The following is a 42,255-nucleotide window of genomic DNA, read 5'->3' as shown; positions in this document are numbered from 1 at the left end:
CCGCAAACCGACACAGGTAGCCGGGAAGAATATTCTAAGGTGCGCGAATGAATCATGGTTAAGGAACTCGGCAAGATGACCCTGTAACTTCGGGATAAGGGGGGCCTACCCAGCGATGGGAGGCTGCAGAGAAGAGGCCCAGGCGACTGTTTACCAAAAACACAGGACTCTGCCAAAATGAAAGTTGACGCATAGGGTCTGACACCTGCCCGGTGCTGGAAGGTTAAGAGGGGATGTTAGTCGCAAGGCGAAGCATTGAATTGAAGCCCCAGTAAACGGCGGCCGTAACTATAACGGTCCTAAGGTAGCGAAATTCCTTGTCGGGTAAGTTCCGACCTGCACGAATGGTGTAACGATCTGGGCACTGTCTCAACCATGAGTTCGGTGAAATTGTAGTAGCGGTGAAGATGCCGCTTACCCGCCACGGGACGGAAAGACCCCGTGCACCTTTACTACAGCTTAACAGTGAATGCCGGTCAGGCATGTGTAGGATAGGCGGGAGGAGTTGAAGGGGCGTCGCCAGGCGTCGTGGATCCAACCTTGAAATACCGCCCTTGGCTGACTGGCGTTCTAACTCCGGGAAGGAGGACCCTGTTTGGTGGGTAGTTTGACTGGGGTGGTCACCTCCGAAAGGGTAACGGAGGTTTCCCAAGGTTGGCTCATGCCGGACGGTAATCGGCAGGGGAGTGCAATAGCAGAAGCCAGCTTGACAGTGAGGCCAACAAGCCGATCTGGGACGAAAGTCGGGTATAGTGATCCGGTGGTTCCGCATGGAAGGGCCATCGCTCAAAGGATAAAAGGTACGCCGGGGATAACAGGCTGATCTCCCCCAAGAGCTCACATCGACGGGGAGGTTTGGCACCTCGATGTCGGCTCGTCACATCCTGGGGCTGGAGAAGGTTCCAAGGGTTCGGCTGTTCGCCGATTAAAGTGGCACGCGAGCTGGGTTCAGAACGTCGTGAGACAGTTCGGTCCCTATCTGTGGTGGGCGTTGGAATACTGCCGGGATCTGTCCTTAGTACGAGAGGACCGGGATGGACGTACCGCTGGCGAGTCGGTTGTTTGGCCGCAGGCACGGCCGAGTAGCTACGTACGGATCAGATAAGCGCTGAAAGCATCTAAGTGCGAAACTGGCCTGAAGATGAGTGTTCCTTAGTAGGGGTGTTGTAGACGACGACGTTGATAGGCGGCAGGTGTAGGCGTAGAGATGCGTTAAGCTGAGCCGTACTAATGGCCCCAACAGCGTGTGCATGTTGCTTTTTTATAAACTATATAAGCTATAGTATTTTGATGGCCTTAATAGGTGAGCATCAAACTCTCTTTGTGGGGAAAAAGACTAATAAATATTGACTCCTAGAGTCAAACGAGTCACTCAGGTTGGTGCTGTTAAGGCGGGTGAACACCTCTTTCCATCCCGAACAGAGCCGTTAAGCCCCGTACTGCCGATGGTACTGCTGTCACAAGTGGGAGAGTAGGTAGGTGCCACCTGAATGAAATTGATTGCTAAATATAGCAAGCAAAAGCCATCGAAAGATGGCTTTTTTTTTAGTACTCTGTTGTTAGGATTTTAAGCATTAGCCCAATAGGTGTTGATCAGTTTCAAAGCCTCATCTACTGAATTAGCTATAATCGGTAAAGAACGATTCTCGGCTTTTAAAAAGCCATCGACTACCATCCGATCTAACTGTTGCAACAAAAGGTCGTAAAAGCCATTTATGTTGATCACAGCCACAGGTCCATCATATAGTTTAAGTTGCTTCCAGGTTAAAATTTCAAATAACTCGTCTAGGGTTCCATAGCCACCAGGTAAAGCTATTACGCCTTTAGCTAATTGAACCATTTTAAACTTACGTTCATGCATAGTTTCTACAAAATGCAGTTCTGTAAGTGTAGTATGGGCTACCTCTAAATCAGCAAGAAAATTTGGGATTATACCAGTTACGGTACCACCATTTTGTAAAACAGCGTTGGCTACGTCACCCATCAGCCCAAATCCTCCTCCTCCATATATCAGCCGAATGTTCTGATCCGCCATTTTTTTACCGAGTTCAGAGGCTACTTCGTTATAGATTGGCTTGCTACCTGGACTCGAAGCACAATAGACAACAAGGCTTTGCATATCAATTACGTAGGTTCAGAAAGTAAGAAGACGAATGATTAGATCAGTTTTGGAGCAAGATTAGATAGGTCCAGACCACCAAAAGTTTCTGAGCTCATAAATAGAAAGATGTGGCTGGCATCTCGTTCCTGAAGAAGATAATTTTGTAAAGCAGCCGAATCTGTAAAAACATGAAGCGAAGGCTTTTGAAAAGCCTTCTGTATGTCAGATGTCGTAATTTGTTCGCCTGAATCTGCTGAGCCAGGATGTATGAATATGGCTACCTGGTCAGCAGCATCTGTTGTTTCTTTGTATTTATCCAGAAAGGACTTATTCGTGTTGTCAATAGACTGAAGCTCAACTACGGCCAGTAATTTCTTGTCGGGATATTGTTGTTTTACGGCTTCTGTGGTAGCTTCTACTTTGGCTGGTGAATGAGCAAAGTCTCTAAAGACGGTTCTATCAGTAGATTCCGCAATTTTCTCTAATCGTTTGCTGACACCAGTAAACGTTGGGATGGCTTCATAAAACATGTCCTCAGTGATGCCAATACGGTCGCAGACAGTTATGGCTCCAGCGATGTTTTTCATATTATGCTGTCCGAACAGTTTAGTGGATACGCGCTTCCCCTGTTTTGTAATGAGGAACGTCTCTCCTTTGACAATTTCACTAGGGTGTGCCAGATAGGGTATTTTTGTAATATCGTCGCGTTCTTTTTGGCCAATAACGTCGAGCATATCGTCTGATTCATCAAAAATCAAAATGCCCGCTTTAGGCATAGCTTCGGCTAATGACTCAAACTGATCGACATACTCGTCCCAGGTAGGGTAAAGATTAATGTGGTCCCAGGCAATTCCACTGATTAGTGCTATGTGGGGTTGAAAAGCCAGAAACTTTGGTCGTGAATCGATGGGAGACGAAGCGTATTCATCCCCTTCAATGATAATCAATGGGGCTGTTGATGAAAGCCGGACCGTGGTATCGAATTCTTCAATTGGATCACCAACCCAGAAGTCAAATTCCCGATTATAGTGCTTCAGAACGTGCAGAATCATGGCAACTATAGTAGTTTTCCCATGACTACCAGCTATAACGACCCGTTGCTTTTGCCGACTTAATTGATAAATAAATTCGGGATAAGAATAAATAGGTAAACCTAATTCAAGTGCTTTGATGAGTTCTGGATTGTCTTTCCGCGCATGCATGCCGGCTATGACTGCATCTAGGCCAGTGTGAATTTTCTCAGGAAACCATCCGGTTTGTGCTGGTAATAGGTTTTGTTTCTCTAATCGAGTCCGTGAAGGCTCATAAATGGTTTCATCAGATCCGGTAACAGTATAACCTTGTTGATGTAGGGCTAAAGCCAAATTATGCATGGCACTGCCACCAATAGAAATGAAATGAATAGACTGCGGCATTTGGAAAATCAGTCAGTGTAGAGAAACAAAAGTACAGTTTCTTTTTGGTTTGCCTGATGAACTTAGTAAGTGGATAAACAAGGGATATCTACATCCTGTTAAATTTCTATGATTATCGAATCAAAGCGGTTTGTTTTTCGTTGACTACCTTGCGGATATACCTTACTTGGAAAGCCCGATTTTAAGAGCCAAATTCGCGCCTGTTTTTTTATAACCACAACCGCCACAGCGGAAAGCCGGAGTAACGGACCACTTATTTTATGCGCCGAACGTAGGGATGAAGACTTACTATGATCTGATTGACCAGACGTTTGAGTTTCCGACACGGGAATTCAACGTCGAGAACAACGAGTTGATGTTCAATAATGTCCCACTGATGGACATTGTCAAACAATATGGTACACCCTTAAAATTGACATACTTACCGAAAATCACTGAACATATTGAACATGCCAAGTTGCTGTTCAAAAATGCAATGAAACGGTATAATTATAAGGGAAGCTATACCTACTGCTATTGTACGAAGTCCTCCCATTTTCGGTTTGTACTCGAAGAAGCCCTGAAAAATAACATCCATCTGGAAAGCTCGTCGGCTTACGACATTCCCATTATTCGGGAATTGTTTAAGATGGGAAAGATTTCCAAGAGTACGTATATCGTTTGTAATGGCTACAAACGGCCATTGTATACACAGTACATTAGTGAACTTATCAATGATGGGTTCGCCAATTGTATTCCGGTGCTGGATAACCTCAAGGAGATTGAAGCGTACGAAAATTCGGTAACTGCCGAAAGTGTAAATCTAGGCATTCGAATTGCAACGGACGAAGAACCTAATTTTGCCTTTTATACCTCGCGTTTAGGTATTCGCTATAGCGATGTAAACGAATTATACCGGACTAAAATCCAGCCGAATGAGAAGTTCAAGCTGAAAATGCTACACTTTTTCATTAACACGGGGATAAAAGACAGTGCCTATTATTGGAGTGAACTGAGCCGGTTCATGTATAAATACTGTGAACTGCGGAAAATGTGCCCAGATCTGGATTCGATCGACATTGGCGGTGGCATGCCAATTCAGACTTCATTCCAGTTTACGTACGATTACCAGGCCATGATCGACCAGATTGTGGAAAGTATTCAGTGGATCTGTAACAAGAATAATGTTCCGGTTCCGCATATTTTTACGGAATTCGGCTCATATACGGTTGGCGAAAGTGGAGCAGTTATCTACAAAGTCATCGATCAGAAGTTACAGAACGATAAGGAGTTGTGGTATATGATTGATGGATCGTTCATTACCCAACTACCCGATTCATGGGGTCTCGGCCAGAAATACATCATGCTCTCTGTAAATAACTGGGATAATCCATACCAGAAAGTGAACCTGGGTGGCCTCACCTGCGACTCGCATGATTTTTATAATACCGAAGCCCATAGTGCCGATTTGTATCTGCCAATTTTCGATCAGGATACCGAGGATCAGTACATAGGCTTGTTTCATACTGGGGCTTATCAGGAGTCGCTGGGGGGATATGGTGGTATTCAACACTGTCTGATTCCAGCTCCTCAACACGTTATTGTCGATAAAGATGAGCAAGGTAACTTACGCTCTCGGCTATTTGCTCCTGAGCAAAATAGTGAGACGATGCTGAAGATTCTGGGCTTTGGCGGTGCTGAACCCGGTATGACGGAATTAGAAGCTACGGAAGCGGCTGAAATACGTCAGGAAGAGGCAGAACTGATGAAAGAAGAAAATTAAGTGCGCATAAGCAGGAATGTAAAAGTTTTTGGCATTATTTTCGTTCTACTATCTACAGAGATACCAACATTCTGGACGAGCATTTTCATGAAAAAACTACTAATCTTGGGTTCTGTTCTGGCAGTATTGTCATTAGGGTCGTGTGCACGGAAGGCAAATTGCCCAGCGTATGGTAGTGTGCAGAAACCTGCTTCTTCGCAGGTGCGGGCGTAACTAGAAGATTTTTATAGAAAAAGCGGGCAATCTCCATTCCAGGAAATTGCCCGCTTTTTCTATAGGGCCTAATTAAGCAGCGAATTCCAGAACAAATCTTGAGGCTTCCAGCAAATTGGTCGCATAGCCGTCAGCATCTGGAGAGGGTTGTGCTTCGGTAGCGATACGGATGGTACGCACCCCTACTCGTTTACCTGCCTGCATATCCCGGGGAGCATCGCCAATCATCCAAGAAGCGTCTGGCCGGATATTATATTTCGCAATGGCTTTTTCTAGAAGTAGGGAGCCCGGCTTACGGGTAAGCGATTCGGTATCGTATTTGGGATGGTGCGGGCAATAATAAATATCGTCGATGAGCTTGCCGCATTGATCCTGCAAATAATTGTAACAGGTCATCACATCGTCGCGCGTGTAAAGTCCTTTCGCGATACCGGCCTGATTGGTAATGACAATGAGCAGGTAGCCTGCTTCCTTCAACAAACGCAACGCTTCAGGTACACCATCGGGAATAATAAAATCTTCGACCCGATAGACGTAGTCTGTTCTGTCCTCATTCAAAACTCCATCCCGGTCCAAAAAGATGCACTTATTCATTGAAGAAAGGTTGTCGTATTTGAGGGCAATAATACAATTATTCGGTCAAATAATTGTATTATTGCTTTAGCTATTCATGTTAAATTTTATTATACGCTAATTCTAGCGGCAAACAATAGAGAAATAATTGCCAGATTTAGGTCTCGGTTAGCTAGTTTAACGACTGCAAACGTTGTTCTAAAGCCTGGATTTTGGCCTCAGCATCAGCGAGTTTCTGACGTTCGCGGTCAACAACTTCGGGCTTGGCATTGGCAACAAACTTTTCGTTCGATAATTTCTTCAAAATCGAATCGCGGAAACCGATGTTATAATTCAATTCCTTGCTTGTATTGGCGATTTCCTGATCCAGGTCAATTTCACCGGCAACATTTACAAAGAATTCGTCGCTCTTGATCAGGAATGCGATACCCTGCGTTTTTTCATCCACATAACTAATCTCGGCTACATTAGCCATTTTACGAATCAGAGGCTCCATTGGCTTAAAGCGATCGGCTGAAGCCGTTTTAATCGCTAATGGAAGGGCCACTTTGGGTGAAATTTGCTTCGCATTTCGGATGTTTCGAACGTTTGAAATGACGTCAAACAGGGTATCGAAATCGGTCAGAACTTGATGGTCAACTGTTGCCGTCTTTGGAAAAGAAGCTACACAAATACTGGCCCCAGTTTCTCGTTCGCGAATATCCTGCCAGATTTCTTCGGTGATAAACGGCATGAACGGGTGAGCCAGACACATAAGCCGTTCGAAGAAATTGATGGTAGCCTCGTAGGTTACTCGATCAATGGGTTGCTCAAAACCCGGTTTGATAAGTTCGAGGTACTGTGAACAGAAATCATCCCAAATCAGCTTATAAACGGCCTGTAGTGCATCCGAAATCCGGAATTTACTGAAGTCGTCTTCAATCTGAAGCAACGTTGCGTTCAGTTTCGATTCGAACCATTGGATGGGTAGGGCATTTGGATGCGTTTGAGACAATGCAAGCGTTGTATCTACGTTTCCGTTATCTATTGTCCAGCCTTTTACCAGCCGGAACGCATTCCAGATTTTGTTGCTGAAATTACGGCCTTGTTCAACCAGTTTTTCGTCGAACATCAGGTCGTTACCAGCGGCCGAACTGAACAGCATCCCCGTACGAACGCCGTCGGCACCGTATTTATCAATCAGATCGAGCGGATCAGGTGAGTTGCCAAGCTGTTTCGACATTTTCCGGCCCAGCTTATCCCGAACAATACCTGTCAGGTACACATTCTTGAAGGGCTCCTGGCCACGATATTCATACCCGGCAATAATCATCCGGGCTACCCAGAAGAACAGAATTTCGGGCGCTGTAACCAGATCGTTTGTCGGATAATAGTAATTGATGTCGGCGTTGTTTGGGTCTTTCAGGCCATCAAATACGGTAATGGGCCAGAGCCACGACGAGAACCAGGTATCCAATACGTCTTCATCCTGGGTTAAGTCGGCTTCGGTCATGGCGAAAAGTAGCTTTTCATGCTGTACTTTTTCCAGTGCTTCATGCTTGTTTTTAGCTACGATGACCGTTCCATCCTGCATGTAAAACGCCGGAATTCGCTGCCCCCACCAAAGTTGTCGACTAATGCACCAGTCATGAACGTTTTCCATCCAGGCGCGGTACATGTTCTTGAATTTGGGAGGAACGAGTTGAATAGTATCGTCCATCACGTTTTTAAACGCCGGTTTCGACAACTCATCCATTTTCAGGAACCACTGCATCGACAAACGCGGCTCAATAACCGCATTGGTTCGCTCCGATGTACCGACGTTCGATTTGTAATCTTCCGTTTTGACCAGATTGCCTGATTCTTCCAGCAGCTTGATGATGGCTTTGCGAGCGGCAAATCGATCCACACCGACCAGTATCTGGGCTTTTTCGTTCAGTGTACCATCATCATTTAGAATATCGATTACCGGCAAATTATGTTTAACCCCAAGCGCATAGTCGTTCGGGTCATGGGCAGGGGTCACTTTCAAACCACCCGTTCCAAAATCTGTCGTTACGTATTCATCGGCAATGATCGGGATTTCGCGGTTAATCAGTGGGATGATCGCCTTTTTGCCGTGCAGATGCTTATACCGCTCATCGTCTGGATTAACGGCAATAGCTACGTCGGCCATTATTGTTTCCGGTCGAACAGTGGCAATGGTGATAGAATCCTGACTTTCGCTCCCAGCTATATCGTAACGGATATACACCAGCTTTTGCTGAATTTCCCTGGTGATTACTTCTTCGTCCGATACGGCAGTACGGCCTTGCGGGTCCCAGTTTACCATGCGGATGCCCCGGTAAATCTGGCCTTTGTTGTAGAGATCGACGAAGACATCGATAACCGAATCGTACAGAGCGGGCTCCATCGTAAAGCGAGTACGATCCCAATCGCAGGAAGCCCCCAGTTTACGAAGCTGCTTGAGAATAATGCCGCCGTATTTATGGGTCCACTCCCAGGCATATTCTAAAAATTCGTCACGTGTCAGATCCGTTTTGTTGATGCCCCGTTCCTTGAGCATAGCCACTACTTTGGCTTCAGTAGCAATACTAGCATGGTCGGTACCGGGCACCCAGCAGGCATTTTTCCCCTCCATACGCGCCTTGCGGATCAATACATCCTGAATTGTATTGTTGAGCATATGGCCCATATGCAGCACACCCGTTACGTTTGGTGGCGGAATCACAATCGTATACGGCTCGCGTTCGTCGGGTGTAGACTTGAAAAACTGGTTATCAAGCCAATACTGATACCACTTTTCTTCAATTTCCTGGGGGGCGTATGTCTTCGAAATCATAAAATCAATGAAACTCAGGCTAGCTTTTCGGATATAGATACAACTATACGGTAAAAACCAGCACTGGGATTATGGATAAAATACAAAATTAGCTAAATTGGATAGGGGGAAAAAACGAAAGCCTGTCTTTGACAGTTTTACTGCAATATGTCAGCCAGAAGCCTATGGAATTTGGAAAAATACATAACCTCGACGCTATCAATCTTACGTTGCCGCCGGGTGCGGCTTTTAATGCGAAGATTTGGGCAAGCGTTGAACCGTCACAACATCCGAACGTATTCATAGGTGGGCCTGTCTGGGCTAACAAAGATTATGTCGGAAAAGTGTATCCGTCCACGGCTAAAGAGCGTGATTTTCTGCATTACTACGTCCGGCAATTCAATACCATCGAATTAAACCTGACCCATTACCAGATTCCAACGGCGGGTATGATTCAGAAATGGAAAGCCGAAGCGGCTGGTTCCCCCGATCGTGCTGGATTTACGTATTGCCCAAAATTCCCGCAGGTCATCAGCCATGAACGGCAGTTGGTAGCGACCGAAGCCCTGACCGAAGAGTTTGTCAACGCTGTTCTGAGCCTGGAAGAATTTCTGGGAATGACCTTTCTGCAACTACCTCCTCAATTTGGTCCCGAAAAATGGCCAGTTCTGGAAGCGTATTTGAAAAGCCTTCCCGATGAGCTGGACGTAGCGGTTGAATTTCGCCATCCCGATTGGTTCAGTAAAGCCGCTGTATGGCAGCAAACGCTCGAACGACTCTATTTACTTCGACGTCATGCTGTCATTACGGATGTGGCTGGCCGACGCGATGTATTGCACATGGGTTTAAGCAGCCCCGTATTAACGCTCCGATTCATTGCCAACGAAGGCCATCCTACAGATTATCTACGTTCTGATGCCTGGATTCAACGGCTAAAAACCTGGTTTGAAAAAGGGTTGCAGACCGCTTACCTCTTCATTCATGGTGGTGGAGATAATGATACCGCTCCCGAACTGATCCTATACTGGATTCGCGAACTGAACAAACACTGCGGGCTAAACTTGCGCGAACCCGTACTCCAGCCCAAAGTTGTACAGGGCAGCTTGTTTTGAATTAATGAAACAAGCCTTTACCTTTGTTCTATGATTTCACAGGCAACACATCATCGGCATCATCACTCTGAGCGGTAACGCGGCAGAACAAGATGCGTTTGTTTGTGAGTTCGGAACGTCAATTCGGATAACCACATATACAAAGCCCGGTTCTGCTAACGAGCCGGGCTTTTTTAATGAATAATGTACAATGTATAACGCAAAATGCCGAGTTGGTAAACGGTTATTCAGTATACATTTTCCATGATGCATTACCCTTATGAAAACGGTCATTATTAAATACAACGCTGGTAATGTTCAGTCGGTTATGTATGCCCTGGAACGATTGGGGGCTTCTTATCTGCTGACGGACGATGAAGCCGAAATTCGCTCGGCCGATAAGGTGATTTTTCCTGGGGTTGGCGAAGCTAGTACCGCTATGGCTTATCTGCGGGAACGAGGGCTGGATAAACTAATTCCATCCTTGAAACAGCCTGTACTTGGCACGTGTGTTGGTATGCAGTTGATGTGTCGGTATTCAGAAGAGAATGATACGACCTGCATGGGCATTTTCGACATTGATGTTCGGCGTTTTCCGGCCCATCGTGGAAACGGAAAACCACGTCTTAAAGTACCGCACACAGGTTGGAACAGTATTAACAACCTGCAAGGTCCACTAACCGAAGGGCTGTCGGAAAATGCATATGTATATTTCGTGCATAGTTATGCGGCTGATGTTTGCCCTAATACAACGGCCATCTGTGATTACGTTCGGCCATTTAGTGCCATGCTCCAGCGTGATAATTTCTATGCGGCCCAATTTCACGCGGAAATCAGTGGTAATGTCGGCCAGCGAATACTGGAAAACTTTTTGAAACTATAACACGGAAGCTTCGCCGTCGCGGTGTAAATCCGCTACAATGAAAGCCAACAGGCGGGTTTCCACCCGCGTTACACATGTACATCATACCCGCAATTGACCTTATTGAAGGAAAAGCTGTTCGCCTGACGCAGGGCGATTATAGCCAGAAAAAAGAATACAATGCCCGCCCATTGGAAGTAGCACAGCAATTTGAAGATGCTGGTCTGACCCGACTCCATTTAGTTGACCTTGATGGAGCAAAAGAAAAACGGGTTATTAACTGGAAAGTGCTTGAATTGATCGCTTCCAAAACCAAACTCCATATTGATTTCGGGGGTGGTGTACAATCGGATGAGGATCTGCGGGTCGTTTTTGAATGTGGAGCTAAACAGGTGACGGGTGGAAGTATTGCCGTCAAACAACCTGAGGTGATGGAGCGATGGCTCTCGCAACTGGGCTCCGAAGCGATTATCCTGGGGGCTGATGCGAAAAATGAAAAAATAGCTGTCAGTGGCTGGGAGGAATCGACTGAGGTTTGGGTATATGATTTTGTGGAGAAATGGGTAGAGAAAGGCATTAGCTATGTCATTAGCACCGATGTAGCGAAAGATGGCTTGCTACAGGGCCCATCTTTTGAATTATATCGAAACCTACAGGATCAGTTTCCGAAACTAAACGTCATTGCCAGTGGCGGGGTCAGTAACATGGCTGATATTGAAACCTTGGCCGATATGAATGTATTCGGAGTTATCGTGGGTAAAGCCATTTATGAAGGGCGCGTAACACTAAAAGAATTGAGTCGGTTTATGGGCATCTAAAGAACATATTATGCGAAATTCTGACGTAAGCCTACTTCTACTACTAGTTCTTGTGGTTTCTGGCTGGGCGGTTGGTAAACCAAAACCTACGTTGGGATTATATTTTCCTGATTTGACTTACAAAATGGGCTTAAAAGATCCTGAATTAAAGGAAGGGGAGTATGAAGTTCGGATTTGGCAAAAATGCGAATTGTGTTTTGGAGAAGCTCACGAACTTTATCTCCTGAAAAAGACCCGGAAAATGTTGAAACTGTCAGTCTATACTATCCATTATACGGGTCCAAAATTTAAGCGGGCCAAACGGGTGAATACATGCAAGCTTTCTTCAGCGGAGTTATGGAATCAGTTGATTCAGAAAGGCATATTGACGTTGCCTGACCAATCCATGATTGATAATGAATTACACCCCAAACATCAAAAAGACTCAACATGGACTATGGTTGAAGCTGATGGTACTATAAGTGTACATGCCCGAAAAACAAAGTCTTCATTTATCGTTTCAGACGGTGAAAGCTACTATTTCGAAACGATCTCTTCAACCGCGAATCGAATGTATATGTATAGCAATCCATATGTCTATTTCAGAAACAGACCTGATATTGTTGAGCTGAAGAATGTAGTTGCTATTCTGGATAAGTTGAAACAAGTGATCAATCGATAGTATGAATGAAGAATACACCATCAACGCTGACAAGGCCAGGCTGGACATTGATGTGATTCATCGATTTCTGAGCGAAGAGGCTTACTGGTGCCTGAATATTCCCCGTGAACTCGTTCAGCGATCCATCGACAACTCTGTATGTTTCGGCGTATATCAAGATGATAACCAAGTTGGATTTGCCCGCGTAGTAACAGACTTAGCAACATTCGGGTATCTGGCCGATGTGTTTATTCTGCCCGAACATCGGGGTAAAGGGTTATCCAAACAGTTGATAGCATTCATTATGGCCTATCCGCCGTTGCAGGGCTTGCGACGCATTATGCTGGTGACCCGCGATGCCCACGGCCTTTACAAACAATTTGGATTTCAGGTTAGCGACAATCCAGAAAATACCATGTATATCAAAGCATTTACGTCTTACTGATGCTCACCAAACGAATTATTCCCTGTCTTGATATAAAAGATGGTCGTACCGTTAAAGGAACAAACTTTGTGAACCTGCGCGACGCAGGCGACCCGGTTGCCCTGGCAGCTATTTATGCCGACCAGGGTGCCGACGAACTGGTTTTCCTGGATATTACGGCCACTGTCGACGAGCGCAAAACCCTGATCGAACTCGTTCGAAACGTGGCACATACCATCAACATTCCCTTTACGGTAGGTGGCGGTATTTCGTCGGTAGCGGATGTTTCGGCGCTACTGAACGCTGGAGCTGATAAAATTTCAATCAATTCATCGGCCGTTCGCAATCCGGATTTAGTGAACCAGCTTGCGCTTGAGTTTGGTAGTCAATGCGTGGTAGTGGCCATTGATACACGCTGGATTCCAGCAGAGCAAGCAGAAAAGGGCTCCCAATTCGAGCACATTGTGCATACACACGGCGGGCGCAAACCGACTGCCCTGCGAACCATTGCCTGGGCTAAAGAAGTCGAAGACCGGGGAGCGGGTGAAATCCTGTTAACGTCAATGGATACCGATGGCACTAAGGCCGGTTTTGCCCTTGATCTAACAGCGCAGATCTCAGGAGCGGCCAATATCCCAGTCATTGCGTCGGGTGGGGCCGGTTCGATGGATCATTTTGTCGATGTATTCACCACAGGAAAAGCTGATGCCGGATTAGCCGCCAGTATCTTTCACTTTAAAGAAATCGAGATTCCAGCCCTGAAAGGGTATTTACGAGAAAAGGGAATCGAAATGCGATTGTAGAGATGTATTGTGGACGGCTAGTCCGCGTAGCCGCCATAACTTAGTCTGGCGGCTACGCGGACTAGCCGTCCACAATACCTATTAAAATTTAAAGCCCAACTCCAGACTCACAACCCGGCTTTTAGATAGCAAGTCACTCCCTCGGGCAATATCGATAAGCCCACGTTGATAACTCATGCCCAGATTAAACGCGTTGTTCTGATTAATTTTATACTGGACACCCGCACCGAGCAGGAGTTCAACATCACCAAAGCCGTATTGACGGCGGTCGCCACCAGTCTCGGCCATATAGAGTCCGTTTCGAGCCTGTTCCAGTGCTCGTTCTGCTAATTTTATACTCAACAAACCTCCCGTTTGTACATACAAGCGCAGATCGGGCGCAATGTTATTGGCAAACATTTTTACCGTCATCGGTATTTGCAGATACTGGAGGTTGTAAACCGACTCTTTCTCCGGTGCACTTGGGTTCCAGCGGAGTTCACCAAACGAACCCGGCATTTGAAAGCCCGACCGTTTGATGGTATACCAAAGCCCGGAACTAAATGCATAACGATCTTTAAAGAAAAAGTAATCGAGCGATGGTCCGACACTCATCCGAACCCCGGCTCCATTGGCACGAAAACCAGCATAGTTCCCCGTACCCTCCGCCGTATTCAGATCGAGTGATGGAGCAAAACGGATACTCATTTCAATAAGATGCGTTGTCCATTGATAATCGGGTCCGGCACCATAACCATTATTTTCGGAAGACTGACGTTGCTGCCGACGACGGCGTTTTCGATCATCATCATAGTCGCGTCGATTCTGGTCCTGACCGTCATAATTATCGCCCAGAATTTTACGAAATCGCTTTTCAGTTACGTTTGATTCTTTAGTGCGTATACGGTAAAGGGCTGGTGAGGAAGATTGAGCCCAACTACTACCAACTACCAGCAATCCCAAAATCAGCCCAAACCCTGCAACTTTTTTCATAATTTTGCACGTTTTCTATATTGAAAACCTATGATTTTCATGCGAATACAAACGGCCATTGTCGGCCTTTTTTGTGTATTTCTTTTGGCTTCGTGTACAAAAAACGAAGACGTTACGATTATTCGGCTCGATCAGCAGCTCTTTTCCGGCCAATCTCCCGATAGTATCCAAGCTGTATTGAATCGGAATCCGGCTATAGCTCAATTGTACTTTAACGCGAACGGAGCCGGAAATGATACATCGGTTGTTCATGAATTGACCAATCGGATTACAAACCCAGCCCTTAATGAATTCAATCGGCAGATTCAGGCCGAATTTGGCGACTTGACCGATTTGCGGAAGCAATTAGGCGAAGCCTTCGCTAACATAAAAAAAGACTTTCCCGACTTCCAATCCCCCAAAATTGCAACGGTTGTTACAGGATTTATGGGCCCCGATCTGGTCGTCACCGACAGTTTAATTGTCATCGGTCTTGATTACTTCGTTGGCCCCAACGCTAAATTTCTACCGCCAGCAAACGAGTTTCCACAGTACATCCTACGTCGATACGATAAGGACCATCTGGTACCTGCTATTGTTTTTGCAATCTCAGACAAATACAATGCCACGAACCGCACTGACCAAACGATGCTGGCCGACATGGTATACTATGGTAAAGGGTATGTGTTTACTAAAACCATGTTACCCAATACAGCCGACAGCCTGGTTATCGGCTATACAGACAAACAATTGACACAAACGTTTAATGCGCAGGATATCGTTTGGGCACATTTTATTGATAATCAGTTGTTATACCAAACAAATCCGGCAATAAAGCAGCGGTATTTGAACGAACGGCCATTTACGGCCGAAATAGGTAAAGATTGTCCTGGCGCTATCGGTCGTTGGGTGGGCTGGCGCATTGTAAGTCTGTTTTATGATGAGCACAGCAGTGTTAGCATTGCAGACCTGATGCACAATGCCGACGCCCGACAAATTTTTGAACAGTCAGGATATAAAGGACAAAAAGAGTAAAAAAGCAGTGCATTGCGTCTACTACATAGTAGTCAGCGAATAGCTGAACAAAATAGGTAATGAATTGCTGTAAGAAAAAATAAAATGGCAAAACGGGGACGGAATTTTGGCGAGGAAGCCAGCGAAATTGATAAAAAGAAATATAGTCGGGACGACTACAAAAAAGCCCTGCGGGTGTTTAGATATGTACGACCGTATCGGATGCAGTTTGTGGTTGGCTTTATTTTCCTAATCCTGTCGACTACCACTACACTGAGTTTTCCGGCGTTGATTGGGCAGGTAACCAGCGTTATTCAGGGCAAATCACCCTTTACCCTAAATCAGGTTATTCTGATGTTTGGCGGTATCCTGGTATTGCAGGCTATCTTCTCCTTCTTCCGAATCTATTTCTTCGCGCAGGTCAGTGAGCGGTCAATGGCCGATGTCCGGCGCGAAGTATACAGTAAAATCATTACCTTATCGATTCCATTTTTCGAAAAACGACGGGTCGGTGAATTAACGAGCCGCCTATCGGCCGATGTGTCGCAGTTGCAGGATATTTTATCCATCACCCTGGCCGAACTGTTCAGGCAGGTGGCTACGCTGGTTGGGGGTACACTTTTTATCCTCTACGTTTCCTGGAAGTTGACCCTATTTATGCTGGCGACGTTTCCAGTGATTATTGTAGCGGCTATGTTCTTCGGGCGGTTCATCCGACGACTGTCGAAGCAGGCACAGGATCAGCTAGCAGCCGCCAGTGTGATTGTGGAAGAAACCCTCCAATCCGTTAATGTGGTAAAAGCGTTCACCAATGAACGGCTGGAAATTGGTCGGTACAGTAATGCACTCCAAAAGATGGTTAACATTGCCCTCAAAGCGGCTCGTTTCCGGGGGGTATTTGTCTCGTTCATCATCTTTGCGATGTTTGGCGGTATTATGGGCATCGTTTGGTACGGCGGTAGCCTGGTTCAGTCGGGCGAAATTCCATTTGCTGATTTACTCACCTTTATCTTCTACACGGCTTTTATCGGAGGATCGGTAGCGGGTATGGGCGATTTATACGCGCAGGTTCAGAAAACAGTTGGCGCTTCGGAACGGATTCTGGAGATTCTGGAAGAACCTTCGGAAGTTAACGCGGCCGACGAGCTGCCTTTGTTTGTACCCCTGCAAGGAAAAGTGCAGTTCAGTGATGTTCGTTTTTCGTACCCTTCCCGACCCGAAGTGCCTGTTTTAAAAGGTATTTCGCTGACGGTAGAAGCCGGACGGAAAATTGCGCTGGTTGGGCAAAGCGGAGCCGGAAAGTCAACGATTGTCCAGTTGCTGATGCGATACTACCCAATCAGTGGTGGGCAAATCACCGTCGACGGTCGTGATTTGATGACTTTCAATGTGACTGAACTACGGAAAAATATTGCCGTAGTTCCGCAGGAGGTGATTTTGTTTGGGGGTACTATTCTCGAAAATATTCAGTATGGTAAGCCTGGCGCTACTGAAGCCGAAGTACGCGAAGCTGCCCGAAAAGCCAATGCATTGCAGTTTATAGATTCCTTCCCAGAGGGCCTTCAGACCGTTGTGGGTGAGCGGGGTATTAAGCTATCAGGAGGGCAACGTCAGCGAATCGCCATTGCACGAGCTATTCTGAAAGATCCGGCTATTCTGATTCTGGACGAAGCAACCAGTTCGTTGGATGCCGAATCGGAAAAACTGGTGCAGGAAGCCCTGGACGAACTGATGCAGAATCGGACCACGATTATTATCGCCCACCGATTGGCAACCATCCGCAAAGTGGATCGAATTTATGTTTTACGCGAAGGGCAGATTGCTGAAGCGGGTACCCATGATGAACTGGCGCTACAGGAAAACGGCATCTACGCAAATCTGGTTAAATTGCAGTTCGAACCAATCGAGTAATGGATAATAGGTAATGTGTCACTTGAAAAAACATTATCTATTATCCATTGTACATTATTCATTCATAAAAATGACACTGGCTTCTAAAACCCTGAAAGACTTTAATCTTCGGCATACCAATGGCCGGGAGGAAGTGCTTGACTTGTTCCTGAACGCTGGTCATGCACTGGCGCATAACGATGTTGAGAATGGCCTTGGCCCCGATCATGACCGAGTGACGATCTACCGAACGCTTCGTACCTTTCTGGACAAAGGACTACTTCATAAAGTCCTTGACGACGAAGGAGGAACGAAATATGCTCTCTGCCGGGAAACCTGCTCCGACGGTCACCATCACCACGACCACGTTCATTTTAAATGTGAAGCCTGCGGACAAACGACCTGTTTGGATAAGGTCAGAATTCCCACAATCGCATTACCCGAAGGGTACAATCGTAAAGAAATGAATCTTCTGATTCAGGGCGTATGTCAGGATTGTAATAAGTAATGTAGCGAAATTGCCCTCAAGCGGGATTTCCTGTCACTAGTAACCCGTGCCTCTAACAAAATCGCGGGTTATGGCCTGCGTTACCTAATGAACCCCGAAACGTTATTTACAGAACGCCAGCAACAATTTACGAGTGCCGCACAAGCCGCCCAACGCCAGTTCAACCAATTGGCCTTTTGGCGGCTTGTGTGGTTTATAGGTAGCCTCGTTGCTACTTGGGCATTTATACAGACAAATCAGCAACTGGCTGCCTTCGTAACGCTGGTAGCTGGCGTTATTGGCTTCCTGATTCTCTTAAAAAAACACCAGGAAGTTCGACTTAAACGCGATCTGAACCAGAAACTAGCGTTTATCAATCAAGACGAGTCAACGCGGCTTAAACGCCAATATCTCCGGCCTGAAACGGGAGAACAGTTTGGCAGCCCGACGCATTACTATACTGGTGATTTAGATGTGTTTGGCAAACATTCGCTGTTTCGCCTGCTTAACCGGACCCATACCTACGAAGGCCAGAATCGATTAGGCTCCTGGCTCAAAGCCCCTTCGTCGCCCGATTCGATTCGACTACGACATCAGGTCGTGGATGAACTGAAACCACAAATTGACTGGCGGCAGCAATTTGAAGGAGTAGCTTACATCGAAGAAAACGTAGGTCAATCACCAGCTGACTTAATCAAATGGGCTACAGCAGAAACTACCCCTCTACCAGGCTATTTGACGGTCGTTCGTTTCCTATTTCCTGCTATGACCTTGAGCTTGGCTATTGCCTGGTTAGCAGGTTATTTACCTGGAATGACTGTTTTACTGGCTTTAGCCATACACGGCTTTATTCTTAGTCAGACGGCAGCACGAGCAAAGGAAGTTAGTGAGCAAACGTTCGAAATATCGGCTGCATTACGGGCTTTCCGGAGCTTATTTCAGCAAGCCGAGCAACTAAAAGGTGAAGCCATTCGGCTCCGGGCCATCCGGCAGGCGCTGACTTCCGACAAACAATCGGCATCGGAGGCTATTGGGTCTCTGGCGAAGCTAACCGAAGGACTAAACTACCGTCGTAACCCCTACTTTTTTCTGCTATTTGGCATTGCAACACTCTGGGACATTCAGTACCTATATCGGCTCGAACGTTGGCGGCAAACACATGGTCCAGAGCTGAGCCGCTGGTTTGAAGCGCTTGGTGAGCTGGAAGCGCTGAATAGTCTGGCTGGTTTTGCCTATGCTCATCCTGGTTATACGACGCCAGATATTGTTGACGACGAATTTATGCTGGATTTTACATTAGCCGCTCACCCGTTACTTCCTCCTGATCGAAGTATTGCCAATTCGTTAAAAATGACTGGTTCGGGACAAACAATATTGATTACGGGTTCCAACATGTCGGGAAAGAGTACATTTTTGCGAACGATTGGGGCCAATGTGGTACTGTCTCTGGCTGGGGCTGTTGTTAGTGCCGAACGCTTCTGGTGTTCGCCTGTGCGTGTGTTTACCAGCATGCGGACACAGGATTCCCTGGAAGAAAGTACATCCTCCTTTTATGCCGAACTGAAGCGATTACAAACGCTTATTCAACTAACAAAGCAACCATCTAAAATCCCGGTGCTTTATTTCCTGGACGAGATTCTGAAAGGCACCAATTCGGCTGATCGACATCGGGGTGCTGAGGCTCTGATTCGCCAATTACATCGCACCACCGCTTCAGGCTTTGTATCGACCCATGATCTGGAATTAGGCCAGCTTACCAATACCGACGATTTCGTCCGCAATTACCATTTCCAGTCAGATCTCGAAAATGGCGAGCTTGTATTCGATTATAAGCTACGCGAGGGTATCTGTCAAAGTTTCAACGCTAGTCAACTTATGCAGGCTATTGGGATTGAAATGGATTCGCTACAGAAGAAATAATTAGATCGACGGGACTATCTTCTCTGTTAGTAGTTCACTAAACAAGCAGGCTTTTGCTAATACCACAAATAGGCTTGCCTGCTATGGTGAAAGCACTATCTTTGCGTGTATGAAATAGTATGCTTGCATACTATTTCATACACGCAAAGATAGAAAGTTGATAATGGATCAGTTAATCGTAATCGGAACCAATAAAAAAGCCTTCTCAATTGAGAAGGCTTGGGTTGAGGTGGTGATGGACGGAATCGAACCGCCGACACAAGGATTTTCAGTCCTTTGCTCTACCAACTGAGCTACATCACCGCAACGGTGGACCGTTTAAATGTGGGTGCAAAAGTACGCCTTGTTATTCGTTTTGCAATACCTTATCTATAATTTTTTTGATTAAAGAAGCTATCGTATTGGTACCCTTCTGATAATCAGAGAGAATAAGTTGCATAAATACATGGAAATTGTTCAGCAAATAGTATTTGTAGTAGCATTAGCGGCTACTGGTTGGTATATAACCAAACGAATTCAGCTTATCAGCCGAGCTATCCGGCTGGGTCGTTCCGAAAATCGTACTGACCATGCTGATGAACGGCTTAGGACCATGCTGCTGGTAGCCTTTGGGCAAAAAAAGATGTTTACCAATCCGCTGGTGGGGGTGATGCACTTCGTGATTTATGCTGGTTTTCTGATTGTGAACATCGAAGTGCTGGAGATTATGCTGGATGGTATACTGGGCACTCACCGCCTGTTTGCGCCAGTTATTGCACCCGTTTATCCCTTTCTGATCGATGTTTTTGAAATCTTGGCGGTTGGCGTTCTGACGGTCTGCGTTGTATTTCTCTGCCGTCGGTTTATCGTTAAGGTAAATCGTTTCCAGCCGGAACGGCACCGCGAAATGACCCGTTGGCCTCGTACCGATGCCGCTATTATTTTGATAGCTGAAATTCTGCTGATGATTGCGTTTCTGACCTGGAATACCTCCGATAGTGTTTTACGGGATCGGGGTGTTGGCCATTATGCGGCCTTACAGGGGGTTATTCCTGATTTTCTGATTAGTCAATATTTAAAACCGCTTTTTATCAATTTCAGCGATACAGCTTTGATCGCTTATGAGCGCATAGCTTGGTGGTTCCATATTCTTGGGATTATGGCCTTCGCGGTTTATGTTACGTATTCCAAGCATCTGCACATTGCGTTGGGATTCCCGAACGTGTATTTCTCCGATCTGAAGCCCAAAGGGGAGATTCAGAATATGCCTGAAATCACAAAAGAGGTGCAATTGTCGCTTGGCTTGCCGGTAACCACCGGAACCGACGATTCACAGACTGATGACAATGGCCAGCAACCAGCAGAAATAGGCCGATTCGGCGCTAAAGATGTACAGGACCTGAAATGGATTAACCTCATGAATGCCTATAGCTGTACTGAGTGTGGGCGTTGTACGGCAGCGTGTCCAGCCAATATTACAGGTAAAAAGTTATCTCCCCGTAAAATTATGATGGATACCCGCGACCGGCTCGAAGAAATTCAGCAAGGTTGGAAAGCCAACGGGTACGATTACAAAGATGATAAGTCACTACTGAATGATTATATAACGGCCGAAGAGCTGAATGCCTGTACAACCTGCCAGGCCTGTGTAAACGCTTGTCCGATAAATATTAATCCGCTGGATATCATTCTTCAGTTGCGTCGGTATCGGGTTATGGAGGAGTCGCAGGCACCTGCCTCCTGGAATGCCATGTTCAGTAACATCGAAAATAATATGGCCCCCTGGAAGTTTTCACCCACTGACCGCTTCAACTGGGCCAATCAGGTTAATGAAGTTAAATAGGGTTTCGGTATTTGGTTTATGGATGCCTTATGTATAAGCTACCCTAAACAGTAAACCGAATACTGTAAACAGTTATTATAGAAAAAATGCCAACTGAAACAAACTATAAAGTGCCCACAATGGCGGATATGGCCGCAGCTGGCGAAGAGCCGGAGATTTTATTCTGGGTGGGTTGTGCGGGTTCATTCGATGACCGTTACAAACGGGTTACTATCGCGTTTGTGCGTATTCTGAATCATGTAGGCATCAAGTTCGCTGTACTGGGTACCGAAGAATCCTGCACGGGAGACCCAGCGCGCCGGGCCGGAAATGAGTTTTTATTTCAAATGCAGGCTGTGTCCAATATCCAAATCCTGAATGGCTATAATGTCAAGAAAATTGTGACAGCCTGCCCCCATTGCTTCAATACGCTTAAAAACGAGTATCCTGAACTAGGCGGTACCTATGAAGTCATTCACCATTCTCAGTTCCTGCAAAACCTCATCAATGAAGGGCGGATTAAAGTAAAAGATGGACAGTCGTTTAAGGGGCGCAAAATAACTTTTCATGATTCCTGCTATCTGGGCCGGGCCAATAAAGTCTATGAAGCGCCACGTGACGTCTTAGAAGCGCTGGATGCTGATCTGGTTGAAATGAAACGTGTGAAAGCGAACGGGTTGTGCTGTGGCGCTGGTGGAGGACAGTACTTCAAAGAACCTGAACCTGGTAAGAAAGATGTAAACGTAGAGCGAACAGAAGAAGCACTCAGTACGGGTGCTGATACGATTGCTGTAGCTTGTCCATTTTGCATGACGATGATGTCGGACGGCGTGAAAAATAAGAACCGTGAAGATTCCGTTCGTGTCTATGACATTGCGGAACTCATCGCCCAGAAAGAAGGGTTGTAAAATCAATGAACAATGTAAAAAGAATAATGATTAGCGATACATCTGCTGCTGCGTTATTCATTTTACATTGTTCATTATTCATTATCATTTTTGTTATGTGTATCGATTTCGACAAGCTGCCCGATCATGCCCGTGTATGGGTATACCAGGCCAATCGTTCGCTGGCGAGCGAAGAAGTGAAAACGATTGACGCAATGTTGCAAACGGCCTTAAACCAGTGGGCGGCCCACGGCGAACCATTGTTGTCATCAGCAAAGGTGATCGAAAACCGGTTTATTGTTGTGGCTGTAGATGAAGGGTATACGTTGCCTAGTGGCTGTTCTATAGACTCCTCAGTAAGAACCATACAGGAAATTGGACGTCAGGTTGGCGTTGATTTTTTCGACCGATCAGCCGCCGTTCTGTCGACCGATGGCTCGGTGCAGACAGTTGCTTTGCCAACGATTAAACTAGCCATTGCCGATGGTTTGCTGACACCTGACACCATTGTATTTAACACATTGGTGAAAACAAAGGCAGAATTTTTGGCAGATTGGCAGATTACAGCCATTAACTCTTGGCTTAAACGTTATTTTAAGCCAACGACTGTTTAAATTGTAAGATAAATTGTATCAAAGCCGGTCTATCGATATGTATTCTGTATCGATGGACCGGCTTTAACGTTGTCAGATTCTGAATCGTTCCTGCCAAATCGTCATAAATACTCATTTTTAGTCCCTGTTTTTGAACAAAGGATTAATTTTTGCAGTCATTTTTAGAAAACTCAGCGATTTGGATCGGGTAATTATCGAATTCGTTGGGTGTTGCCGATTGGAAACGGCAATTAACTCTTACTTTTATGGCGACTATTCCCGAAGTTATGTCAGATACGCCAACCAGCGACCGGAACGCCGGACCGGATCAATTTTTACCCGACAGCGATTCTGCCGAACAGCCACTGGCTAACGCGCCTTCTCGTGGCTATTCTGAGGAGCAGAAGTACCAGATTTTTAACAAGGAGTTTATGCCACACATCGACTCCATGTACAACTTCGCGTTTCGTCTGACAATGGATGAGGACGATGCGAATGATCTGGTGCAAGATACTTATCTGAAAGCGTTTCGGTTCATTTCCTCGTTTGAGCAAGGAACTAACGCTAAAGCATGGCTGTTTCGGATTTTGAAGAACAGTTTCATCAACGATTATCGGAAAAAAAGCAAGGAACCGGCTAAAGTAGATTATCAGGACGTTGAGACGACTTATAACTCTGAAGATGCCGAATCTGAACATACGGTCGACCTGCGGGCCGAGTCGGTTTCCGATTTAATTGGCGATGAAGTTGCAACAGCTCTGAACTCGTTGCCGGTTGACTTCCGGACAGTCATCATTCTTTGTGATATTGAAGGATTCACATATGAAGAAATGGCAAAGATTCTGGATATTCCAATTGGCACCGTCCGGTCTCGGTTGCACCGCGCTCGTAATCTGTTGAAGGAAAAATTGCGTGATTATGCTTCTTCAATGGGATATAAAGAAGAAAATGACGAATAAACCGAACTTTTTCTAAGCCAATTTTGGTTCTGCTGATAACTCTTAGTTATTATTATTCTTGGAATTAATAAAATTTTTCCAATGCAAACGCCGTTACCATCCTCGTCAGGCACCAAGCCAGAGATGAAAGAACATTGCAGTCACCGGGCTGACTGCCTGAAGTTAATTCAGTTGATTTTGGATGGAGAAGCCACCGAACAACAGCTTGCCAGAGCAAAAGCGAATCTCGAGTCGTGCAAGCCCTGTATTCAGATGTATCAACTCGAAAAAGAAGTGAAAGAGCTGTTGACTAAGCGCATAGAAAAAAGATGTTGCCCCGAGCAATTGGTTGCAACGATCAAATCCCGGATTCTAAGTTTTAGTTAGTAGTGACTGTACCGATTAGGGTAATTAGGGCAAACTTACAGGCAGCCTTAATTACCCTAATTAATTTTATACCGTAAACCTATCAGCACTTGGAAGGTAAACTGATTATTTTTTCGGCGCCATCGGGCTCCGGAAAAACAACCATCGTTAAGCATTTACTGGCCGAGAATACCAATCTCGGCTTTTCCATTTCGGCATGCACACGCGACCGACGGGGGCGGAGTGAGGAAAATGGCAAAGACTATTATTTTCTGACGCCAGAAGAATTTAAGCAGCGAATCGATAACGATGAATTCGTTGAATGGGAAGAAGTGTACACTGGGGCTTTTTACGGTACGCTAAAATCCGAAATTGAACGCGTTTGGGCTAGCGGCAAACATGTACTGTTCGATGTTGACGTTCAGGGAGGATTAAAGCTAAAAAACTACTATGGCGATAAAGCGTTGGCTGTGTTCGTAAAAGTTCCCGATGAAGCCACGCTACGCCAGCGGTTGATTGGCCGAGGTTCTGAAACCGAAGAAAGTTTATCCCGCCGTCTTTTTAAAGTGCATTTTGAAATGAGTTTTCAGAATCGTTTCGATGTGGTTCTGATGAACGATGAGTTGGAAACATCCCTTCAGAAAGCTCAGAAACTCGTCGATGATTTTGTGCAGAGAAACCAAGTACCTGCTAAAGGAACAGTGATTTAATTAGTTTAGGAGCGAGGAGTTGGGAGCGAGAATAGCTGACGCAGGATTTTTGTTGTTGTCGCGTCAGCCATTCTCGCTCCCAACTCCTCGCTCCTCGCTCCTGAGAAGTAATGAAAATTGGCTTGTTCTTTGGCTCATTCAACCCAATTCATATTGGCCACCTGATTATTGCCAATACAATGGCTACGACTACTGATCTGGATCAGGTCTGGTTTGTGGTATCGCCCCAGAATCCGTTTAAGAAGACGAAGAGCCTATTGCATGAATTTGATCGGCTCGATATGGTAGAACGAGCCATTGCCGACAATAGTCGCCTGAAAGCAACAGATATTGAATTTTCGATGCCCCGGCCCAGCTATACCATTGATACATTGGTTCGGTTAAGCGAAAAGTATCCGCAACATACCTTCCGGCTCATTATGGGTGAAGATAATCTTGAACAATTCGCCAACTGGAAGAATTACGACAAGATTCTGGAATATTATGGGTTGTACGTGTATCGGCGCCCGCGTGCTGTGGAAAGCCCGTTCAAGACCCATACAAATGTGCGAGTGATTGACGCGCCCTTGCTGGACATTTCGGCCACATTTATTCGGGACTGTGTACGGGACAACCGCTCTATCCGGTATATGGTGCCGGATGTTGTGGAAGAGATGATTGAGCGAAAGAAGTTTTATCTGTAAGGTGGCTGGAAAGCCGAGACTTGGTCACTTACTGAAAAAATCGCGGCTTTCCAGCCGCCTTACGGTATTCCATTCTGAAAGGTAACTTCCGTTGCCAGGCCGATGGCACTCATACGTATCGCTACTGAGCGGCTGTTGGATTTAGCTCCGGCTTGGTCACATTGGGGGCCTTTTTCCAGGAAATAAATATAGAATTTTTGGTTACGGTCGGCAATCTGGTTTATATCTGGCCGACCAAGCAGGTCACCAATCTCGTTGGCCGACTTGCCCTTTAAGTGCTGAATTTCGGCTTTAAAATCGGGAAGCAGCTTATCCCGAACGCCATTACATCCCCCTCGATCTCCCCGCCATTTTTTTATATCCAGCTTGCCAAATTGATCGGGTGCTGAATTACAGCCTAGCATTCCTACTAAGGTAAACACACAGCATAGGCTTAGATTTAGACTCCAATAGCCACTCTTTCGCTGGTACGTTAGCCCGGTCTTCACTCTTCCGCTCATTTCTTATTCTTCGTTGTAAAGTACTTGCAGGAGGGTTTGCCCAACAGCTTTTAGCGTGCCTTTGTCAATGTTACTCATGTCGTCTTCGGCGGTATGCCAGCTTGGAAAGAAACCACCCGTACCGATGTTCGTGTGAATAATGTCGATCATAGGAATTTTGGCGATTGTATTCGGCGCTACATGATCGTCGGTAATTTGCCCACCGGGTGTATCGACAAAATACTGACTATATCCGGCGTTACTAGCCGTTTGCCACACATTGTTCACAACGGTTGGCGCAAACTGCATCGATAGGCCTTCTTTAGCGAATGTAGCACCTTTAGCACCGACCATGTCCAGCAGAATACCGTAATAAGCTGAATAACCAGGTTTGTGCAGGTTTTTCGCCCAATAGCGGGAGCCTAGGCAGAAACCGATATAGTCGAATTGGTTACCACTCGCCTGTTCAAAATCATTGGTGGCTTTTTCGCCATTGCCCCAGTCTTCGGCATCAAAGAAAATAATGTCGATACCCACGGTTGGTTTCTGATTACTTTGCTGAATGGTACGTGCCAATTCGAGCAAAACCCCAACACCACTAGCTCCGTCATTTGCAGCTGTAACAGGCTTGTTCTGATCGGCTTTATCGGGGTCATTGTCGGCATGTGGGCGCGAATCCCAGTGCGAAGCCAGAACAATCCGCTTGGTTGCTTTGGGGTTAATACTACCAATGATATTGAGCGCATTCAGTTTTTTACCATCCCAGGTAGTAGCAACGAACGATTGCTGGGTAACCTCACAACCAAACTGCTTCAACTTCGTAACTAGATAATTACCGGTTTGGGTATGAGCGGGTGTGTTGGGAACACGGGGGCCAAAGGCCACTTGTTTCTCAATATACGTATAAGCCGAGTCGGCGTTGAAAGCGGGAGCCGATACAGTTTTTTGTTCAGTCGTCTGTGTCGAATCGCTCTGCGACTGTTTGGTTTTACAGGCGCTTGTTGCTACCAGCACAAGGGCTACCGAATAAACAAGGATGGATTTGGTCATTGTAGTATCGTGAATGGCGTAAAAGGACTTTTACTCTTCATAGGCCCAGTCGATCTGGTGTTTCATGTCTTTGATGGCTAACCCCTGCGCCTTAAAATACGAGCGAATCTGGTCGACTTTATCGTACTGACGCTGTTCTTTGTATTCGCGGTATAGCGTCAGTAATCCTTCCAGAATGGATTGATTGTAAGAGCCTTCTTCGGTTAGGCCGAGTACATCCTGCATAAACGAGACAAACGATTCTTTTAGCAGATTAAAGACGTCTTCGCCCAATACGGCTGGCTGGAGCTGATTCAGATACAGCATATTGATGTACTTGAGCAACGTAAATAGTTGGGCAATACCCACGGCTGTATTAAGGTCGTCGTTCAGGGCTTCGTAAAACTGCTGAACGGCCTGCCGAATATCCTGCTGTTTGTCTTCACTGATGGTTATAGATTCATCACCTGCGGGTCGATAGGTCAAGGTTTTCGCGATTCGTAAGCCATTGGCCAGTCGACGGTATCCTTTCTGAGCCGCTTTGAGGGCGTCGTTCGAGAAATCGAGGGTGCTTCGATAATGCGACTGAAGCATAAAGAACCGGACTGTCATCGGGCTGTAGGGCTGGTCGAGCAAGGGATGACTTCCGGCAAATAATTCGGCTGGGAGAAACGAGTTTCCTAATGACTTCGACATTTTTTGCCCGTTTACGGTCAGCATATTCGAGTGCATCCAGTATCGAACGGGGTCAATACCCGTGAGACCGTCGCCCTGAGCAATTTCACATTCGTGGTGCGGGAATTTCAGATCCATACCCCCGCCGTGAATATCGAACTGCTTGCCCAGGTATTTCATGCTCATGCACGAGCACTCGAGATGCCAGCCCGGAAAGCCTTCGCCCCAAGGGGAGTTCCAGCGCATGATGTGTTCGGGAGCCGCATTTTTCCAGATGGCAAAATCCAGTGGACTCCGCTTTTCTGACTGCCCGTCCAGTTCGCGGGTTTCATTGAGCAGATCGTCCAGAATACGGCCCGAAAGCTTGCCATAGTTGCCGCCCCGTTGATTGTACGCGTCGATATCGAAGTAGACCGAACCATTCGATTCGTACGCCAGTCCTTTCGCCAGTAGTGATTGAACAGCCTCGATCTGTTCAACCATATGTCCCGTCGCGGTTGGCTCAATGCTGGGCGAAATAGTATTGAACTGCGCCATCACGTTATGAAAATCGTTGGTGAAGCGTTGCACAATTTCCATTGGTTCTACCTTTTCGAGCTTTGCCATCCGACCAATCTTATCTTCGCCCTCATCGCCATCACCGACCAGATGTCCAACGTCGGTCAGGTTACGAACATAGCGAACTTTATAGCCGATAAACGTCAGATAGCGGTAGAGTGTATCGAACGTCAGAAAGGTACGCACGTTGCCCAGGTGAACGTAGTTGTACACCGTTGGACCGCAGACGTACATGCCCACATAAGGCGGATTGAGAGGTTCAAACAGTTCTTTTTTACGCGAAAGTGTATTGTACAGGTGAAGCGGTTGCATTGCTAGATCGACTATTTCAGAAATACAGAATAAAGGAATTTGGGCCAGATGGCTTACTATGAGCAGCTGATGTGCTCAACAACAACAGTGGGCCGGTAAAAAGAAGTTTCCTTTACGCTGCATGGCAGGAATGCATATGATTTGTGCTGGCGAAGTTACGGATTGTTCGTCGGAAAACGGCAACCCTCCTCGGCTACCCAAAGCTTTTGGTTATATTCGCGTTTTTAATGGGCGATTTGACCCCTTTCAGTCAGGAATGCAGGTAGTTGAGGTGGGCGCCAATGCCCAATACCAGAAAGAGTTTATTCAGTTTCCCGTACGGCTTTATCGGAATGATCCCTGCTGGATTCGGCCGCTGGATGCCGATGTTGAAGAGGTATTTGACCCGGCCCGAAACAAACGGTTTGAACGGGGCGAGTGCATCCGGTATTTGCTTCGTTCTGATAAAGGCGAAACTATCGGACGTATAGCTGCTTTCGTGGATTTCGAACTAGCAAATCTGGATAATGAGCAACCGACAGGCGGTATCGGCTTTTTCGAATGCATCGATGACCAGTCGGCAGCCTTTAGGCTATTCGATGCTGGTAAAGTGTGGCTGCAAGGCAAGGGTATGGAAGCGATGGATGGGCCGATCAATTTTGGCGACCGTGACCGCTGGTGGGGGTTGCTAGTCGATGGATTTGATCGGGAGCCTAACTATTGCATGCCGTACACGAAGCCGTATTATATTCCATTCTTCGAAAAGTATGGTTTTCAGGATTATTTCAAGCAATATACGTTTGGAATCCCAACCACCTGGTCGAAGCTAGTCGATATGTCGCAGGCGGTGAAAGATCGGGCACAGCGGATCTACCAAAATCCAGATTATACCTTCCGAACAATCGATAAGAAAGACCTTCCGGCAGCGGCCGAGCAGTTTCGGCATATTTACAACGCGGCCTGGGGAGGGCATAGTGGCGTTAAAGAGATGTCGGCCGAGCAGGCTCAGTTGCTGATGACGAAGCTGAAGCCGGTTATCGACGAAAAAATCATCTATTTTGCTTACTACCTGGGCGAGCCGGTGGCTTTCTTCGTTTGCCTGCCCGAACTCAATCAGGTCTTTAAACACGTAAATGGAAAACTTGACCTGATCGGGAAGCTGAAGTTTTTGTGGCACATGATTATGAAAACGAATCACAAAGCGTTCGGCGTTGTGTTTGGCGTAGCGCCAGAGCATCAGGGCAAAGGCGTTGAAGCGGCTATCGCTCTGCGGATGCCGCACGAAGCCGATCATAACCCCAACTTTCAGTATACCGAGTTGGAAATGAACTGGGTAGGCGATTTTAACCCAATTATGGTTCGTTTTGTGAGCCAGCTCGGTTCGAAGATCGTCAAAACCCACATTACCTACCGGAAATTATTCGACGAAACCAAACCATTTAAACGATGCCCGGTAATTGGGCGTAAAAAATAATTTTTCAGTTTTCAGTTTACGGTTTTCGGTTAGCTGACGCAGCAGTTGACGGTTGAGCCCGACTGAAAACAGAAAATCGTAAACTGAAAACATATAAACAATGAGCTTACTGACCGTTGGTTCCGTGGCGTTTGATGCCCTGGAAACCCCCTTTGGCAAAACCGATAAGATTATTGGCGGTGCTGCCACATACATTACCCTTTCGGCTTCCTACTTCGTGAAAGCCAATAATCTGGTAGCTGTTGTCGGTGACGATTTTCCACAGGCCATGATTGATGACCTGCATCAGCATGGGATTAACACCGAAGGACTCGAAATGCGGGAAGGGGAGAAGACATTCTTCTGGTCGGGTAAGTACCACAACGACATGAACTCCCGCGATACGGTGGAAGTACAGTTGAATGTAATGGGCGACTTTAACCCCATCATTCCCGACTCGTATCAGGACTGCGACTATTTAATGCTGGGCAATACGTCGCCAGCTGTTCAGGGACTGGTTATCGATAGGCTGCACAACCGGCCCAAGCTGATTGTGCTGGATACCATGAATCTCTGGATTGAAATTGCCAATGCCGATTTACTAAACCTGCTTAAGCGTGTTGATGTGTTGGTGTTGAACGATGAAGAAGCCCGTATGCTGACGCACGAGTATTCGCTGGTAAAAGCGGCCGCTAAAATTCAGGGCATGGGCCCTAAAACCGTGATTATCAAGAAAGGTGAACATGGCGCTTTACTCTTTGGGGAGGGTAAAATTTTCTTTGCACCAGCACTGCCACTGGAAGAGGTGTTCGATCCGACCGGGGCTGGTGATACCTTCGCTGGTGGGTTTATCGGATACATTGCTAAAACTGACGATGCGTCGTTCGATAACATGAAGCGGGCTATCATTTATGGATCGGCAATGGCGTCGTTCTGTGTAGAGAAATTTGGTACCGAGCGTATAATGAATCTGACACAGGAAGAAATTCAGGCACGGGTAAGCCAGTTTGTAGCGTTGTCAGCGTTTGGATTAGAGTAACTCTAACGGTAACGCGGGTGGAAATCCGCGATTTTACACTAAATAGCGCGGGTTTCCACCCGCGTTACCACAAAACTGATTACTAGCTAAAAACAAAACGACCCACCTGGCTAGGGCGGGTCGTTTTGTTTAGGCTACTTGTTATCTCTACGCGAAGAAAGGCGTTACAATACCAACCACCGTATTTTTGTCAAGAGGCTCATCGAAGGCCTCCATGATCATGGCAGGCGTTATACGGTTGTCACCTGCTAGCGCTGTAACCAGGTTAACCCCTGCCTGCGTAACATTATCTTCACCTGCATAGCTGCCGTTAACAACCGATGGCAAGCCTTGCATAGCAGCTGTACCGCCCGTAATCCAGCCTTTCTGGCCTCGGATGTAGCGTACGTTAGCTGCGTGAGCCGCTTCCGTTGCGTGGATTTGCAATGCTACCTGAAGAATAGCAGGTGCATTCTGCAGGTTAGCGGCCTGGCCTTTGTAAGCCCGAACGCCGGTATCTTCAAACGTTTGCGCGATAGCTGCAAAGGTCTGGAAATTGCTGAACGTATCCGTGAAAGTTCCTTTGGCTGAGAAGTCGAACTTAGGCTCTGGAATTGCGTCAGCTCCCAGCACGTTTTTCAACAGACGGACGTGTACCTGCTCGTGACGACGGATGACTTCGAAGGCCATTTTGTAGTCGTTCGGAATCATCGACAGGTTGTTGGCGGTATCGTAAAAACGATACTCCAGATATTCTAAAGTCAGCGCATAGTTAAGAACGTCTTTTACGTTCTGTGGCAATCCGCTCGACTGGCCATAAGCTTTGGTTAAGGCTGACGCCATAATGGCTGGTGCAGCTGCTGCAATCGTTTTTTTGGTCAGCGAACTAAAAAGTCCCCGACGTGAGACGTGGGCAAGGCGGTCAAAGATTTCGCCATCCACTTTCTCAATATCACTGAGTAAGTTCTGTAAGTTCATGGAGTAAAGTGGTTTATGCGAGGCTGCTTACTAAGGCGCTTGCGTCGATGGTTTCGAGAATAAATTTCTGAGCAATAGGTAACACATAGGTTGGCTCATAAGCCAGGTGTAAGCCTGTATCGCTGGTAACAATCGTTGGCCCAGCAAACGCATCCGATTTAGGATACTGTAGCTCGCGAAGAATGGAATGGTGACGGGTTTCGACCGAAACGATTTTGCCCGCCAATGTCAGATAACCACCATCTTTTATGTACTTACCTGCACCGTTATAGGCACCGACTCCTGTTTTTTCGAGAGTTTCGGCGGCAATCAGTACGGCAGCACGATCATTGAAGTCGATACCACTGAAGTTGAAAGTCAGCGTTGGAACGGCTCCACCCAGCGCTGCTTTAAACAGCTCGCGGTGAACAATCTCGTGACCACGAATATCGGTCCAAAGCTGCCGATCAGCCGACGACATATTGGGGTATGGTTTTGCCAGTACCATTTCGTAGAAAGCGGCTTCCAGTTGTTCAAGCACGTAAGCAAAGGCAAGAATACCAACATCCCCAGTGGGTAATTTAACGGTATCGCCAGCAGCACGGGCGCTACCAGAAGGAATCAGATAATTGTCATCTGCATGGGAGCACGCTGTAAGTAGACCGCCTGTTACGGCTGCTGCCCCCGCTACTCGCAGAAACGACCGACGGCTGGATGCCGACTCCGAAGTTGTCGTTTCGGGCCGATTCGTAATGTTTTCCATTGAGTAAATAATGTTAGGTGATAGAATCCGGTCATGTGTCAACCAGGATGCCTATACCTACGGAGCCTTGTTGAGAAGAGATTTATAAATTTTTAAGAAAAATTATAAATCCTAAACCGGCTTGGTGTCAACCTTCTAGTAATGAGTACTATTGTTGTGCATAGTTTGGGGAAGTTGTTAGAAAAGTGCAAAATAATTTATAGCCATAAGCATGTTAAAGCAGCACCATTGACGGTGGGCGTTAGTTTGGCTGTCGCGTTATCTTGCAGAATAATTGTGGTGCCGTCGGTTCCTAAATCCCAGAGTTTACCCCGCAGGAACACATTGATCCCTTTCGTAATGCCTGCTTCTGGCCTGGCTCTACCGGCCATTGCATACGTCAGCCAGGCTTGCCCTTCGGTTAGTTTACCTACGGCTGGCTGTGCATCGGCGGGTGTAGATGTACCACTATAGCCGCGCCAGGTTGTTTTCCAGATCCCATCACCTGCCGAATACGAAGGAACGGCCAGTAAGGTAGCCCCTTTCTGTCTGAGCGTTTTGTAAGCTGCTGAATGCCACGAATCGGCGCAAACCAGTACGCCTAAACGACCGATAGGTAAATCAAAAACGGGTATGTCGGCAGGTTTAGATGGGCAGACGAAGGGCAGTTCATCGGCAATCGGAAACACTTTTCGGATAAGCTGTGGGTCGATTTGCCCATCGGGATGAAACACGGCCGATATATTATAAAGCGGCCCACTTCCAACCTGTAATTTTCCATGTTCCACAGTGGGTTGAGGAAGCAGAATAGAGCCCGCTACAATCGTTATGTTGAACTGAGCAGCCAGCATATCGAACGTAAGCTGGTAGTCATGAGCCATTTGCTGGGCTTTCATGGCAAATAGGGCGTAGTTCGTCTTATTCCCAACTGTATCAGGAATGTTACGGTATACCTGCCAGAAACGAAGTGGATGGGTCAATGTCATAGCCGTTAACCCTTCCTGAATGGTTGTCGCTTTGTAAACACGATCTGCCTCGTTGGCAGCTACTAGCCAGGTACCGATATATTCGGGAAAAATAGCAACCGTTTTGCCGGGAATTAGCAGGCCACTGTCCCGTGCTGTGGTTAAATAGCCTTGCAATTTTTGCCGAAATGTCAGACCATTTTGATAATCGGCAGGCTCCATCCAGGGCTGAACACCCAGCAGATTTCCATGATCGGAGCGGTGGCCAACCTGCTCAATATGGACAATGCGTTTGCCACCTAACGATGATTTTACCGCGATGGCGGGATCGCCCATCAGCCAGCTTTGCCATTCCATAATGGCTACCCACCCGATAAATAAAACGGCAAATAGAGCAATGCTGATTTTTTTAGCGGCAGATAGCATGGATTAAAAAATAAAGCACAAAATAGCACTATTTTGCTAACCCGATACGAGATACGTCAAGAAGTATGGCATCCTTTACCGATCAGATTGCATTCATTACCGGAGCGGGTTCTGGCATAGGCCGGGCTACGGCTTTAGCCTTTTCAAAAGCCGGAGCGCAGGTGGTTGTGGCCGAAATAAACCACGCCAGTGGCGAGGAAACGGTTGATCAAATTAAGCAACTGGGTGGCAATGCCCTATTTGTACCCTGTAATGTTGCCGATCGGCAACAACTGGAGACTGCTGTACAGCAAACGGTTGTGCATTATGGCCGATTGGATATTGGGATAAACAATGCAGGTATTGGTGGGAAATATGGCCGATTACTGGACCACACGCAGGAAGATTTTGACCAGATGATGGCCGTTAATGTAGGCGGGGTCTTTTATGGTATGCAGGCTCAGATTCGACAGATGCTGAAGCAACGGGAGGTCGGTCGGCCAGCGGGGGGCAAAATCGTGAATGTATCGAGTATTGCTGGTGTACGTGGTATGCCAATGGGGGCGCCATACAGTGCCTCCAAACATGCCGTAATCGGGCTGACCAAAACGGCTGCGCTGGAATACGCCCGGCAACATATCCGCATCAATGCTGTTTGCCCGGTTTATACCCATTCAGCTATGGTCGATGAGCTTTTTCGGGCCGCTCCCGATATGGAAGAAAAAATGCGCAGGCGAATTCCGATTGGTCGGCTTGGCGAGCCTGAAGAAATCGCCCAGGCTATCCTGTGGCTTTGTTCAGACGAAAATGAGTTTTTTACCGGGCAGGCTATTCAGTTGGATGGTGGACTAACAGCCGGGTAGCGTAGTATATCATTTCCGATTAGCCAGCTCGTCGATAGTTGCCGGAACTTCCGGCTCTCCCTTGAAAAACTCGCCTTTTTTGCCTTGCGTAAGCGCCCAACGATGCAGCCAGGAAATTCCTCCTTTGCCCGTGTAGGTATCTGTAGATAGATAGGCGTTGTCTTTCAGGGCTTCATCGAGCGTGATAAAAGAATACCCCCGATTTTTGAGTTCACTAAGTAGCCTGCCCAGAAAATCAGCATTGATGGAATTGGCATGAATGAGCAGTATCTGGGGGATTGGCCGATTGAATAAAGCCTGGCTTTGCGCTTCATAATAGGTAATACAATCGAGCATATAGGAAACGTAGCTCTGGCCTACCTGAGCTATCAGGGCTGCATCGTTCATCCCTAGCGCATTGTCATAAGCTCGCGCGTACAGCCAGTCGGAGTTGTCGATTGTGACGGGTGCTTCGCGGTAGCCGCGTTGCCGGAGAAAGTTCTCCAGGGAGTCTTTTTTGGCTGGCGTATCCCCTTTTCGGAGGTATGGATGACGAAAATAGCGAAACGGCTTTCTCTGCTTTTCAACAAAGCTTTTTACAATCGACTCTCCCTGAATCACATCGGCTTTTGATTCGCTGAACGGAATCAGGTTGTAATCCTTATGGGCAAACGTATGATTGCCTAGCTCCAGACCGGCCTCCAGCCATCGTTGAAGAAGCGCAAGCTGAGCCGTATCGAGCTTACTGGTAGATTGTAATAAACCGCTAATAACAAACCCAATAGCGGGTACATGGGCATATGTAACGTGCGCAAGCAGTTTTTGAGTTAGTTGCTGTTTTGCCTGCTGTGTCTTATAGAAGGCCGATACTGTCGGCAGATCATCGATGGTAATGACCATGCGTTTCTGCGCCTTCACCGTTAGCGTTAGCAATAGCAGTAGGCAGGTAAGTAGCCGCATAGGTCAGGCGTTGTTGTACTGTCGGAGCCATTCTTCCTCTTTCTGCCGCATTTGAGCCTCTGCCTCTACCCCTTTGTCGAGATACCCGCAGAGATGCAGCAATCCATGAGCCAGCACACGCAGCATCTCCTGCTCAGCCGGAACGCCCAACTGAGCAGCATTATCTACTACCCGCTCGACGCTGATGTAAATATCGCCCGCCAGTTTGCCTTCTTCCTCACTCTGATCGAAGGTGATGATGTCGGTATAGTAGTCGTGTTGAAGGTAGTCTCGATTTACCTGGAGTACGTACTCGTCCGAACAGAAAATATAATTCAGCTCGCCAACGGTATAGCCTTCCCGTTCGGTCTGCTGTTTCAGCCATTGTCGAACGGCCTGTTTGTGAGGAAGTTTGTAGGGCACATCCTCATTGAAAAATCGAATCATACTAAAATCATACTAAGTTGCTTAGATCAGTCCAAACATACCGAAAGCAATCTGCGTAGTTGCCGTCTGGATTAAGAAGGGAAACTTTTTCATAATTGACTCCACCCATGCGGTCGTAAAATTTTTGCGCGTTGGTGTTATTGGCCAATACCCATAAATAAAGGCCGGACCTGGGGGCGTACTGCTGTACCCAGCGTGCCGCTTTTTGCATAAGCCCAGCCCCTATACCTTTACCCTGCCAATTGCGATGAACATGCAGGTTGTCGAGCAGGGTTCCCAAAACAGGGTTGTCGTTGGCGTAGGCACAGGCAAGGCCGCAAATTTTTGCGTTATCTTCGGCAACAATAATGTACTGGTCAGGTGTTGGTTGGTTTAAACGCGACTGCCAAACGGACCGTCTGTTATCTAGAACGGGGCCGTCCAGAAAGCTGTCCGACAGAATACCTCTGTAGTTTTGCTGCCAACTGAGGCTATGTAGTTGAGCAATGGGCTCGGCATCGTCGGCCGTTGCTACGCGATAGGTTAGCATCGTACAGAAAATTGTCTTTGGTAGTTACTGCATCATTTATTGACATTGATAGCCATTAAGTTTAACAATGAATGGCTATCTAATGGCCATGAATGACTAGATCTATCAGGCAAAAGTAAACGCTCAATGAGTACATCACAACTTCAAATCGAATAAGCCTATGAAAGCCATTCTCCTTGCCGAAACGCACCAGCCCGTTCAGTTAATTGATACGCCTACGCCGGTTGCAGGCCAAGGGCAGGTGTTGATTAAGCTCAAAGCCGCTGCTTTAAATCACCGCGATGTATTTATTCAACAGGCCTTATATCCAGGCATAAAGTTACCGGTGATTCTGGGTTCTGATGGCGCTGGTGTGGTGGAAGACGTTGGCGAAGAGGTCGACAAGGTTTGGCGGGGGCAGTCGGTTGTTATCAATCCCGCTATGCATTGGGGTGACAATCCTCTGTTTTATGGCGATGACTTTCGGATTCTGGGTATGCCGGAAAATGGAACCTTTGCTGAGTATATTGTCGTCGATGCCCGATACATTCACCATAAGCCTGACCATCTGTCGTTTGAACAGGCGGCTGCGCTTCCACTGACCGGCCTGACCGCCTGGAGGGCACTTATGACGCGGGCGGGCTTGCATACTCATCCGGCTAGTATACCGGAAAAAGTACTGGTGACGGGTATTGGGGGAGGAGCCGCGTTGGCCGCCATGCAGTTTGCCGTCGCGCTTGGTGCTGAGGTTTGGGTAACATCTGGTTCCGATGAAAAGCTGGCCAGCGTACAAACTATGGGTATAGCTGGTGGTATCAACTACCGACAACCTGATTGGCACAAAGCCCTTATGGCACAAACCGGTGGAGGACGACGTGGATTTTTCGATGTCATTATCGACAGTGCTGGCGGCTCCGCCTTTGCCAAACTGATCGATGTAGCGGCTCCCGGCGGGCGGATTGCCTTTTTCGGTGGAACGACGGGTAACATAACTGATATTATTCCGCCAAAAGTATTCTTTAAACAGTTGTCAATTTTCGGAACAACGATGGGAACAGAACGCGAATTTGCCGATATGATAGCCCTGGTGAATGAGAAGAAACTCGTGCCGATTGTGGATGAGATTGTACCACTGGCCGACGCGCAACAGGCAATGGATAAGATGGATAGTGGTAAACAGTTTGGCAAATTAGTCTTATCGATTGAAGGATAAGCTTGCTGGCTTATAAACGGTTGTGGATAAGTTTTGCTGCCAGTTTGGTCAATTCGTCATTTTTTGAAATTACTCATAAAGTTATCCACAGTCAATATGTGGATAACTTTTATGTTACTCACTTTTTTACAGGTAAAGGCTAGGCAGTGACTAACCTTTCCGAAGGGCGTTTTACCTTTGTGGCTATGCTCACGTTGACATCCTCGATTGTCCAGATACTAGCCAGCCGATTAACTACGTATCAGCAAAGTGGCTTACTGCGGCAACTTAAAATAGCTGGTAGTCTTGTTGACTTTTGCTCGAATGATTACCTGGGATTTGCCCGGTCGTTTGCGCTTAAAAAGGCTATCCAGCAGGCATACACGAACCACTCATCTGCGTTAACTGGGGCCACGGGTTCCCGGTTGCTGGCTGGTCAAACGGCCTTGGCCGATGAACTGGAGCATAACCTGGCTACATTTTATCGGACAGAATCCGCGCTGATTTTTAACTCCGGCTACGATGCAAACCTCGGTTTGTTAGCTTGTTTACCCAAAGTGGGTGATACTTTGCTGACTGATGAACTGATCCATGCCAGTATGATCGACGGAGCGCGGCTTAGCTATGCTACGCGCCATCGCTTCCGGCATAATGATCTGGTCGATCTGGAAGAAAAGCTAAAACAGGCTACCCAGAACAGGCAGGACGGACAAATTTTCGTTGGTGTGGAGTCGGTTTATTCAATGGATGGTGATATGGCTCCGCTGGAAAAGCTGGTGGATTTATGTGACGAATACGGTGCTGGCTTGCTGGTCGATGAAGCGCATGCTACCGGCGTGTATGGCCCCAACGGCGAAGGGCTGGTAGTCGCTTTAGGCTTGCAGGAGCGAGTTCTGGCTCGTGTTCATACTTTCGGCAAAGCGTTGGGCGTACATGGGGCTGCTATTGTTGGCCCGACCATCCTGCGTGACTATCTGATCAACTTTGCCCGTTCGTTTGTCTACACAACTGCTTTGCCGCCCCATAGCCTGCTGGCTATTCATTGTGCTCATGAGCAGCTACAGACGGATAGTCAGGCTAGGGCTCATCTCTATGAGCGCCTTGATTATTTCCGTCAGCAAGTTAGTGAACGCTTGTCGGGTAGTAGCTGGACAGATAGCCCGTCACCTATTCAGTGTTTGCTGGTTCCAGGTAACGATCAGGCTCGGAAGGTAGCCAGCGAAGCACAACAAGTAGGGTTGGATGTACGTGCGATTCTTAGTCCGACGGTTCCGGTAGGACAGGAGCGATTGCGATTATGTCTGCATGCGTTTAACACGACGGATGAAATAGACCTGCTTATTACCATTTTACAGAGCGCATTATCGCTTAAAAATTCAAATTAGTCTATGCCTTTTCAATGCATTGTGGCCGGTATTGGCACCGAAATTGGTAAAACGGTCGCTTCGGCCGTACTGGTCGAGGCTTTACAGGCCGATTATTGGAAACCTGTACAATCAGGTGCTCTGGAAGATTCAGATACGAATACGGTACGTCGATTGATATCGAACAGCCAATCGGTATTCCATCCAGAAGCATACCGACTTACCCAGCCGTTATCCCCACACGCAGCCGCCGAACTAGATGGCGTAACCATTGACCTGGATCATATTCAATTACCTCAAACGGCAAACAATCTGGTTGTGGAACTGGCTGGTGGTTTGATGGTGCCACTCAATGACCGGACGCTGAATATCGACCTGGTCGAAGAATTGGGCTTGCCTGTGATACTCGTATCCCGAAACTATCTGGGCAGCATCAATCATACACTTTTATCAGTTGAAGCCTGCCAGCGCCGAGGCCTTCACCTGTTGGGTATTCTGTTCAATGGCCCTACGGTTCCAGCCACCGAAACATTTATTTTAAACTACACCGGTTTATCGTGCCTGGGTCGGATTGGAGAAGAGGCAGCGATCACTAAGGGAATTATCAGCCAGTACGCAAACTCACTCTTACCAACTCTTAATCAGATCGTTGAATCGATCTAGCAGGAATTTCGACTTCGGGCCGACGTGGCCATCGCCAATGGTCAGATCACCGATTTGCACAATAGGCAGCACTTTTTTGGTCGAACTGGTGGTAAAGGCTTCGTCGGCATCATAGAGTTCAGAGAGGAGCAAAGGCCGCTCTTCGACCCGAAAATCGGTTTGAGCAAGCTGGATAATGGTTCGCCGGGTAATGCCGTGCAGAATATGCTGATTGGGTGTAATCAGGCGGTCGCCTTTAACCAGAAAGAAATTACTTCGGCTGAGTTCGCTAATCTGGCCGCCTTTCTGGTAAAGCAGATCCGATGCGCCAGCCGATTTAATGGCCTGCGCCATCAAGATAACCCGTTTATAGTCGGTGCTTTTTACTTCAGCCATTTCCCGGACATATTCATCCAGAATGACTTTTATACCCTGTTCATACTGAATGGGCGGTACGGGATGAATGGGTTCGGTCAGGATGAGCAAATTGGGCCTATCGATGGTAATGCTGTCGGTCGAATAGCCTCCAGTCATCACAAATCGGAATGCTACATCCTGTCCACCACTTCGCTCGACCAGCTTCATCAGAATGCTGTAGGTTTCTTCTTTGCCCAACGGCAACGGCAGATGCATCCGGGTGGCTGAGTTCTGAAAGCGTTCCCAATACCAATCCCATTGAAACGGACGTCCATTGTACGTCAGGAAATAATCGAACAGGCCGTAGCCACGTAACAAACTTAGATCAGTAACACCGACGGCAAGCTGGTCGGTAGGGGCAATAGTGCCGTTGAAATAGCCGAAATACATAAGCAGACGTGGTTTCCCTGATGTCAAAGATAGTAAACAGGAAGGATTCTTTGCGGTCTGAACGCGCTCAATATCAAAGCTGGTAATCAATTTCAAGGAAGTGATCGACCTCAGAATCTACAACGGGGTAGTTTATCCCAAATCCCGAACAACTAACTGAGCAGTGTAACGGCTTTTCTGCTCCAGAAGTAATTTTTTATTGAGCAATACCCGATCAATCGTGCGCTGGTCGTAGTATCGGATGGTGATCAGTTCGAGGCCATCGTTGTAATTGACCCGAAAATCCTGTTTTAACTGTTCCAGTAACGCCGGAACGCGATCGGGGTTGTTATCGATCACGACTGAAAAGCTAATGGCTGTATTCTGCATTAGGTTGATTTTGACACCTGCCTGGGCAAATCGCCCAAAGATCCGGCTTAGGTTATCTTCGGCAATAAATGAGAAATCGTTCGGGTGAAGCGAAATCAGAACCTGATTGACTTTAAAGATGAAGGACGGAGTTGAGAGGGATTGTTTAAAATTACCAATCACCGTTCCTGGCGCCGAAGGTTCCAGAAACGAGCGTACGTACAGCGGAATCCCTTTGTTTTGTAGCGGCTTGATCGTTTTTGGATGGATAACCGTAGCACCATAATACGCCAGCTCAATAGCATCCTGATACGTCAACTTTTCCAGCAGAACGGTTTCATCGAACCACCTGGGGTCGGCATTCAATACGCCAGGTACATCTTTCCAGATAGTTACGCTTTCAGCATTCAGACAATAGGCAAAAATGGCGGCTGAGTAGTCAGATCCGTCACGGCCAAGTGTCGTAGTACGCCCATCAGCCGATTGGCCAACAAACCCCTGCGTGATGTTGACCCCTGTATGACCGATCGCCTGTTCGATCAACTGCCCGGTTTTCGCCCAGTCGACCTGGCCTTCGCGGTATGTATTATCGGTACGCACTAGTTGACGAGCATCGAACCAGCGGGCCGTATGAATACGCTGCTGCACATACGCAGCCACGATTTGGGTCGATATAATTTCACCCAGCGAAACGATTTGGTCGTAAATCTCGTCGTAGATACCAGCAGGTGGCTGGGTTACCATCGACTTTAGGTCGGCTAGTGTCTGATTAGCGGCCGGAAAACTGCCGCCAAGTTCATCCATAATGTGCTGATGATACTCAGAAACTGTTTCCAGTGCCACTTGGAGGGT

Annotated in this window: 40 protein-coding genes, 1 tRNA gene and 2 rRNA genes (2 of these 43 only partly in view); 26 read left to right on the top strand and 17 right to left on the bottom strand. The window is 47.0% G+C overall.

What is annotated here, in order from left to right; genetic code table 11:
- Together B5M13_RS32980 and rrf are read left to right on the top strand one after the other, a co-directional pair.
- Positions 1-1,252: ribosomal RNA gene (locus B5M13_RS32980) — 23S ribosomal RNA — on the top strand (it extends 1,576 nt beyond the left edge of the window).
- 124 nt (positions 1,253-1,376) lie between these two features.
- Positions 1,377-1,488, top strand: a 5S ribosomal RNA gene (gene rrf, locus B5M13_RS32975).
- A 79-nt stretch (positions 1,489-1,567) separates the two neighbouring features.
- Here the strand turns inward: rrf and B5M13_RS32970 are convergent.
- Complete coding sequence (locus B5M13_RS32970; protein WP_080059690.1) at positions 1,568-2,119, bottom strand: LOG family protein; 552 nt, start codon at positions 2,117-2,119, stop codon at positions 1,568-1,570.
- 38 nt (positions 2,120-2,157) lie between these two features.
- Positions 2,158-3,516 (bottom strand): UDP-N-acetylmuramate--L-alanine ligase, encoded by a 1,359-nt coding sequence (locus tag B5M13_RS32965; RefSeq protein WP_080059689.1) that lies wholly within the window; start codon positions 3,514-3,516, stop codon positions 2,158-2,160.
- 277 nt (positions 3,517-3,793) lie between these two features.
- Between B5M13_RS32965 and B5M13_RS32960 the strand changes: the two genes are divergently transcribed.
- A complete protein-coding gene (locus B5M13_RS32960) occupies positions 3,794-5,278 on the top strand; it encodes a type III PLP-dependent enzyme domain-containing protein (RefSeq protein WP_080059688.1) in 1,485 nt (494 codons plus the stop codon).
- Positions 5,279-5,563: 285 nt separating this feature from the next.
- Here B5M13_RS32960 and B5M13_RS32950 read toward each other — a convergent pair whose 3' ends face one another.
- Together B5M13_RS32950 and B5M13_RS32945 are read right to left on the bottom strand one after the other, a co-directional pair.
- Positions 5,564-6,085 (bottom strand): D-glycero-alpha-D-manno-heptose-1,7-bisphosphate 7-phosphatase, encoded by a 522-nt coding sequence (locus tag B5M13_RS32950; RefSeq protein ID WP_080059686.1) that lies wholly within the window; start codon positions 6,083-6,085, stop codon positions 5,564-5,566.
- 151 nt (positions 6,086-6,236) lie between these two features.
- Entirely contained in the window at positions 6,237-8,885 is a 2,649-nt protein-coding gene (locus B5M13_RS32945) for a valine--tRNA ligase (protein WP_080059685.1), read from the bottom strand.
- 164 nt (positions 8,886-9,049) lie between these two features.
- Between B5M13_RS32945 and B5M13_RS32940 the strand changes: the two genes are divergently transcribed.
- The 6 genes from B5M13_RS32940 (at position 9,050) to hisF (ending at position 13,502) form a co-directional block, all read left to right on the top strand.
- Positions 9,050-9,976, top strand: a complete 927-nt coding sequence (locus B5M13_RS32940) for a DUF72 domain-containing protein (RefSeq protein ID WP_080059684.1) — start codon at positions 9,050-9,052, stop codon at positions 9,974-9,976.
- Between the two features lie 259 nt (positions 9,977-10,235).
- Positions 10,236-10,838, top strand: coding sequence for an imidazole glycerol phosphate synthase subunit HisH (hisH, locus tag B5M13_RS32935; protein ID WP_080059683.1), 603 nt, complete (start codon positions 10,236-10,238; stop codon positions 10,836-10,838).
- A gap of 74 nt (positions 10,839-10,912) precedes the next feature.
- The gene (gene hisA / locus B5M13_RS32930) at positions 10,913-11,635 is read left to right on the top strand and encodes a 1-(5-phosphoribosyl)-5-[(5-phosphoribosylamino)methylideneamino]imidazole-4-carboxamide isomerase (protein ID WP_080059682.1); all 723 of its coding nucleotides are present in this window, start codon (positions 10,913-10,915) and stop codon (positions 11,633-11,635) included.
- A gap of 10 nt (positions 11,636-11,645) precedes the next feature.
- The gene (locus B5M13_RS32925) at positions 11,646-12,296 is read left to right on the top strand and encodes a hypothetical protein (RefSeq protein WP_080059681.1); all 651 of its coding nucleotides are present in this window, start codon (positions 11,646-11,648) and stop codon (positions 12,294-12,296) included.
- 1 nt (position 12,297) lies between these two features.
- Positions 12,298-12,720, top strand: a complete 423-nt coding sequence (locus B5M13_RS32920) for a GNAT family N-acetyltransferase (RefSeq protein ID WP_080059680.1) — start codon at positions 12,298-12,300, stop codon at positions 12,718-12,720.
- Complete coding sequence (gene hisF / locus B5M13_RS32915; RefSeq protein ID WP_080059679.1) at positions 12,720-13,502, top strand: imidazole glycerol phosphate synthase subunit HisF; 783 nt, start codon at positions 12,720-12,722, stop codon at positions 13,500-13,502. The genes B5M13_RS32920 and hisF overlap by 1 nt, the downstream gene beginning before the upstream one ends.
- Before the next feature lie 81 nt (positions 13,503-13,583).
- On the opposite strand, the gene B5M13_RS32910 is transcribed toward hisF, so the two are convergent.
- Positions 13,584-14,474 carry a porin family protein gene (locus B5M13_RS32910; protein WP_080059678.1) on the bottom strand — a complete coding sequence of 297 codons (891 nt, stop codon included), beginning with the start codon at positions 14,472-14,474 and terminating at the stop codon, positions 13,584-13,586.
- A 39-nt stretch (positions 14,475-14,513) separates the two neighbouring features.
- Here B5M13_RS32910 and gldB point away from each other — a divergent pair, with 39 nt between their 5' ends.
- The 4 genes from gldB to B5M13_RS32890 all read left to right on the top strand — a co-directional run bounded on the left by gldB (position 14,514) and on the right by B5M13_RS32890 (position 19,764).
- A complete protein-coding gene (gldB, locus tag B5M13_RS32905; RefSeq protein WP_080060185.1) occupies positions 14,514-15,488 on the top strand; it encodes a gliding motility lipoprotein GldB in 975 nt (324 codons plus the stop codon).
- Between the two features lie 84 nt (positions 15,489-15,572).
- Entirely contained in the window at positions 15,573-17,378 is a 1,806-nt protein-coding gene (locus B5M13_RS32900; RefSeq protein WP_080059677.1) for an ABC transporter ATP-binding protein, read from the top strand.
- Positions 17,379-17,448: 70 nt separating this feature from the next.
- Positions 17,449-17,865, top strand: coding sequence for a Fur family transcriptional regulator (locus B5M13_RS32895; RefSeq protein ID WP_080059676.1), 417 nt, complete (start codon positions 17,449-17,451; stop codon positions 17,863-17,865).
- Positions 17,866-17,952: 87 nt separating this feature from the next.
- Positions 17,953-19,764: a MutS-related protein gene (locus B5M13_RS32890; RefSeq protein ID WP_080059675.1), complete on the top strand. Its 1,812-nt coding sequence runs from the start codon at positions 17,953-17,955 to the stop codon at positions 19,762-19,764.
- A 230-nt stretch (positions 19,765-19,994) separates the two neighbouring features.
- Here B5M13_RS32890 and B5M13_RS32885 read toward each other — a convergent pair.
- A tRNA-Phe gene (locus tag B5M13_RS32885) sits at positions 19,995-20,067 on the bottom strand.
- Positions 20,068-20,209: 142 nt separating this feature from the next.
- Here B5M13_RS32885 and B5M13_RS32880 point away from each other — a divergent pair.
- The 7 genes from B5M13_RS32880 (at position 20,210) to nadD (ending at position 25,742) form a co-directional block, all read left to right on the top strand.
- Entirely contained in the window at positions 20,210-21,586 is a 1,377-nt protein-coding gene (locus tag B5M13_RS32880; protein WP_080059674.1) for a 4Fe-4S dicluster domain-containing protein, read from the top strand.
- Positions 21,587-21,672: 86 nt separating this feature from the next.
- Positions 21,673-22,473 carry a (Fe-S)-binding protein gene (locus tag B5M13_RS32875; protein WP_080059673.1) on the top strand — a complete coding sequence of 267 codons (801 nt, stop codon included), beginning with the start codon at positions 21,673-21,675 and terminating at the stop codon, positions 22,471-22,473.
- A 95-nt stretch (positions 22,474-22,568) separates the two neighbouring features.
- Complete coding sequence (locus tag B5M13_RS32870; protein ID WP_080060184.1) at positions 22,569-23,066, top strand: hypothetical protein; 498 nt, start codon at positions 22,569-22,571, stop codon at positions 23,064-23,066.
- Positions 23,067-23,311: 245 nt separating this feature from the next.
- Positions 23,312-24,004 carry a sigma-70 family RNA polymerase sigma factor gene (locus tag B5M13_RS32865; RefSeq protein WP_179950473.1) on the top strand — a complete coding sequence of 231 codons (693 nt, stop codon included), beginning with the start codon at positions 23,312-23,314 and terminating at the stop codon, positions 24,002-24,004.
- A gap of 123 nt (positions 24,005-24,127) precedes the next feature.
- Positions 24,128-24,370 (top strand): hypothetical protein, encoded by a 243-nt coding sequence (locus B5M13_RS32860; protein WP_080059672.1) that lies wholly within the window; start codon positions 24,128-24,130, stop codon positions 24,368-24,370.
- A gap of 89 nt (positions 24,371-24,459) precedes the next feature.
- Positions 24,460-25,059, top strand: coding sequence for a guanylate kinase (gmk, locus tag B5M13_RS32855; protein WP_080059671.1), 600 nt, complete (start codon positions 24,460-24,462; stop codon positions 25,057-25,059).
- Between the two features lie 110 nt (positions 25,060-25,169).
- A complete protein-coding gene (gene nadD, locus B5M13_RS32850; protein ID WP_080059670.1) occupies positions 25,170-25,742 on the top strand; it encodes a nicotinate (nicotinamide) nucleotide adenylyltransferase in 573 nt (190 codons plus the stop codon).
- Between the two features lie 59 nt (positions 25,743-25,801).
- On the opposite strand, the gene B5M13_RS32845 is transcribed toward nadD, so the two are convergent.
- The 3 genes from B5M13_RS32845 to cysS form a co-directional block, all read right to left on the bottom strand.
- Positions 25,802-26,146 (bottom strand): hypothetical protein, encoded by a 345-nt coding sequence (locus B5M13_RS32845; protein ID WP_080059669.1) that lies wholly within the window; start codon positions 26,144-26,146, stop codon positions 25,802-25,804.
- 99 nt (positions 26,147-26,245) lie between these two features.
- On the bottom strand, positions 26,246-27,271 hold the full coding sequence (locus B5M13_RS32840; RefSeq protein WP_080059668.1) for a M28 family peptidase: 1,026 nt from the start codon (positions 27,269-27,271) through the stop codon (positions 26,246-26,248).
- Between the two features lie 30 nt (positions 27,272-27,301).
- Positions 27,302-28,795 carry a cysteine--tRNA ligase gene (cysS, locus tag B5M13_RS32835; protein WP_080059667.1) on the bottom strand — a complete coding sequence of 498 codons (1,494 nt, stop codon included), beginning with the start codon at positions 28,793-28,795 and terminating at the stop codon, positions 27,302-27,304.
- A 256-nt stretch (positions 28,796-29,051) separates the two neighbouring features.
- Here cysS and B5M13_RS32830 point away from each other — a divergent pair, with 256 nt between their 5' ends.
- Together B5M13_RS32830 and B5M13_RS32825 are read left to right on the top strand one after the other, a co-directional pair.
- The gene (locus B5M13_RS32830) at positions 29,052-30,248 is read left to right on the top strand and encodes a hypothetical protein (protein ID WP_080060182.1); all 1,197 of its coding nucleotides are present in this window, start codon (positions 29,052-29,054) and stop codon (positions 30,246-30,248) included.
- Positions 30,249-30,348: 100 nt separating this feature from the next.
- Positions 30,349-31,266 (top strand): PfkB family carbohydrate kinase, encoded by a 918-nt coding sequence (locus B5M13_RS32825; protein ID WP_080059666.1) that lies wholly within the window; start codon positions 30,349-30,351, stop codon positions 31,264-31,266.
- A 147-nt stretch (positions 31,267-31,413) separates the two neighbouring features.
- On the opposite strand, the gene B5M13_RS32820 is transcribed toward B5M13_RS32825, so the two are convergent.
- From B5M13_RS32820 to B5M13_RS32810, 3 genes are all read right to left on the bottom strand, one after another.
- Positions 31,414-32,223 carry a ferritin-like domain-containing protein gene (locus B5M13_RS32820; protein WP_080059665.1) on the bottom strand — a complete coding sequence of 270 codons (810 nt, stop codon included), beginning with the start codon at positions 32,221-32,223 and terminating at the stop codon, positions 31,414-31,416.
- Positions 32,224-32,236: 13 nt separating this feature from the next.
- Positions 32,237-32,965 carry a ferritin-like domain-containing protein gene (locus B5M13_RS32815; protein WP_080059664.1) on the bottom strand — a complete coding sequence of 243 codons (729 nt, stop codon included), beginning with the start codon at positions 32,963-32,965 and terminating at the stop codon, positions 32,237-32,239.
- Positions 32,966-33,162: 197 nt separating this feature from the next.
- Positions 33,163-34,335: a carbon-nitrogen hydrolase family protein gene (locus B5M13_RS32810; RefSeq protein ID WP_080059663.1), complete on the bottom strand. Its 1,173-nt coding sequence runs from the start codon at positions 34,333-34,335 to the stop codon at positions 33,163-33,165.
- 65 nt (positions 34,336-34,400) lie between these two features.
- Here B5M13_RS32810 and B5M13_RS32805 point away from each other — a divergent pair, with 65 nt between their 5' ends.
- A complete protein-coding gene (locus tag B5M13_RS32805) occupies positions 34,401-35,177 on the top strand; it encodes an SDR family NAD(P)-dependent oxidoreductase (RefSeq protein WP_080059662.1) in 777 nt (258 codons plus the stop codon).
- A 9-nt stretch (positions 35,178-35,186) separates the two neighbouring features.
- On the opposite strand, the gene B5M13_RS32800 is transcribed toward B5M13_RS32805, so the two are convergent.
- The 3 genes from B5M13_RS32800 to B5M13_RS32790 are packed head-to-tail and all read right to left on the bottom strand — an operon-like array spanning position 35,187 to position 37,071.
- Complete coding sequence (locus B5M13_RS32800; RefSeq protein ID WP_080059661.1) at positions 35,187-36,116, bottom strand: polysaccharide deacetylase family protein; 930 nt, start codon at positions 36,114-36,116, stop codon at positions 35,187-35,189.
- Between the two features lie 3 nt (positions 36,117-36,119).
- A complete protein-coding gene (gene ybeY, locus B5M13_RS32795; RefSeq protein ID WP_080059660.1) occupies positions 36,120-36,542 on the bottom strand; it encodes an rRNA maturation RNase YbeY in 423 nt (140 codons plus the stop codon).
- Positions 36,543-36,549: 7 nt separating this feature from the next.
- Positions 36,550-37,071 carry a GNAT family N-acetyltransferase gene (locus B5M13_RS32790; RefSeq protein WP_080059659.1) on the bottom strand — a complete coding sequence of 174 codons (522 nt, stop codon included), beginning with the start codon at positions 37,069-37,071 and terminating at the stop codon, positions 36,550-36,552.
- Positions 37,072-37,231: 160 nt separating this feature from the next.
- On the opposite strand from B5M13_RS32790, the gene B5M13_RS32785 reads away from it, so the two are divergent.
- The 3 genes from B5M13_RS32785 to bioD all read left to right on the top strand — a co-directional run bounded on the left by B5M13_RS32785 (position 37,232) and on the right by bioD (position 40,269).
- Positions 37,232-38,263: a quinone oxidoreductase family protein gene (locus B5M13_RS32785; RefSeq protein WP_080059658.1), complete on the top strand. Its 1,032-nt coding sequence runs from the start codon at positions 37,232-37,234 to the stop codon at positions 38,261-38,263.
- A 185-nt stretch (positions 38,264-38,448) separates the two neighbouring features.
- On the top strand, positions 38,449-39,627 hold the full coding sequence (locus tag B5M13_RS32780; protein ID WP_080059657.1) for an aminotransferase class I/II-fold pyridoxal phosphate-dependent enzyme: 1,179 nt from the start codon (positions 38,449-38,451) through the stop codon (positions 39,625-39,627).
- A gap of 3 nt (positions 39,628-39,630) precedes the next feature.
- Positions 39,631-40,269, top strand: a complete 639-nt coding sequence (gene bioD, locus B5M13_RS32775; protein WP_080059656.1) for a dethiobiotin synthase — start codon at positions 39,631-39,633, stop codon at positions 40,267-40,269.
- On the opposite strand, the gene B5M13_RS32770 is transcribed toward bioD, so the two are convergent.
- Together B5M13_RS32770 and B5M13_RS32765 are read right to left on the bottom strand one after the other, a co-directional pair.
- On the bottom strand, positions 40,234-41,055 hold the full coding sequence (locus tag B5M13_RS32770) for an aminotransferase class IV (RefSeq protein ID WP_080059655.1): 822 nt from the start codon (positions 41,053-41,055) through the stop codon (positions 40,234-40,236). The genes bioD and B5M13_RS32770 overlap by 36 nt on opposite strands.
- A gap of 132 nt (positions 41,056-41,187) precedes the next feature.
- Positions 41,188-42,255 carry the 3' portion of an aspartate kinase gene (locus B5M13_RS32765; RefSeq protein ID WP_080059654.1) on the bottom strand. It continues 174 nt past the right edge of the window, so only the last 1,068 of its 1,242 coding nucleotides appear in the window; its start codon lies beyond the right edge, outside the window; its stop codon occupies positions 41,188-41,190.

This window comes from Spirosoma aerolatum (genome assembly GCF_002056795.1).
Lineage (GTDB): Bacteria > Bacteroidota > Bacteroidia > Cytophagales > Spirosomataceae > Spirosoma > Spirosoma aerolatum.
This window is presented reverse-complemented; position numbering and strand designations above follow the sequence as displayed.

Excerpts from the sequence above, each read along its gene's own strand:
- B5M13_RS32865 (WP_179950473.1), top strand. The coding sequence starts at position 23,312 with ATGGCGACTATTCCCGAAGTTATGTCAGATACGCCAACCAGCGACCGG.
- B5M13_RS32810 (WP_080059663.1), bottom strand. The coding sequence starts at position 34,335 with ATGCTATCTGCCGCTAAAAAAATCAGCATTGCTCTATTTGCCGTTTTA.
- hisA (WP_080059682.1), top strand. The coding sequence starts at position 10,913 with ATGTACATCATACCCGCAATTGACCTTATTGAAGGAAAAGCTGTTCGC.
- B5M13_RS32785 (WP_080059658.1), top strand. The coding sequence starts at position 37,232 with ATGAAAGCCATTCTCCTTGCCGAAACGCACCAGCCCGTTCAGTTAATT.
- B5M13_RS32925 (WP_080059681.1), top strand. The coding sequence starts at position 11,646 with ATGCGAAATTCTGACGTAAGCCTACTTCTACTACTAGTTCTTGTGGTT.
- B5M13_RS32805 (WP_080059662.1), top strand. The coding sequence starts at position 34,401 with ATGGCATCCTTTACCGATCAGATTGCATTCATTACCGGAGCGGGTTCT.
- B5M13_RS32790 (WP_080059659.1), bottom strand. The coding sequence starts at position 37,071 with ATGCTAACCTATCGCGTAGCAACGGCCGACGATGCCGAGCCCATTGCT.
- B5M13_RS32780 (WP_080059657.1), top strand. The coding sequence starts at position 38,449 with ATGCTCACGTTGACATCCTCGATTGTCCAGATACTAGCCAGCCGATTA.
- B5M13_RS32825 (WP_080059666.1), top strand. The coding sequence starts at position 30,349 with ATGAGCTTACTGACCGTTGGTTCCGTGGCGTTTGATGCCCTGGAAACC.
- B5M13_RS32945 (WP_080059685.1), bottom strand. The coding sequence starts at position 8,885 with ATGATTTCGAAGACATACGCCCCCCAGGAAATTGAAGAAAAGTGGTAT.
- B5M13_RS32970 (WP_080059690.1), bottom strand. The coding sequence starts at position 2,119 with ATGCAAAGCCTTGTTGTCTATTGTGCTTCGAGTCCAGGTAGCAAGCCA.
- B5M13_RS32910 (WP_080059678.1), bottom strand. The coding sequence starts at position 14,474 with ATGAAAAAAGTTGCAGGGTTTGGGCTGATTTTGGGATTGCTGGTAGTT.
- B5M13_RS32830 (WP_080060182.1), top strand. The coding sequence starts at position 29,052 with ATGCAGGTAGTTGAGGTGGGCGCCAATGCCCAATACCAGAAAGAGTTT.
- B5M13_RS32870 (WP_080060184.1), top strand. The coding sequence starts at position 22,569 with ATGTGTATCGATTTCGACAAGCTGCCCGATCATGCCCGTGTATGGGTA.
- gldB (WP_080060185.1), top strand. The coding sequence starts at position 14,514 with ATGCGAATACAAACGGCCATTGTCGGCCTTTTTTGTGTATTTCTTTTG.
- nadD (WP_080059670.1), top strand. The coding sequence starts at position 25,170 with ATGAAAATTGGCTTGTTCTTTGGCTCATTCAACCCAATTCATATTGGC.
- ybeY (WP_080059660.1), bottom strand. The coding sequence starts at position 36,542 with ATGATTCGATTTTTCAATGAGGATGTGCCCTACAAACTTCCTCACAAA.
- B5M13_RS32950 (WP_080059686.1), bottom strand. The coding sequence starts at position 6,085 with ATGAATAAGTGCATCTTTTTGGACCGGGATGGAGTTTTGAATGAGGAC.
- B5M13_RS32900 (WP_080059677.1), top strand. The coding sequence starts at position 15,573 with ATGGCAAAACGGGGACGGAATTTTGGCGAGGAAGCCAGCGAAATTGAT.
- hisH (WP_080059683.1), top strand. The coding sequence starts at position 10,236 with ATGAAAACGGTCATTATTAAATACAACGCTGGTAATGTTCAGTCGGTT.
- cysS (WP_080059667.1), bottom strand. The coding sequence starts at position 28,795 with ATGCAACCGCTTCACCTGTACAATACACTTTCGCGTAAAAAAGAACTG.
- B5M13_RS32960 (WP_080059688.1), top strand. The coding sequence starts at position 3,794 with ATGAAGACTTACTATGATCTGATTGACCAGACGTTTGAGTTTCCGACA.
- B5M13_RS32820 (WP_080059665.1), bottom strand. The coding sequence starts at position 32,223 with ATGAACTTACAGAACTTACTCAGTGATATTGAGAAAGTGGATGGCGAA.
- B5M13_RS32920 (WP_080059680.1), top strand. The coding sequence starts at position 12,298 with ATGAATGAAGAATACACCATCAACGCTGACAAGGCCAGGCTGGACATT.
- B5M13_RS32875 (WP_080059673.1), top strand. The coding sequence starts at position 21,673 with ATGCCAACTGAAACAAACTATAAAGTGCCCACAATGGCGGATATGGCC.
- B5M13_RS32840 (WP_080059668.1), bottom strand. The coding sequence starts at position 27,271 with ATGACCAAATCCATCCTTGTTTATTCGGTAGCCCTTGTGCTGGTAGCA.
- B5M13_RS32770 (WP_080059655.1), bottom strand. The coding sequence starts at position 41,055 with ATGTATTTCGGCTATTTCAACGGCACTATTGCCCCTACCGACCAGCTT.
- B5M13_RS32890 (WP_080059675.1), top strand. The coding sequence starts at position 17,953 with ATGAACCCCGAAACGTTATTTACAGAACGCCAGCAACAATTTACGAGT.
- B5M13_RS32940 (WP_080059684.1), top strand. The coding sequence starts at position 9,050 with ATGGAATTTGGAAAAATACATAACCTCGACGCTATCAATCTTACGTTG.
- B5M13_RS32965 (WP_080059689.1), bottom strand. The coding sequence starts at position 3,516 with ATGCCGCAGTCTATTCATTTCATTTCTATTGGTGGCAGTGCCATGCAT.
- B5M13_RS32895 (WP_080059676.1), top strand. The coding sequence starts at position 17,449 with ATGACACTGGCTTCTAAAACCCTGAAAGACTTTAATCTTCGGCATACC.
- B5M13_RS32800 (WP_080059661.1), bottom strand. The coding sequence starts at position 36,116 with ATGCGGCTACTTACCTGCCTACTGCTATTGCTAACGCTAACGGTGAAG.
- B5M13_RS32845 (WP_080059669.1), bottom strand. The coding sequence starts at position 26,146 with ATGCTAGGCTGTAATTCAGCACCCGATCAATTTGGCAAGCTGGATATA.
- B5M13_RS32860 (WP_080059672.1), top strand. The coding sequence starts at position 24,128 with ATGAAAGAACATTGCAGTCACCGGGCTGACTGCCTGAAGTTAATTCAG.
- B5M13_RS32880 (WP_080059674.1), top strand. The coding sequence starts at position 20,210 with ATGGAAATTGTTCAGCAAATAGTATTTGTAGTAGCATTAGCGGCTACT.
- bioD (WP_080059656.1), top strand. The coding sequence starts at position 39,631 with ATGCCTTTTCAATGCATTGTGGCCGGTATTGGCACCGAAATTGGTAAA.
- hisF (WP_080059679.1), top strand. The coding sequence starts at position 12,720 with ATGCTCACCAAACGAATTATTCCCTGTCTTGATATAAAAGATGGTCGT.
- B5M13_RS32815 (WP_080059664.1), bottom strand. The coding sequence starts at position 32,965 with ATGGAAAACATTACGAATCGGCCCGAAACGACAACTTCGGAGTCGGCA.